Source organism: Sphingobium sp. SA916 (genome assembly GCF_002894065.1).
Lineage (GTDB): Bacteria > Pseudomonadota > Alphaproteobacteria > Sphingomonadales > Sphingomonadaceae > Sphingobium > Sphingobium fuliginis.
In genome coordinates this window covers 57672-115055 of record NZ_LXYF01000022.1, presented here as the reverse complement: position 1 = coordinate 115055, position 57384 = coordinate 57672, and the positions used below count along the sequence as shown (strand labels likewise).

Annotated in this window: 49 protein-coding genes and 3 tRNA genes (1 of these 52 cut by a window edge); 29 read left to right on the top strand and 23 right to left on the bottom strand. The window is 65.4% G+C overall.

Translation table 11 applies throughout. The annotated features are described in order from the left end of the window. The 3 genes from A8G00_RS25445 to A8G00_RS24715 form a co-directional block, all read left to right on the top strand. A partial coding sequence (locus A8G00_RS25445; RefSeq protein WP_216365596.1) for a hypothetical protein occupies positions 1-217 on the top strand: 217 nt, incomplete at its 5' end. Continuing rightward, positions 214-489, top strand: a complete 276-nt coding sequence (locus A8G00_RS24720; protein ID WP_146032560.1) for a hypothetical protein — start codon at positions 214-216, stop codon at positions 487-489. The genes A8G00_RS25445 and A8G00_RS24720, both read left to right, overlap by 4 nt. 94 nt (positions 490-583) lie before the next feature. Continuing rightward, positions 584-1126, top strand: a complete 543-nt coding sequence (locus tag A8G00_RS24715) for a hypothetical protein (RefSeq protein ID WP_146032559.1) — start codon at positions 584-586, stop codon at positions 1124-1126. Positions 1127-1282: 156 nt separating this feature from the next. Here A8G00_RS24715 and A8G00_RS04445 read toward each other — a convergent pair whose 3' ends face one another. Next, entirely contained in the window at positions 1283-3559 is a 2277-nt protein-coding gene (locus A8G00_RS04445; protein ID WP_025550494.1) for an ATP-dependent helicase, read from the bottom strand. A gap of 106 nt (positions 3560-3665) precedes the next feature. Between A8G00_RS04445 and A8G00_RS04440 the strand changes: the two genes are divergently transcribed. Both A8G00_RS04440 and A8G00_RS04435 read left to right on the top strand, forming a co-directional pair. Continuing rightward, on the top strand, positions 3666-4061 hold the full coding sequence (locus tag A8G00_RS04440; RefSeq protein ID WP_103000156.1) for a GFA family protein: 396 nt from the start codon (positions 3666-3668) through the stop codon (positions 4059-4061). A 136-nt stretch (positions 4062-4197) separates the two neighbouring features. Then, a complete protein-coding gene (locus A8G00_RS04435) occupies positions 4198-4671 on the top strand; it encodes a Fe-S oxidoreductase (protein WP_253257919.1) in 474 nt (157 codons plus the stop codon). Positions 4672-4876: 205 nt separating this feature from the next. Here the strand turns inward: A8G00_RS04435 and rsmD are convergent, their stop codons facing one another. Both rsmD and A8G00_RS04425 read right to left on the bottom strand, forming a co-directional pair. After that, positions 4877-5425 (bottom strand): 16S rRNA (guanine(966)-N(2))-methyltransferase RsmD, encoded by a 549-nt coding sequence (gene rsmD / locus A8G00_RS04430; protein WP_103000154.1) that lies wholly within the window; start codon positions 5423-5425, stop codon positions 4877-4879. Between the two features lie 59 nt (positions 5426-5484). Beyond that, a complete protein-coding gene (locus A8G00_RS04425; protein WP_044662098.1) occupies positions 5485-6396 on the bottom strand; it encodes a pseudouridine synthase in 912 nt (303 codons plus the stop codon). A gap of 161 nt (positions 6397-6557) precedes the next feature. On the opposite strand from A8G00_RS04425, the gene A8G00_RS04420 reads away from it, so the two are divergent. Continuing rightward, positions 6558-7016 (top strand): response regulator, encoded by a 459-nt coding sequence (locus A8G00_RS04420; RefSeq protein WP_103000153.1) that lies wholly within the window; start codon positions 6558-6560, stop codon positions 7014-7016. A 94-nt stretch (positions 7017-7110) separates the two neighbouring features. Then, positions 7111-8427 carry an MFS transporter gene (locus tag A8G00_RS04415; RefSeq protein WP_103000152.1) on the top strand — a complete coding sequence of 439 codons (1317 nt, stop codon included), beginning with the start codon at positions 7111-7113 and terminating at the stop codon, positions 8425-8427. Here A8G00_RS04415 and A8G00_RS04410 read toward each other — a convergent pair. The 7 genes from A8G00_RS04410 to A8G00_RS04380 form a co-directional block, all read right to left on the bottom strand. Further along, the gene (locus A8G00_RS04410) at positions 8412-8852 is read right to left on the bottom strand and encodes a DUF6628 family protein (protein WP_103000151.1); all 441 of its coding nucleotides are present in this window, start codon (positions 8850-8852) and stop codon (positions 8412-8414) included. The genes A8G00_RS04415 and A8G00_RS04410 overlap by 16 nt on opposite strands. Before the next feature lie 68 nt (positions 8853-8920). Then, positions 8921-10243: a folylpolyglutamate synthase/dihydrofolate synthase family protein gene (locus A8G00_RS04405; RefSeq protein WP_103000150.1), complete on the bottom strand. Its 1323-nt coding sequence runs from the start codon at positions 10241-10243 to the stop codon at positions 8921-8923. Between the two features lie 23 nt (positions 10244-10266). Beyond that, entirely contained in the window at positions 10267-11118 is an 852-nt protein-coding gene (gene accD, locus A8G00_RS04400) for an acetyl-CoA carboxylase, carboxyltransferase subunit beta (RefSeq protein WP_044662102.1), read from the bottom strand. Further along, positions 11115-11945 carry a tryptophan synthase subunit alpha gene (trpA, locus tag A8G00_RS04395; RefSeq protein ID WP_103000149.1) on the bottom strand — a complete coding sequence of 277 codons (831 nt, stop codon included), beginning with the start codon at positions 11943-11945 and terminating at the stop codon, positions 11115-11117. The genes accD and trpA overlap by 4 nt, the downstream gene beginning before the upstream one ends. 129 nt (positions 11946-12074) lie before the next feature. Beyond that, entirely contained in the window at positions 12075-13316 is a 1242-nt protein-coding gene (gene trpB / locus A8G00_RS04390) for a tryptophan synthase subunit beta (RefSeq protein ID WP_103000148.1), read from the bottom strand. Positions 13317-13406: 90 nt separating this feature from the next. Next, positions 13407-14051 (bottom strand): phosphoribosylanthranilate isomerase, encoded by a 645-nt coding sequence (locus A8G00_RS04385; RefSeq protein WP_103000147.1) that lies wholly within the window; start codon positions 14049-14051, stop codon positions 13407-13409. Positions 14052-14092: 41 nt separating this feature from the next. Next, the gene (locus A8G00_RS04380; protein ID WP_103000159.1) at positions 14093-14986 is read right to left on the bottom strand and encodes a lysophospholipid acyltransferase family protein; all 894 of its coding nucleotides are present in this window, start codon (positions 14984-14986) and stop codon (positions 14093-14095) included. 53 nt (positions 14987-15039) lie between these two features. On the opposite strand from A8G00_RS04380, the gene A8G00_RS04375 reads away from it, so the two are divergent. The 3 genes from A8G00_RS04375 (at position 15040) to A8G00_RS04365 (ending at position 18112) form a co-directional block, all read left to right on the top strand. Next, positions 15040-16158: a glycosyltransferase gene (locus tag A8G00_RS04375; protein WP_103000146.1), complete on the top strand. Its 1119-nt coding sequence runs from the start codon at positions 15040-15042 to the stop codon at positions 16156-16158. Between the two features lie 5 nt (positions 16159-16163). After that, on the top strand, positions 16164-16667 hold the full coding sequence (locus A8G00_RS04370; protein ID WP_172451772.1) for a YgcG family protein: 504 nt from the start codon (positions 16164-16166) through the stop codon (positions 16665-16667). A gap of 302 nt (positions 16668-16969) precedes the next feature. After that, positions 16970-18112, top strand: coding sequence for an acyltransferase family protein (locus tag A8G00_RS04365; RefSeq protein WP_103000144.1), 1143 nt, complete (start codon positions 16970-16972; stop codon positions 18110-18112). Here the strand turns inward: A8G00_RS04365 and A8G00_RS04360 are convergent, their stop codons facing one another. Together A8G00_RS04360 and gyrA are read right to left on the bottom strand one after the other, a co-directional pair. Continuing rightward, positions 18113-18460 carry a DUF952 domain-containing protein gene (locus tag A8G00_RS04360; RefSeq protein ID WP_025552078.1) on the bottom strand — a complete coding sequence of 116 codons (348 nt, stop codon included), beginning with the start codon at positions 18458-18460 and terminating at the stop codon, positions 18113-18115. Beyond that, positions 18457-21192 (bottom strand): DNA gyrase subunit A, encoded by a 2736-nt coding sequence (gene gyrA, locus A8G00_RS04355; RefSeq protein ID WP_025552080.1) that lies wholly within the window; start codon positions 21190-21192, stop codon positions 18457-18459. The genes A8G00_RS04360 and gyrA overlap by 4 nt, the downstream gene beginning before the upstream one ends. A 274-nt stretch (positions 21193-21466) precedes the next feature. On the opposite strand from gyrA, the gene A8G00_RS04350 reads away from it, so the two are divergent. Next, positions 21467-22747 carry a hypothetical protein gene (locus A8G00_RS04350; RefSeq protein ID WP_025552082.1) on the top strand — a complete coding sequence of 427 codons (1281 nt, stop codon included), beginning with the start codon at positions 21467-21469 and terminating at the stop codon, positions 22745-22747. Positions 22748-22853: 106 nt separating this feature from the next. Then, positions 22854-24122 (top strand): hypothetical protein, encoded by a 1269-nt coding sequence (locus A8G00_RS04345; RefSeq protein WP_103000158.1) that lies wholly within the window; start codon positions 22854-22856, stop codon positions 24120-24122. 207 nt (positions 24123-24329) lie between these two features. On the opposite strand, the gene A8G00_RS04340 is transcribed toward A8G00_RS04345, so the two are convergent. Then, a complete protein-coding gene (locus A8G00_RS04340) occupies positions 24330-24803 on the bottom strand; it encodes an Lrp/AsnC family transcriptional regulator (protein ID WP_025551551.1) in 474 nt (157 codons plus the stop codon). Positions 24804-25025: 222 nt separating this feature from the next. Between A8G00_RS04340 and A8G00_RS04335 the strand changes: the two genes are divergently transcribed. The 7 genes from A8G00_RS04335 to A8G00_RS04305 all read left to right on the top strand — a co-directional run bounded on the left by A8G00_RS04335 (position 25026) and on the right by A8G00_RS04305 (position 32767). Beyond that, a complete protein-coding gene (locus A8G00_RS04335) occupies positions 25026-26717 on the top strand; it encodes a HAMP domain-containing sensor histidine kinase (protein ID WP_103000157.1) in 1692 nt (563 codons plus the stop codon). Between the two features lie 50 nt (positions 26718-26767). Continuing rightward, positions 26768-27805: a polysaccharide deacetylase family protein gene (locus tag A8G00_RS04330; RefSeq protein ID WP_103000143.1), complete on the top strand. Its 1038-nt coding sequence runs from the start codon at positions 26768-26770 to the stop codon at positions 27803-27805. A gap of 25 nt (positions 27806-27830) precedes the next feature. Next, a tRNA-Ile gene (locus A8G00_RS04325) sits at positions 27831-27906 on the top strand. Between the two features lie 436 nt (positions 27907-28342). Next, the gene (locus A8G00_RS04320) at positions 28343-29623 is read left to right on the top strand and encodes a CmpA/NrtA family ABC transporter substrate-binding protein (RefSeq protein WP_099185786.1); all 1281 of its coding nucleotides are present in this window, start codon (positions 28343-28345) and stop codon (positions 29621-29623) included. Positions 29624-29637: 14 nt separating this feature from the next. Beyond that, the gene (ntrB, locus tag A8G00_RS04315) at positions 29638-30594 is read left to right on the top strand and encodes a nitrate ABC transporter permease (RefSeq protein ID WP_253257918.1); all 957 of its coding nucleotides are present in this window, start codon (positions 29638-29640) and stop codon (positions 30592-30594) included. Positions 30595-30611: 17 nt separating this feature from the next. Beyond that, complete coding sequence (locus tag A8G00_RS04310) at positions 30612-31415, top strand: ABC transporter ATP-binding protein (protein ID WP_103000141.1); 804 nt, start codon at positions 30612-30614, stop codon at positions 31413-31415. A gap of 68 nt (positions 31416-31483) precedes the next feature. After that, a complete protein-coding gene (locus A8G00_RS04305; RefSeq protein ID WP_103000140.1) occupies positions 31484-32767 on the top strand; it encodes an alginate export family protein in 1284 nt (427 codons plus the stop codon). A 341-nt stretch (positions 32768-33108) separates the two neighbouring features. Here the strand turns inward: A8G00_RS04305 and A8G00_RS04300 are convergent. The 3 genes from A8G00_RS04300 to A8G00_RS04290 all read right to left on the bottom strand — a co-directional run bounded on the left by A8G00_RS04300 (position 33109) and on the right by A8G00_RS04290 (position 35061). Then, positions 33109-33185: transfer RNA gene (locus A8G00_RS04300), tRNA-Pro, on the bottom strand. A gap of 131 nt (positions 33186-33316) precedes the next feature. After that, entirely contained in the window at positions 33317-33529 is a 213-nt protein-coding gene (locus A8G00_RS04295; protein ID WP_007689093.1) for a hypothetical protein, read from the bottom strand. Positions 33530-33684: 155 nt separating this feature from the next. After that, the gene (locus A8G00_RS04290) at positions 33685-35061 is read right to left on the bottom strand and encodes a M28 family peptidase (protein ID WP_103000139.1); all 1377 of its coding nucleotides are present in this window, start codon (positions 35059-35061) and stop codon (positions 33685-33687) included. A 102-nt stretch (positions 35062-35163) separates the two neighbouring features. On the opposite strand from A8G00_RS04290, the gene ettA reads away from it, so the two are divergent. From ettA to trxA, 8 genes are all read left to right on the top strand, one after another. Continuing rightward, positions 35164-36849, top strand: coding sequence for an energy-dependent translational throttle protein EttA (gene ettA, locus A8G00_RS04285; protein ID WP_103000138.1), 1686 nt, complete (start codon positions 35164-35166; stop codon positions 36847-36849). A 374-nt stretch (positions 36850-37223) separates the two neighbouring features. Beyond that, on the top strand, positions 37224-39569 hold the full coding sequence (locus tag A8G00_RS04280; RefSeq protein ID WP_103000137.1) for a PAS domain-containing sensor histidine kinase: 2346 nt from the start codon (positions 37224-37226) through the stop codon (positions 39567-39569). Further along, positions 39562-40020, top strand: a complete 459-nt coding sequence (gene tsaE, locus A8G00_RS04275; RefSeq protein ID WP_044662309.1) for a tRNA (adenosine(37)-N6)-threonylcarbamoyltransferase complex ATPase subunit type 1 TsaE — start codon at positions 39562-39564, stop codon at positions 40018-40020. Before A8G00_RS04280 ends, tsaE begins: the two co-directional genes overlap by 8 nt. Then, a complete protein-coding gene (locus A8G00_RS04270) occupies positions 40017-41003 on the top strand; it encodes an aminoglycoside phosphotransferase family protein (protein WP_103000136.1) in 987 nt (328 codons plus the stop codon). The genes tsaE and A8G00_RS04270 overlap by 4 nt, the downstream gene beginning before the upstream one ends. Beyond that, positions 41000-41710, top strand: coding sequence for a nucleotidyltransferase family protein (locus tag A8G00_RS04265; RefSeq protein ID WP_025548951.1), 711 nt, complete (start codon positions 41000-41002; stop codon positions 41708-41710). Before A8G00_RS04270 ends, A8G00_RS04265 begins: the two co-directional genes overlap by 4 nt. Then, positions 41703-44678, top strand: coding sequence for a double-strand break repair protein AddB (addB, locus tag A8G00_RS04260; RefSeq protein ID WP_103000135.1), 2976 nt, complete (start codon positions 41703-41705; stop codon positions 44676-44678). The genes A8G00_RS04265 and addB overlap by 8 nt, the downstream gene beginning before the upstream one ends. Next, positions 44659-48102 carry a double-strand break repair helicase AddA gene (addA, locus tag A8G00_RS04255; protein WP_103000134.1) on the top strand — a complete coding sequence of 1148 codons (3444 nt, stop codon included), beginning with the start codon at positions 44659-44661 and terminating at the stop codon, positions 48100-48102. Before addB ends, addA begins: the two co-directional genes overlap by 20 nt. A 29-nt stretch (positions 48103-48131) precedes the next feature. Then, a complete protein-coding gene (gene trxA, locus A8G00_RS04250; RefSeq protein ID WP_044662313.1) occupies positions 48132-48452 on the top strand; it encodes a thioredoxin TrxA in 321 nt (106 codons plus the stop codon). Positions 48453-48497: 45 nt separating this feature from the next. On the opposite strand, the gene A8G00_RS04245 is transcribed toward trxA, so the two are convergent. Genes A8G00_RS04245 through A8G00_RS04230 form a run of 4 tightly spaced genes read right to left on the bottom strand, consistent with a single transcriptional unit; the run spans position 48498 to position 52709 of the window. Next, positions 48498-49109, bottom strand: a complete 612-nt coding sequence (locus A8G00_RS04245; protein ID WP_103000133.1) for a glutathione S-transferase family protein — start codon at positions 49107-49109, stop codon at positions 48498-48500. Positions 49110-49126: 17 nt separating this feature from the next. Beyond that, complete coding sequence (locus tag A8G00_RS04240) at positions 49127-49924, bottom strand: inositol monophosphatase family protein (protein WP_025548947.1); 798 nt, start codon at positions 49922-49924, stop codon at positions 49127-49129. Between the two features lie 16 nt (positions 49925-49940). Further along, positions 49941-51167 (bottom strand): bifunctional glutamate N-acetyltransferase/amino-acid acetyltransferase ArgJ, encoded by a 1227-nt coding sequence (gene argJ / locus A8G00_RS04235; protein WP_103000132.1) that lies wholly within the window; start codon positions 51165-51167, stop codon positions 49941-49943. Between the two features lie 30 nt (positions 51168-51197). After that, on the bottom strand, positions 51198-52709 hold the full coding sequence (locus tag A8G00_RS04230; protein ID WP_103000131.1) for a glycosyltransferase family 39 protein: 1512 nt from the start codon (positions 52707-52709) through the stop codon (positions 51198-51200). 238 nt (positions 52710-52947) lie between these two features. On the opposite strand from A8G00_RS04230, the gene secA reads away from it, so the two are divergent. Next, positions 52948-55677, top strand: coding sequence for a preprotein translocase subunit SecA (secA, locus tag A8G00_RS04225; protein WP_103000130.1), 2730 nt, complete (start codon positions 52948-52950; stop codon positions 55675-55677). A gap of 219 nt (positions 55678-55896) precedes the next feature. Here secA and A8G00_RS04220 read toward each other — a convergent pair whose 3' ends face one another. The 3 genes from A8G00_RS04220 to A8G00_RS04210 all read right to left on the bottom strand — a co-directional run bounded on the left by A8G00_RS04220 (position 55897) and on the right by A8G00_RS04210 (position 57025). Next, positions 55897-56355 carry a DUF983 domain-containing protein gene (locus A8G00_RS04220; RefSeq protein ID WP_103000129.1) on the bottom strand — a complete coding sequence of 153 codons (459 nt, stop codon included), beginning with the start codon at positions 56353-56355 and terminating at the stop codon, positions 55897-55899. Between the two features lie 306 nt (positions 56356-56661). Then, positions 56662-56862, bottom strand: coding sequence for a hypothetical protein (locus tag A8G00_RS04215; RefSeq protein WP_048577854.1), 201 nt, complete (start codon positions 56860-56862; stop codon positions 56662-56664). Between the two features lie 73 nt (positions 56863-56935). Then, positions 56936-57025, bottom strand: a tRNA-Ser gene (locus tag A8G00_RS04210). Positions 57026-57266: 241 nt separating this feature from the next. Here A8G00_RS04210 and A8G00_RS04205 point away from each other — a divergent pair. Next, on the top strand, positions 57267-57384 hold the start of the coding sequence (locus A8G00_RS04205; RefSeq protein WP_103000128.1) for a lytic transglycosylase domain-containing protein. Its footprint extends 920 nt past the window's final position; only the first 118 of its 1038 coding nucleotides appear in the window; the start codon lies at positions 57267-57269; the stop codon falls past the right edge of the window.

The following is a 57384-nucleotide window of genomic DNA, read 5'->3' as shown; positions in this document are numbered from 1 at the left end:
ATCATGGGGACACGGAAAATGCTGGCCGCCATTGCAACATAAGGGGAGAGCCTCGCTCAACGCACTCGCATATCTTCGCCCACATGCCTTCAAGCGCCGTACGCCGTTTTTACACAGTCTGGACCAGAAATTGCCGTTTAGCAATCCACAGGCGAAACCCGATAGCCGACATTTCGATGCCTGTTATAATCGTCAGATACTTGGAGAATGTGCGTGAGCGGCGATCAGGAAATTGTTTTTGGAACGGGTGATCGAGCTATCATCGAACCTTGGGACGAAAAGTCTGCGTACCGCTTGGAAAATCTGATTTGCGTAGATGAAACCGGAGTAGAGCGCTGGCGTGCCTCATTGCCGGAAAACAGCGGGCCGGACTGTTTCGTCGCAATCTCAGTGGAAGAAGGCCAGCTAGTCGCAACTACATGGAGCGGTCAACGGATCGAGATTGACAGCATCAGCGGAAAGCATCGGCGAACCGTATTTGTGAAATGATTGTATAGGTCGCCAACCGACCACTTTTGGACACTCAACCGCCCTTTGGAAAAGTCCATTTGCGGACGTTGGGCAGGCAGCTATATCCGACTAAATGGCAAGACCTGAACGCGAAATCGGATGGGATGATGCGCTGATCGATCGCGCTCGCAGCCTATTCCTCGACACGGCTAGACGTTTCAACCTCCAATACGATTGGGATGAGACATCGCCGGTGGGAGCGGCCTGCATTTATCCTGTTCAGAGCGGCCTTGATTTTGATCTATGGCTTTCGTTGGACGCCGACGAGTTCGTCTGCTCCGGCGATCAATGGTATGCAAGCCTTTCACCAGCCGACGACGAAAATAGATGGGAATTGATCGTTCAGTTGGTCGAAGGACTGATAACGGGCGATGCGAGGCTGGTTCTTTACAAGGCAATTGGGTGGTCCAAGCCGTATTGGACTGAAGTGCAACTCCAGATTGATGGCCGATGGAAAAGCGTTTCCACTGGCGCAGGGTGCGCAATCCCTCCAGTGGTTCGACCGACCATTATCCGAAATGGACACCAACCTACGGTCGGCATGTTCCGCCCAGCATTAGGATCGTTACTCATGCTGATTGCAATTATCGGAATGGTTTACTGGATTTCGAAATAGCACGGTATTGTCAGCTAATCGAAAACGCTGCCCGATGGCTGACAGTCGGCTATCCACCCATCTTTATCATTCCCATACAAGACGGCACCTGCCAACCCTATTTCATCCGGTATCTACGTATTGGACGGCGGTCTTGAGAAAAGGCTCGATTGACGGCTAGGCAGGCTGGACGAAGCTGTCCATCACCCGCTTCCGACCCGCCGTTTCGAAATCGATCTCCAGCTTGTTGCCTTCGATCTCCGCCACCGTGCCGTAGCCGAATTTCTGGTGGAAGACGCGCAGGCCGACGCTCATGTCATCCCGCCCCTTGTTGCCGAGTGAGACCGCCGATGCGCGCGCCTCCACGATCCTTGCGGGTTCGCGGGTGAACTGTCCGCTCTGTTGGGCGCGCTGCCACCCGGGGCCGCGACCGGTGCCGCGCTGGACATTGGCGAAGGGATCGGCCCGCTCCGACCAGTTGGCGCGCCAGAGCGAGGCGCCGCCGGACATGCTGCTTTCCTCCTCCACATGTTCGGGAGGCAATTCCCCGACGAAGCGCGAAGGGATGGAGCTGGTCCACTGGCCATAGATGCGGCGGTTGGCGGCGTGCAGGATGACGCAGGACTTCCTCGCCCGCGTGATCGCGACATAGGCGAGGCGGCGTTCCTCCTCCAGGCTGTTGAGGCCGCCTTCGTCGAGCGCGCGCTGGGAAGGGAAGATGCCTTCTTCCCACCCCGCGAGGAAGACCGTGTCAAACTCCAGCCCCTTGGCGGCATGGATGGTCATGATCGTGACCTTGCGCTCGTCCTGTTGCGCCTCATTGTCCATGACGAGGCTTACATGCTCCAGGAATGCGCCCAGCGTCTCATATTCCTCCATGGCGCGGGTCAGTTCGTTGAGGTTCTCCAGCCTTCCCGCGCTTTCGGCGGTGCGTTCGGCCTGGAGCATGGCGGTGTAGCCGCTTTCGTCCAATATCTGTCGGGCCAGTTCGGCATGGGGAAGTTGCACCGCGCGGTCCCGCCAGCGGGCGAGATCGCCGATGAAGGCGCCAAGGCTGCGGCGGGCCTGCGGCGTCATCTCGTCCGTGTCGAGGATTCGCGCGGCGGCGAGGGCAAGCGGAACGCCCTCCGCCCGGGCAAGCCGATGCAGCTTTTCCACGGCCTTGTCGCCCAGGCCGCGCTTGGGGACGTTGACGATCCGTTCGAACGCTAGGTCATCGGCCGGCTGATTGACCAGGCGAAGATAGGCGAGCGCGTCCCGGATCTCGGCGCGTTCATAGAAGCGGAAGCCGCCCACGATGCGATAGGGCAGGCCGATCTGGATGAAGCGGTCTTCGAACTCGCGCGTCTGGTGCTGGGCCCGGACGAGGATGGCGACCCCCTCCAGCGATTGGCCGCTGCGTTCGATCGATTCGATCTCGTCGCCCACGCGCCGCGCTTCCTCCGGCCCGTCCCAGACGCCGATGATGCGGACCTTCTCGCCCACGTCGATGTCGGTCCAGAGCGTCTTGCCCAGGCGATTGCCATTTTCCGCGATCACTCCTGACGCAGCGCCCAATATATGGGGGGTCGAGCGATAATTCTGTTCCAGCCGGACGATCTTCGCGCCGGGAAAATCCTTTTCGAACCGCAGGATATTGGCGACTTCCGCCCCCCGCCATGAATAGATCGACTGGTCGTCGTCTCCCACGCAGCAGATGTTCTTGCGCTGCTGGGCGAGCAGGCGCAGCCACAGATACTGGCTGCTGTTGGTGTCCTGATATTCGTCCACCATGATATAGCGGAAGCGCTGCTGATAGCTTTCCAGCACGTCCCGATGGCGTTTCAGGATCGTCAGAACATGCAGCAGCAAGTCCCCGAAATCGCAGGCATTCACGTCCCGAAGACGCGCCTGATAGGCGGCGTAGAGCTTCTGCCCCTTTCCGTTTGCATAGCCCTCGCTCTCGCCGGCGCCGATTTCCTCCGGCGTCAGCCCCTTGTTCTTCCACTGGTCGATGAGGCCGGCGAGCTGGCGTGCGGGCCAGCGCTTCTCGTCGATTCCCTCCGCCTGGATGAGCTGCTTCATCAGGCGAAGCTGATCGTCCGTGTCGAGGATGGTGAAATTGGATTGCAGCCCCACCAGTTCGGCGTGGCGGCGCAGCATCTTCGCGGCGATGGCGTGGAAAGTGCCCAGCCAGGGCATGCCTTCGACGGCGGGGCCGATCATCCGGCCGACGCGCTCCCGCATTTCGCGCGCCGCCTTGTTGGTGAAGGTGACTGCGAGGATTTCCGAAGGATAGGCCCGACGGGTGGCGATCAGATGGGCGAGGCGAGCGGTGAGCGCCGCCGTCTTGCCCGTGCCGGCGCCTGCAAGCACCAGCACCGGCCCCTCGGTCGTGAGCACGGCCTCCCGCTGGGGTTCGTTCAGCCCCTGGAGATAGGCGGGATCGTCGGGGGAGGGAGCGGGCAGAGTCATGCGCTATCAACTAGGATGCCGGGCGGGAAGCGGCAAGGGCGGGCGGCCCTTGCACCGTTGCTCCTTCTATGAGAACAAAAGGCGAATCATGCAAGGAGTAAAGGCCATGTTCTCGGGGCGGTGCCAATGCGGGGCGATCCATTACGAAGCGCAGGGCGAGCCGGCCTATAGCGCGCTGTGCCATTGTTCGGATTGCCGGAAAAGCGCGGGCGCGCCGATGGTGGGCTGGGCCCTGTTCCCTGAAGAACAGGTGACGGTGACGGGTCGGCCGGCGGCATACCGATCCTCCGACAATGTGACGCGGGAATTTTGCGGAACCTGCGGTACGGGCCTTTTCTACCGCAATGCCGCCGTGTTCCCCGGCATGATCGACATCCAGACCGGAACGCTGGACGACCAGTCGAACCTGCCGCCAGCCATCCACGTCCAATTTGCCGAGGCCGCGCCATGGATGGAGGGCGCGCATCAACTGCCCAAGTTCCAGCGCTACCCCGAGGTCTGAGGCCGACGGGCGGGATCGTCTGGCGGCGCATCCGCAACGGCTCGTCGCCCGGGCCGGAACGCAGGCATCGCGCATCCGGTTCTTTGTTCAGCCCAAACGGCAGAACGGGGCGAGAACAAAGGAAAGGATGATCCCGATGAAATCGATCCTGTTGGCAGGTGCGGCCATATTGGCCTTCGGCACCGGCGTTACCGGCATTGCGATCGCGCAGGACATGCCGGCTTCGGCGCAGCCGCCCGTCGCCGATACGCCGCCTCCGCCCGAGCAGGGCGCGACGCCTGCGACGCCGGCGACCCCCGCCGAGCCGGGAGCAACGCCAGCCAGCCCGGCCATTCCGGCGACGCCCGCGACACGGCCCCCAGCCGCCGATCCCAATGCTGGGCAGCCGACCGGAGCCGTGCCGCCGGACACGGGCATGCAACCGGCTCCTGCCGGCGTTCCGCGTGATCCGTCCGCTCCCGTCGGAACCTCAGCCAATCCTGCGACCGTGGGTGGCAATATGACGCCGCCTCCGACCGAGCAGAAGGATTATCCGCTGTGCAGCAGGACCGTGCAGGATAGCTGCATCAACCGGAGCGAGGCGCCCAAATCCATGCGCAAGCGGCGTTGATGCTTGCAAGACCGGGCATGGCGGCGATCATGGCCGCCAGCCCGGTCCAGCTACGCCGCCGGTCAGGCTGTGCCGGTCGAGCACCGTCGGGAAGATAGCCGTGCTGCTCCCGATATGCCGGGTCGCAGGCTGGGTGCAATGCGCAGCCGCGACGATGGCCCATGGTCATGTCCGTCGCGCCATCACTTCACCCAATCCGCCTGGACTATTCGGCGCGCTCCGTTGCGCGCAGCAGCGTCAGTCGGGCCTTGCCCACGTCACGGGTCGTCTCCACGGTAAAGCCCTTTACCGCCACATCCTCGCGCCGGTCGGTTTCGATGCTGATCCAGCTTGCGGGCCCGGTCCAGCCCAGGCGGCTCAGCTTGTCCAGCGCCACCATGCCAGCGCCGCTCTGATAAGGCGGATCCATGAAGATGAGGTCGAGCGGCTCGCTTGCCGGGCCCAGCGACAGGACGCTGCTCTGGCGGATGTCGGGGCGGATGCCCAGCTTATCGCCATTGGCCCGGATCGCGTCCAGCGCCGCGCGGTCCTGTTCCACGAAGATGCAGCTTGCTGCGCCGCGCGAGAGCGCTTCGAACCCCAGAGCCCCCGAGCCCGCGAAGAAATCGCCAACGCTCAGCCCCTCGAAGGAGCCGATCCGGCTCAGCAGCATGGAAAACAGGGTTTCCCGGGTGCGGTCCGCCGTAGGGCGTGTTGCGTCGCCCTTGGGGGCGGTAAGGGGGCGACCCCGCCATTGGCCTGAAATTATTCTCATGGGCTGGCTCGTTCCAGAAAAGAAGGGCCCCTCGACAGGCTCAGGGCGAACGGAGGGGGTCAGGGTTTCCCAAGGCTCTTGCGGAAGACGACCAGATCGTGCTGCCGCACTTCCTCGACCGCGCCGGATGCCAGCTCGCCCAGATGGAAGGGGCCGTAGCTGGTGCGGATCAACCGGTTCACCTGAAGCCCCAGATGTTCGAGCACGCGGCGGACTTCGCGGTTCTTGCCTTCGGTCAGCGTCATTTCGATCCACTGGTTGCGGCCGGTGCGGCGTTCCAGATTGGCCTCGATCCGGCCATAGCGTATGCCGTCTATCTCCAGCCCGTCGAACAGGTCCTCCAGCTGGTTCTGACTGACTTCACCGAAGGCGCGGGCGCGGTAGGTGCGCGGGACGCCGGTGGAGGGCAGCTCCATCTGCCGCTTGAACTCCCCATCGGTGGTGAGCAGCAGCAGGCCTTCGGTCGTCATGTCGAGCCGTCCGATCGGCATGACGCGCGGCAGGTCGGCGGGCAGCTTGTCATAAATGGTCGGACGGCCGCGGGGGTCGCGTTCGGTCGTCAGGAAACCCGCCGGTTTGTGGAAGAGGAACAGGCGCGCAGGTGCCGGTGCGGCGACCGGATTCCCGTCGACCGCGACGCCGTGCAGCGAAGTGAGGAGGGTGGCGGGGGTCGAAACCGCTTCGCCGTCGAGCGTGATCCGCCCCTCCTCGATCATCCGCTCGATCTCCCGCCGGGAGGCGACGCCTGCGCGGGCGAGCAATTTGGCGATGCGCTGCGGTTCGTTCTTGCCGCTGGCGGCGGCGGCAGCGCGGGCAGGATGGGGATTGGCGGGCTTTGCGGGCGCCGTCCTGGCCTTCTTGACGGGCGGGCGGGCCGGGCGTGATGCCGGCGCCGGTTTGGCGCCCGTCGGACGCCTGGGACCACCGGAGCCCGGCCGACGGGGCGGCCCAGATTTTTTCGGCGGTTCCACGGAAGAGTTCCTTTTCAAAACAGGGTGGCCTTCCCATATCCGGAAGGCCGGGAAATTGACGAATGGTGCTGTCCTTGCGCCCATGCGCCGGGACGACGGGAAACCCCTTCGGGGCCTTACACGTTGGTCGGGTGAATGGCGCAAATGGGGCGGATCGGCAAATGTTTTTCGGGCTGGTAAAAGGGGAAGCCGAAGCGCGGGGGCGGCGCAAGGCCATACGCAGCGTGCTGGTGGTCGAGGACGAACCGCTGGTCGCCTTCGACAATGAGCATGTGCTGGAAATGGCCGGCTATCGCGTGGCCGCGACCGTCGACGAATATGCCCATGCAGTCACCATCATGCAGGAGGAAAGCGTCGATCTGGTGATCGCGGATGTGACCCTGCATGGGGAGAAGACCGGCATCGATCTTGCGCGCTTTGCGGCGGGCAAGGGCGTGGCGGTGTTGTTCGTGACGGGGGCCTGCCCTGTCGACGCGCGGGAAATGGCCCTGGGATGCCTGGCCAAGCCCTATGCGCCGCGCGATCTGCTGGCGGCGGTCGATGTCGTGGATGCCCTGCTTCGGGGAAAGGCATTGCCCCGTTTTCCCGTCGGTCTTCACCTGTTCGAGGATGCCGCCTGATCCGGGCCCGGTTATAAGATTGCCGGACGGCTTGCCTCCACCGCATTTGCCCATATGGTGGCCCGGATAATCATTCCCGGGGGCGCACCAATTTATGACCGACATCGCGAAGGGCTCGGCCAACTGGCTGGATGCGGTGAAGCCCTATGTGCAGAAGGCGCCTTTGGGGGCATTTTTTCTCGGCATATCGTCGGGCTTTCCCTATGCGATGATCGGTGCGACGCTGACCACCCGGCTGGCGCAGGACGGCATCGACAAGAAGGCCGTGACGGCCTTCACCCTTGCCTTCCTGGTCTATAATCTCAAATGGCTGTGGGCCTGGGTCGTCGACGGCGTTCGGTTGCCGGTCATCGGCCGGTTGGGGCAGCGGGTGAGCTGGCTGCTGGTCGCGGGGGTGTTCGTGATGGCGGCGGTCGCCAATCTGGCGCTGGTCGATCCCACCACCGGCCTTTTGCAGACGGCCTATGCGGCGATCCTGGTCGGCGTCGCGGGCGCCACTTTCGACATCGTGATCGACGCCTACCGGATCGAGACATTGCGGCCGGAGCAATTGGGCGTCGGGTCGGGCATGTCGCAATATGGCTGGCGCATCGGATCGGTCGCGGCCGGTGCGCTGGCGCTGGTGCTGGCGGCCCGGATCGGCTGGCATGGCGCCTATCTGGCCTGCGCCATATTCGCGCTTCCCGCGATGCTGACCGGGCTGGTGCTGGGCGAGCCGGAGCGGCACCGCGAACCCACCGCGCGGCGGGGTCTGGGCGAAGTCTGGGAGTCGATCGCGGGGCCGCTGGTGGAATTCTTCCGCCGGCGCGGCGCCTGGCTGGTGCTGCTGTTCATCCTGCTGCACAAGATCGGGGATACGCTGGCCAACCTCACCTTCCGCCTGCTGTTCGACGACATGGGTTACACCAATGACGAAATCGCCATCTACGACGTCGGGATCGGCTTCTGGGCCTATCTGATCGGAATTTTCGTCGGCGGCGTGCTGTATGCGCGCATGGGAATGAAGCGGTCGGTGCTGGTCAGCCTCTTGCTGATGGGCGTCTCCAACTTCAGCTTCGCGCTGCTGGCGGCGCTGGGCAAGAGCAACTGGGGCATGGCCGGCGCGATCGGCTTCGAAAATTTCGCGAGCGGCATCGGCGGGGTGACGGTGGTCGCCTATTTCTCCGCGCTCTGCGACCTGCGCTTCACCGCCGCGCAATATGCGCTGATTTCTGCGGCGGCGAGCATCGTCGGACGGTTCCTGACGGGGACGACGGCGGGCGCGATGATCGAACGGTTCGGCTATGTCGATTTCTACCTGCTGACCACGGCGCTGGCGGTGCCGGGCATCGTCCTGTTCTGGCTGATGATGCGCGCAGGATTGATCGACGCCAGTGTCGGGAGCGCGGCAGCGCCTCAGCCCGCGGCGTAAAGGTCAAGCGGCCGACCGAGGTCGCGATGCGCCTGGGCGACCGCTTGCAGGCAGGTGAGCGCGCCCAAGGCATGGTCATTGCCCAGCAGCGCGGCGACATCGTCATAAGCCGAGCGGGGGCTGCGCAGCGCACTGCCGATCGCCTGAATCATCAGCGCCTCGTCGCTCGTCATGCGCGAACAACAGCAGGGTGCGATCAATATCCTGCGGCTGGATGTCCGCGCCAGTTCCAGCATCATCGCCCGCATCAGCACGAGCGGGCGGCGATAGCTGCGGCCGAAGGCGCCCAGCATCGCATTGGCGGCATGGGCATCGTTGACCCCCGCCATCGCCATGCGGCGCATCACATAGAGGAACAGCCGGTTGCCGTAGCCGCCGGGAAGCGGACGGGGCTGATCGAGGGAGGGGGACTCTCCATGGGCCATGCGTTCGTACCTTCTGCCTTGTCGTCGGAAGGCAAGAGTACGCTATTGCGAGTCAATCGCAAGTAAATTCAGTCGGGATATTGACCGTTCAGTCGCAAAATTTCTCCGGCCAAATAGAGCGAGCCGGAAATCAGCAGCTTGGGTTCACGGCCCGGCTGAGCGGCGACGGCGGCAATGGCGTCTTCGGGGCCCGCATGCGCGGTGCAGGCAATGCCCCACCGATCGGCAACGGCGGCGAAGCGTTCCGGCGGATGATGATCGTGACCTGGCACCGGCAGGGCGTGGATATGCGCGATCCGGCCGGCAAAGGGATGGAGATAGGCGTCCAGTTCCTTGTTCGACAGCATGCCGATCATCAGTTCGAGCTTATGCCCCTCAAGCCGCTCGCTGCTGAAAAAGGCGCTGATCGCCTCGCCCGCGCCGGCATTGTGGCCGCCGTCCAGCCAGGCCTCGGTCCCTTCGGGAAGAGGCGCGAGCAAGGGACCATGGTCCAGCCTTTGCAGGCGGGCCGGCCAATGCGCCCAGAGCGGAGCGGCCTTCAACGCGGCTTCGCTGACGGGCACGACATTCTGGTGTCGCAGCATGGCGAAGGCGAGGGCGGCATTATGGATCTGATGTGCGCCGGGCAGGCGCGGCAAGGGCGTGTCGAGCCGCCCCTGATCGTCGCGATAATGGAGGCGGTCCCGGTAGGCCGCCGCGTCCCAGCTCTCGCCCATGGCGAACCAGTGGGTCCGGTTGCGGGCGGCGGCCTCCAGCATCACGGGGAAAAGCGCGTCGGCATAGCGCTGCGTCACCAGCGGCGCCCCGGGCTTGGCGATGCCGGCCTTTTCGGCGGCGATTTCCCTGATCGTGGTGCCGAGGAAGCTTTGATGGTCGAGGCCAAGCTGCGCGATACCGCAGATCGCGGGTTTTTCGATGATGTTGGTGGCGTCAAGGCGGCCGCCAAGGCCCACTTCCACGATGCAGGCGTCGGCTGGATGTTCGGAAAAGGCAAGGAAAGCGGCGGCTGTGGTGACTTCGAAGAAGCTGGCGCCGATTCCTTCCGCAACGTCGAGCACGCGCGAGAGGTAATGAGCCAGCGCCTCGTCGGAGATCAGCTTGCCGCTGATGCGGATGCGCTCGTTGAAGCGGACCAGATGGGGAGAGGTGAAGACATGGACCGTCTTCCCGTCCGCCTCCAGCGCGGCGCGCAGGAAGGCGCAGGTCGAGCCCTTGCCATTGGTGCCCGCAACGTGGAAGACGGGCGGCAGGGCGCGATGGGGGTTGCCGATGCGGTCAAGCAGGCGGGCGATGCGGTCCAAACCCAATATGTCGGCGCCCGGCGACAGCGTTGCGAGGCGGTCGAGCTGGGCCTGGACGGCGGGATCGTCGGAGACGGCGTGGTCGGCCATCGGCGCTGGTCTCCCCGATGACCTCAGGCCGCGGCGCGAGGGGCGAGGTAGCCGATCACCCGGGCCAGCGTGTCGCGCAGTTCGCTGCGATGGACGACCATGTCCAGCATGCCGTGCTCCAGCAGATATTCCGCGCGTTGGAAGCCGTCGGGCAGCTTTTCGCGGATCGTGCTTTCGATGACGCGCTGGCCCGCAAATCCGATGAGCGCATTGGGCTCCGCGATCTGGATGTCGCCCAGCATGGCGTAGCTGGCCGTGACGCCGCCGGTCGTCGGATCGGTCAGCACCACGATATAGGGCAGGCCCGCCGCGTGAAGCTTCTGGATGGCCACGGTGGAGCGCGGCATCTGCATAAGGGAAAGTATGCCCTCCTGCATGCGCGCGCCGCCCGCTGCGGTGAAGATCACATAGGGGCATTTGTGGGCAATGGCTTCGTTGACGCCCTGGATGAAGGCGGCGCCGACGCCCATGCCCATGGAACCGCCCATATAGGCGAAATTCTGCACGCCCATGACAAGCGGCACGTCATCGATGGCGCCCCGCGCGTTGATCAGCGCGTCCTGGTCGCCCGTTGCGGCGCGTGCGGCCCTGATGCGGTCCGGATAGCGCTTGGAATCACGGAACTTGAGCGGGTCTTCCTGCACCTGCGGGGTCGGCAGCAGGATGAAACCGGCATCGAGTATCTGTTCGAACCGCTCCGCAGGTCCGATGCGGCCATGATGGTCGCAGCGCGGGCAGACGGAAAGATTGTCCTCCCACTCCTTGATGAAGATCATCTCGGCGCAGGAGGGGCATTTGTGCCACAGCGTTTCGGCGGTGGTTTCCTTCTTCGCCATGAAGGGCAGGGCGTTGCGGACGCGGTTGATCCAGCTCATGCGGCGGTCTCCCGGAAATGAGGGCTGTTGGCGTTCAGCGCGCCGCGAAGGGCAGCGACGAACTCCTTGACGAAGGGGGCGGCGGCGTCGCCGTGCGAGCCGATGATGTCGACGATGGCGGACCCCACCACCACGCCGTCGGCCACGCGGCCAATGGCGGCAGCCTGTTCGGCGGAACGCACGCCGAATCCCACCGCGATGGGAAGGTCGGTGGCGGTCTTCAGCCGGGCCACCGCCTGTTCGACGGCAGCCTGGGCGGCCTGCTGCTTGCCGGTGATGCCTGCGACGGCGACATGATAGAGGAAGCCGCTGGCGCCGTTCAGCACGGCTGGCAGGCGGGCCGCGTCGGTCGTCGGCGTGGCGAGGCGGATCAGGTGGATGCCGGCCGCGCGCAGGGCGGGACCGATTTCGGCGTCTTCCTCCGGCGGCACGTCGACGCAGACCACGCCGTCGACGCCTGCGGCGCTGCAGTGGTCGGCGAACCATTGGGGGCCGCGCACGAGCATCGGATTGGCATAGCCCATCAGGACCAGCGGGGTTTCAGGGTGCCTGGTGCGGAAGGCGCTGGCGAGGGCGAAAATATCCTTCGTCTTCGTTCCGGAGCCGAGGCTGCGCAGGTTCGCCAGTTCGATGGCGGGGCCGTCGGCCATCGGATCGGTGAAGGGCATGCCGAGTTCGATGATGTCGGCGCCGCCCTCTACCAGTGCATCGAGGATCGCGGGGGTGTCGGCCACGCTGGGGTCGCCCGCCGTCACGAAGGTGACGAGCGCGGCGCGGCCCTGCGATTTGCAGGCGGCAAAGCGGGCGGAGAGGCGGTCAACGGTCATATCGAATTCCCAAACCCGACACGCAACGCGCTCCCGCGAAGGTGGCAGCCCGGTCCACGGGTCGCGTGAACAGGTGACGGTTGAACGGGGTTGCTGCCTTCGCAGGAGCAAGACATATGGCGGGCGAGGTCATATCTCCACCCCCAGGGCGCTCGCCACGGTGAAGATGTCCTTGTCGCCGCGGCCGGACAGGTTGACGACGATGATCCGGTCGGCGTCGAGCGTAGGCGCGACCTTTTCCGCGCTGGCGATCGCATGGGCGGATTCGAGCGCGGGGATGATGCCTTCCAGCGCGGAGAGCTTCTGGAAGCTGGCGAGCGCTTCGTCGTCTGTGATGGGCATATATTCGACACGGCCGATTTCATGCAGCCAGCTATGTTCAGGCCCGATGCCGGGATAGTCGAGACCGGCGGAGATGCTGTGCGCTTCGGTGATCTGCCCGTCTTCGTCCTGGAGCAGATAGGTGCGGTTGCCGTGCAATATGCCCGACTTGCCGCCGGCCAGGCTCGCCGCATGCTTGCCGGCCAGGCCTTCGCCCGCCGCTTCGACGCCGATCATCCTGACCTCCGCATCGTCGAGGAAGGGATGGAACAGGCCGATGGCGTTGGAACCGCCGCCGACCGGCGCGATCAGCATGTCGGGCAGGCGGCCTTCCAGTTCCAGTATCTGTTCGCGCGCTTCCCGGCCTATGACGGACTGGAAGTCGCGCACCAGCTCCGGATAGGGGTGCGGCCCGGCCGCCGTGCCGATGATGTAGAAAGTGTCGTGCACGTTCGACACCCAATGGCGCAGCGCATCGTTCATCGCGTCCTTCAGCGTCTGCGATCCCGAAACCACGGGGATCACCTCCGCGCCCAGCAGCTTCATGCGGAAGACGTTGGGCTTCTGCCGCTCCACATCCTTCGCGCCCATGAAGATCTTGCATTCCATGCCGAACAGGGCGGCGACGGTCGCCGTGGCGACACCGTGCTGGCCCGCGCCGGTTTCGGCAATGACCTTCTTCTTGCCCATGCGCCGGGCGAGCAGCGCCTGGCCGATGCAATTGTTGATCTTGTGCGCGCCGGTGTGGTTCAGTTCCTCGCGCTTCAGATAGATTTTCGCGCCCTTGCCCGGTGCGGCTTCGGCGCGCAGCGCTTCGGTCAGGCGCCCGGCATAGTAAAGCGGGTTCGGGCGGCCGACATAGCTGCGCAGCAATTCGGTGAATTCGGCGTCGAAGGCCGGGTCCTGCCTGGCGTCCCTGTAGACCTTCTCCAGCTCCAGAATGAGCGGCATGAGGGTTTCGGCCACATAACGGCCGCCAAAGGAACCGAAATGGCCGGAGGCGTCGGGCTGTGAACGCAGGCTGTTGGGCAGGGTAATGCTGTCGGTCATCGCTTCTATCTCTTCAGTCATGGGGTTGGATCACCTGGGCAAGTGATCAACGCCATCGAAGGCCGATGCGTTCTAAAAGGATGCTCTGCGTCAACATGCCGACGCCGCATTGCAGAAGGCCATGATCTTGTCCACACTCTTGATGCCGGGCGCGCTTTCGACGCCGGACGAAACATCGACCAGCGGCGCGCCTGTGATGCGGACGGCTTCGGCCACATTGTCGATGCCTAGGCCTCCGGAAAGACCCCAGGGCAACGACAGGGAAGCGCCGCGCAGCAGCGTCCAGTCGAAGCGCAGGCCCATTCCGCCGGGGAGAGCCGCGCCTTCGGGCGTCTTGGCGTCGAACAGGATGAAATCGGCAGCGCCCGCATAGGCGCTCGCGGCGTCGATGTCGGCGCGAGTCTTCACCGGAATGGCTTTCCAGACGGGAATGCCGAAGCGCTGACGAATGGCCGCCACGCGTTCGGGATTTTCCTTCCCATGTAGCTGAAGGGCGGTGAGGGCGCCCGTGGCGCTGAGATCGGCCAGTGTCTCGTCGGTTGGATCGACCAGCACGGCGACGCGCCCGACATGGGATGGGACGGGCGCTGCCAGGGCGCGCAACCGGTCCGCTTCTACATGACGGGGGCTTTTGGGGAAATGGACGAATCCCAGATGCGTGGCGCCCGCGCGCATGGCGGCGCCGACCGTGTCAGGCGTCGAAAGGCCGCAGATCTTGATGGCGAGTCGGGACATGGGGGCGCTTTAGCGGGTGCGGCAGGGCGTGAGAACCGCTTTCATCCCGCCACCTGTTCGCTCCGGGAAGCCACAAGGGCGGGGGAAGCAGCCGTCAGGTCCATATCGTGCAACGCCAGCCATTGGTCCGCATGGTCGATGCATGCCTTGCCCAGATAGGCGTCGATGGCGTCGAGCAGTTCCGCTTCCTCCATGGCCTTGGGGTCGAGCGGCGGGTGCCAGTCGAGATGGAAGTGCGCGCCCTTCGTCCGGGCGAGGGTGAAGGGCAGGAAGCGGGCATTGCTGCGCCGGGCGAGGCGCAGGGCGATGGAAAGATTGCCCGACGGTTCGAGGTCGCGGCCGAAACGGGGAAACCAGACCTGCCGGTCGCGTCGTTCGTCCACGAGGATATAGAGCATCGGGCGCTCCTTTTCCGAAAGGTGCCGCAGGATGGCGCGGGCCGCGCCGCTGCTGCCCGTGATCGCTTCCCCCATATAGCTTTCCCGCGCCCGCTTCAGCATCGCGGCCTGCGCCGCATTGTCCGGCGGATCGTAGACGCCCAGGCCGGGGCGGTCGGTCGACGCCTTCAGATGGGCGGCGAGCAGGTCCCAATTGCCGATATGGGTCGTCAGGAAAATCATCGGCCGTGGCGAAGCCAGCGCTTCCCGATAGGCTGCCTCGTCCGCGATGGTCACGTGCCGGTCGTTCACCAGCCGGTCGACATTGGCGAGTTCGGCCATGGTGCGGCCCAGATTGAACCAGCGGCGGGTGAGCATCCTCTCCTGGGTTGCCTGGTCCAGTTCGGGGCGCAGGACGGCAAGGTTCCTGCGGGCTCGTTCATCCCGCAATTTCATGGACCTGCGCGCGACATTGGCCGACAGCCAGCCTCCCAGCCAGGAGGCGAGGGATGCCGGAAGGATACGGAGGAGGGTGAAGAGAAAGGGGTTGGAGAGCATCGCGCCTGCCGTCATACAGCAGCGGTCGGGGCGGTAAAGGGCTTGGATTTGCGATGAGTTGGGCCTTGGGGCTTTGGGTGATCATGCAGGGGCTGAGCGTGATCGGCGTGCTCAACTATTGGCGGCATCTGCCGACGGACCGGCAGGAGGAGGGGCCGGAGGGCGTCGTCGTGCTGCTGTCGGTGCGGGACGATTGGGATGGGAGCCCCGGTCTCATCGCGCGGCTGAAGGCGCAGACGGCCCGGTTCCGGCTGGTGGTCGCCACCTCCGGCGCATGCGCGGCGGCGGAGGCGATGGCTGTGCGCGAGGGGGATTGGGTGCAGCTCGTTCGTGCCGGCATCGCCGGGGACGAGGGGCAGAAGGTTCACAAGCTGCGCGCGGCCCTGCGCTCCCTGCGGGAGGCCGATCGCTATCTGGTTTTCGTGGATGCGGACATCATGCCGCCGCCGCGGCTGGTGGGCCGGCTGCTCTTTCCCCTGGTGCGGGGAAAGGCCGAAATCGTGACGGGATACCGGCTGTTGTTGCCCGAAGCGGGCGTGGCGGCTGCGCTGGTGGGCGCGGTTGAAATGCAACTGGCGACTCTGCCCAGAGCCGCGAGCGCGACCATGCCCTGGGGCGGGGCCATGGCGCTGACGCGGGAGACGGCGGAGCGGCTGGAACTGGATGCCGCGCTGGCGGGGCGGCTGTCCGACGACATGGCGATCGGGCTGGCCGGATGGCGGGCGAAGCTGCGGTTGCGGCCGGTGCGCGATCTGCTGGTCGCCAGTCCGCTGGCGCGGCAAGGGGCGCTGGCTTTCGCCGTGCGGCAGTATCGCCATGTCCTGACCAACAGTCCGGGCATGTGGGGGATCGCCTGCGCCGTAGCGGGCGTGCAGGCGCTGGGCTGGGTCTGGGCGGTGGGATGGGGCGGCTGGAGCGCCGTGGCGGTGGGTTATGCAGCGGCTCTCGGCCGGGCGCTGGCGCGGCGGCGGATCGTCGCGGGCGTGCTGGAACCCGGCGAGGCGCGGACGGCGCGGCGGTCGCTCCGGTGGGACGTGCTGGCGCCATTTGCCGTGTGCTGGGCGCATTGGGGAATTCAGTTGGCGGCGGCCTGCTCCAACCGGATCAGATGGGGTGGCTATGATTATTGGATGAGGAACGGAAAGGTCGCGCGGATGGAGAAGGTGGGATGAGGAGCATGCCGGTCCGCCTTCTGCTGCTCAGCGCCGCTGCGCTGGCGATCCCCGGCCTGAAAGCGCAAACGGCGCCTCAGGAAATAGCCCGGCCTGTCAAACCGGCCGTGGCGCTGGCCGGGTGGGTGACCGATGCAGCCGGTATTTTCAGTGACGGGCAGAAGGAAGCGCTGTCCCGGAAGCTGGAAAAACTGGAGCGATCGACCAGGCACCAGATGGTTGTCGCCACCGTGGCGTCCCTTGACGGGGCGGAGATCGGATCGTTCACCACCGATCTGGCGAACCAGTGGGGCATCGGGCGCAAGGCCCATGACGATGGCGTGGTCCTGCTGGTCGCCCCGAACGAGCAGTTGGTCCGCATAGCCGTGGGCTTTGGGCTGGAAAGCGTGTTGACGGACGCCTATTGCCAGGGCGTCATCGACAAAAAGATGATCCCCCATTTCCGAAAGGGCGATCTTTACGGCGGCGTGAACGCCGGTGTCGACGCACTGATCAAGCGGCTGGATTGAGCCGTCCATTCATCCAGGGACAGCCGCTCTGTTCCCGTATTTCTCCGCTCTTTCCGGGCCAGTGGCTATTCCGTCGCTTGCGAATTGTCCTAGGCTGTGTGGGGATTCAGCTCATGGCGGGCTGCAAATGGCGGCTTTCTGCGTTTCCAGTGCTCACGTACCTTGAGTACGCTCCGCGCCGGTTCTCGAAATCCACCATTTTCGCTCCACCCTGAACTCAATCCCCACATATCCTAGGCGATCGCCCTTAATGGCTTTCGACGCCGGAAACGCCTATCCAGCAAAGAAAAATCGGGCGCACGATGAGCGAGCGAAAGGCGTCATCGATGCAATGCGCGACACAACGTTGGGAGTGGCTGGACTGTGCCAAGGGAATTGGCATCGTCACTGTCGTGGTGGGCCATGCGGTCACGGGGCGGCTGCATGACTGGATCTACCTGTTCCACATGCCGCTGTTCTTCATCCTGTCGGGCATAGCCTATCATTCCGAACCGTCCGCGCAGTTGATCTACAAGCGCGTCTTTTCCCTGTTGCTGCCTTATGGCTGCTTCCTCACATTGCTGACGGGCATGCAGGACGCCGGCATGATGCTGGATGGAAAAAGCTGGTCCGCGATCTTCCATTCCGACCTGCTGCTGGCCCGGCGCATGCTGTTCGGCGGGCGGCAGCTTACCGGCTGGTTCGGAACGGCCTGGTTCATCACCGTCCTTTTCGGGGCGCAGGTCGCCTTCAACGCCATGGCCCGGCGCATGGGGGAGGGGTGCGGGGTGCGGTTGATCCCGCTGCTCCTGCTGATGCTGGTCATCGCCTATCCGCTGGGCGGCTATTCGCTGGCGTGGAATATGGCGGTGCTGCCCATGGCGATATTCTTCCTCGGCATCGGCAGCCTTTGGGCATCGACCTTCCTGCTGGGAGGCGAGCCGGTGCTCGAAGGCCCGGTGCACCTGCTGATCGCCATCGTGACGCTGTTGCTGACGCCCTTCATCCTGCCGATGGACATGAAGTTCGGCCATTATGGCTCGGCCCTGACCAGCGTCGCAGGGGCGATCGGATGGTCGCACATGATCGTGTGGCTGAGCCGGTGGCTGGCATCGGGGCCGCTGACGCCGCTTGGCATCGGCCGCAAATTCGCCCTGCTGGGACGGGCGTCCCTCGTGATCCTCTTCATGCACAGGATGGTGCTGATCGAGACGCAGCCATGGTGGCCCGCCTCCGTGCGCATCGTGGCGGCGCTGGCGGTCCCGGTCCTGTTCTATCTGCTGATCGAAAGAAGCTCGCCAATCGTTCGGCTGGGCCTGCTGGGACTGCGCCGGCCGGTCCCGCCACCGGCATGGGTGCGCAGGATCGACGGACTATTGCATCATCCCGCCATGGCTGTCAGGGCGCAGGGGGTCATGACGGCGCCGCCGCCTGCCGCGCGGGCGCGCCGCGCCAGAGGCCGGTGATCAGAAACCCGCCGGAAAGAGATGCCTGCCCTGCTCGTCCAGGCGCAGGACCACCTTGCCTGCAACGGCGCTGAGCGGCAGGTCGCCATAGAGGTGCGGGAAGAGGGCGCCGCCGCGCGACTCTTCCCATTTCAGCGCGTCCCCGAAAGGCGCCAGGTCGACCATCAGCATCACCAGATGGTCCTGCCCCGCAAAATGCCTGGCGGCGGTTTCGGCAGCCTGTTCGCGGGTCGACATGTGGATATAGCCATCCGCAAGATCGACCGGCGCGCCCTTGAACACGCCGTCCGCCTTCAACTGGTCATACTGATCCCCGGTCAGGATCTTGTAGGCGAAGAGGTCTGTCACTCTTCGGCCAGGTCCGGATCGGCTTCGGGGCTGACGTCCGGGCTGACTTCCAGGCCGGCGGGGGTGCTCACCTCCGTCTCCTCGTCGCTTTCCTCGATCTTCGCCGCGCTGACGACATGCTCGTCGTCGGACACGTTGAAGAGGCGCACGCCCGCCGAGCTGCGGCCGATGACGCGGAGGGATTCAAGGCCCATGCGGATCAGCTTGGCCTGGTCGGTGACGAGCATCAGATGGTCGCCGTGCCGCGCCGGGAAGCTGGCGACAACAGGACCGTTGCGGCCGATATTGTCGATATTGGTGATGCCCTGCCCACCGCGTCCGGTGCGGCGATAGTCATAGGCCGAGGACAGCTTGCCATAGCCGTTCGCGCAGACGGTGAGGATGAACTGTTCCTTGGCCGCCAGTTCGGCAAAGCGTTCCGCGCTCATCTGCGGCGAGCCTTCCTTCTCCGCCTTCCAGGGGGCGAAGCGGAGATAGTCGTCGCGTTCTTCCTGATCCTTGATGCCGGCGCGATGAAGGATGGAGAGCGAGATGACCTCATCGTCCTTCTTCAGCGTCATGCCGCGCACGCCGGTGGAGGTGCGGCTCTGGAATTCGCGCACGTCCGTCGCCTGGAAACGGATCGCCTTGCCCTGGCGAGTGGCGAGCAGCACGTCATCCTCTTCGGTGAGCAGCGCCACGCCGATCAGGCGGTCGCTGCTTTCATCGTCGAAGCGCATCGCGATCTTGCCATTCGACGGGATGTTGGCGAAGGCGTCCATGCTGTTGCGGCGCACCGTACCGTTCGCGGTGGCGAACATGACGTGCAGATCCTTCCAGCTCTCCTCATCCTCGGGCAGCGGCAGCACGGTCTGGATCGTCTCGCCGGGGCCGAGCGGCAGCAGGTTCACCATCGGCCGCCCGCGCGTCGCCGGTCCGCCTTCGGGCAGGCGCCAGACCTTGAGGCGATAGACCTTGCCCGCCGTCGAGAAGAACAGGACCGGCGTATGGGTGGAGGTCACGAACAATTCGGTGATCGCGTCCTCATCCTTCGTCGCCATGCCGGAACGGCCCTTGCCGCCGCGCGCCTGGGCGCGGAAGCTCTCCAGCGGGGTGCGCTTGATATAGCCCTGTACGGTGACGGTGACGACCATCTCCTCCCGCTCGATCAGGTCTTCGTCGTCTATGCCGTCGGCGGCGGCGGTGATCTCCGACAGGCGCGGGGTGGCGAAGTCGCGCTCGATCGCCTCGAACTCCTCGCGCATCACGGCGTAAAGCTTCACGCGGTCGCCGAGGATGGCGAGATATTCGGCAATGGCGGCGGCGAGTTCCGCCAGTTCATTGCCGATCTCATCCCGCCCGAGCGCGGTCAGGCGATGCAGGCGCAGGTCGAGGATCGCGCGGACCTGCGTGTCCGACAGGCGATAGCTGTCGCCGCTGACTTCCGTTTCGATCGCTTCCACCAGACGCAGATAGGGCGCGATCTCCGCCACCGGCCAGTCGCGGGCGAGCAGGGTTTCGCGCGCTTCGGCAGGGCTGGCCGAGCCCCGGATGATGCGGACGACTTCGTCGAGGTTCGTGACCGCGATGACGAGGCCCAGCAAGATATGCGCGCGGTCGCGGGCCTTGTTGAGCTCATATTTGGTGCGGCGGGTGATGACCTCTTCGCGGAAGCGGACGAACGCCTCTATGATGTCGCGGATGTTGAGCAGTTCCGGGCGGCCGCCGCGAATGGCGAGCATGTTGGCCGGGAAGCTCGACTGGGCGGGGGTGTTGCGCCACAGCTGGTTCAGCACGACTTCGGGCGTGGCGTCGCGCTTCAGGTCCATGACGATCCGCACGCCTTCGCGGCTCGATTCGTCGCGAATGTCGCTGATCCCCTCGATCCGCTTGTCCTTGGCCGCTTCGGCGATCTTTTCGACCAGGCCGTTCTTGCCGACCTGATAGGGAATTGCGGTGAGGACGATGGAACGGCGGTCGCCGCGTCCTTCCTCGATTTCGTGCCGGGCGCGCATCATGATCGAGCCGCGGCCCGTATGATAGGCGCTGCGGGCGCCGGATTGGCCGAGGATGAGCGGCGCGGTCGGGAAGTCGGGGCCGGGGACGATCTGGATCAGTTCGTCCACGGTGATGCCGGTGTTGTCGATATAGGCCAGGCAGGCGCGGATCACTTCGCCAAGGTTATGCGGCGGGATGTTGGTCGCCATGCCGACCGCGATGCCGCCCGCGCCGTTGACCAGCAGGTTGGGGAAGCGCGCGGGCAGGACCTGCGGCTCGCTTTCCGAAGCGTCGTAGTTCGGCTGGAAATCGACGGTGTCCTTGTCGAGATCGTCCAGCAGGGCGTTCGTCACCTTGGCGAGCCGCGCTTCGGTGTAGCGCATGGCCGCCGGCGGGTCGGGGTCCATGGAGCCGAAATTGCCCTGCCCGTCGATCAGCGGCACGCGCATCGACCAGTCCTGGGTCATGCGCGCCAACGCGTCGTAGATCGCCGTGTCGCCATGGGGGTGATATTTACCGATCACGTCGCCGACGATGCGGGCCGACTTGCGATAGGGCTTGTTGTAGGTGAAGCCCGATTCATGGGCGGAAAAGAGAATGCGGCGATGCACCGGCTTCAGGCCGTCGCGCACGTCCGGCAGGGCGCGGGCGACGATCACCGACATGGCATAGTCGAGATAGCTCGCCTTCATCTCCTCCACGATGGAGATGGGGCTGATGTCCGAAGGGTCGGCGAGGGCAGTCTCGTCGGTCAATGCGATTCTCTTTTTGGATGGATATGGTTCGTTGCTGCTGCACTAGCGGAGCGAAACAATATTGTCACCCCTCGCGCCCACGCGCGCACGCGACGGGAATGAGCGGTATGGACCATGAGCCGCGCGATCGGCGCGCCAGATTGTTTCGCGCGATCCGTTCCTTGGGGCTGACAGGCGGTTAACTGGTGCATATAGGTCGTTCAAACGTTATTCACGCGCCGACCCCTAATCGGCGTAAACAAAGGCCGCCTGTCCCCCGGGCGCAGAGGAGAAGATGAACATGCGTTTTGTTACCCCCGTGGCGCTCGCGCTGACTCTCGCGCTGGCTGGCGGCGCCGTTTCGGTTCCGGCATTCGCGGCCAAGAAGGAAGAGAAGAAGGGCGGCGCGCCCAAGCTGAACGTCTCGCCCGACGTGGTCAAGGCGCTGCAGACCGCGCAGCAAGCCGCCGAGAAGCAGGATTTCGCAGCGGCAAAGGCCGCGCTGGCCGACGCCGACAGCAAGGCCAAGTCGAACGACGACAAATATCAGATCGGCGCCATCAAGCTGAACACCTCCATCGCCGGCAAGGATGCGGCGATGCAGAGCGAAGCGCTGACCCAGATGCTGGACAGCGGCCTCACCCCGCCGGAACAGGCCGGCCAGTTCAACGCCGTCGCCGCCGACCAGGCGCTGCAGGCGAAGAATTACGATCTTGCCATCACCCGCGCCCAGGCCGCGGCGCAGGCCGGTTACAAGCCCGAAGCGGTGAACGTGACGCTGGCGCAGGCCTATTTCGGCAAGGCCGGCACCGCCAACGCTTCGGTCGAGCCGCAGCGTGGCCTGAACCAGCAGGGTCTGGCCGCGCTCAAGGCCGCGGCGGACGCCACCAGGGCCTCGGGCGGCCAGGTGCCGGCGCAATGGTACCAGATCGGCGTCAGCCGCGCGGCGACGGCGAAGCTGCCTGAAGTCACCGAATGGGCCAAGATGGCCTATCAGGCTGCGCCCAGCGGCGAAAATCTGCGCACGCTGATCCGACTGTTCCAGCAGGCCAATCCCAATATCTCAAACCGCGAGAATCTGGACGTGCTGCGCCTGATGGCGACCTCCGGCGGCCTGGTCGTGGCGCAGGATTATCTGGAATATGCCGAAATGGCGTCGAAGACCGGCATCTATGGCGAAGTGAAGTCCGCGATCGACGCGGGCCGCGGCAAGGGCGTGCTGAACGCCAGCCAGGGCGGTGACCTGTACCAGCCTGCCGTGTCGAAGATCGCGGGCGACAAGGGCTCGCTGGGCACGGCAGAGGCCGATGCGCGCAAGGCGGCCAATGGCAAGATCGCGGCGGCCACGGCCGACGCCTATCTGGGCTATGGCGACTATGCCAAGGCGGCGGCGATGTTCGAACTCGCCAAGCAGAAGGGCGGCGTCGACGCGGACGAGATCAACACCCGCATGGGCATCGCCAAGGCGCTGGGCGGCGACAATGCTTCGGCCAAGGCGGCTTTCCAGTCGGTGCAGGCCGGTTCGCGCAAGCAGATCGCCGATCTGTGGCTGGCCTATCTGGCCACCAAGGCCTGATCTTTGCCTGATGGAGGCGCGCTGCCCGGTCCGGGCGGTGCGCCTTTTCCATCTTCGAACATGATGACGGTCTGGCCGGAGCCAGGCGACAAGGGGGATGGCTGACATGGCCATGATGAGACATTCGAATCTGACCTGCGGGCTGCTGGCCGGCGCCGCCCTGATGGCGGCCGCGCCCGCCGTTGCGAAGAAGCCGGCCGTCGGCCCCGCGATCCAGATGTCGGACAGTTTCCGCGCCGCGACGCAGGCGGCGGACAGCGCGATCAAGGTCGGGGATGTCTCGACCGCGCAGGCCCAGATTTCGGGCCTGATGCCGGTCAGCGATTTCGAGGCCTATGTGGCGGCTGGCCTGCGGTTCCAGCTGGCGGTGCTGAAGGTCGACCGGCAGGCGCAGCGGGTGGCATTGAACGACATGTTCAAGACCTCCTCGGTGCCCAAGGGCGATATGCCGCGCCTGCGCTATATTGCGGGCTATCTGTCCTACATCGTCGGCAATTACGACGATGCGACGGCGCAGCTCGATTACGCCCGGACGCTCGGTTACGATCCGATCGACGCCACCATGCTGCGCGCGGACATCGCCATCCGGCGCAACAAGCCCAAGGATGCGCGAGGCTTCGTGCAGGAGGCGCTGGCGCGGCAGCGGACGGCCGGGCAGCCGATACCGGCCGCCTGGTACGACCGGGCGATCTCCATGGCCTATCAGGCAGGGGACTGGGCGGAGTTGGGGGCGTTGTATCGGGAGCGCCTTGCCCATTATGATTCGGCAGGGGAATGGCGGTCGGCTCTCGCCAATTACCTGGCGGCGCCCGGCATGGATGCGCAGGTGCAGCTCGACCTCTATCGCCTGCAGGCGGCCAATGGCGCCATGGCGAGCGAGCGCGACTACCAAGCCTATGCGCAACTGGCCGACAAGACGGGCTATAGCGCGGAGACCAAGGCGATCATCGAGGCCGGTCGCTCGGCCGGCAAGCTGACGCCGACACAGGCGGCGACGGCGCAATTGCTGAAGAGCGCCACGCCCAAGGCTGCGAAGGAAATCGCGGGCCTGCCCGCTGCGGCGAAGAAGGCGTCGGCGGCAAAGGACGGGTCGGCAGCCATGGCCGTGGGCGACACCTATTTCTCGCTCGGCCAGTTCCCGCAGGCGGTCGAGCAATATCGCCTTGCCCTGAGCAAGGGAGGCGTTGATGCAGGCAAGGCCAATGCACGGCTTGGCGTGGCGCTGGCGCGGTCGGGCGATCTGGCCGGGGCAAAGGCCGCACTGGGACAGGTGACGACGGGCAACTGGGCGAATGTCGCTGGCTTCTGGTCCGTCTGGGTGGATCAGCAGAGCAGGAAGACGGCCTCCATGCCGACGGTGACGCCTGCGAGCTGAGGGAGAAGCCGGGCTGCTTGTGGCCGGAATTGGCCAATCCAAGACATTCCCCTCCCGTAAACGGGAGGGGTTAGGGGTGGGCGCGAGCGGAGCGAGCTTCTGACTTAGCCGTTGCAAATTCCCGCTGATGTCGCGCTAGCCCACCCCCTAACCCCCTCCCGCCTGCGGGAGGGGGAATGGCAGGAAACCAACCCTGACCGTCACCCTTCAAACGGGAAGCGGCACGCCCGGCAGGTTCTTGGATGTCCTTATGGTGAGCGAGGTCTTCACGCTGACCACATTGGGGGCGGGCGTCAGTTTCGACGTCAGGAATTGCTGGAAGCTTTGCAGGTCCTTCGCCACCACCTTCAGGATGAAGTCGATTTCGCCGTTCAGCATATAGCATTCGCGCACCTCAGGCAGGGTGGCGATGTGGTCCTCAAATGCCTTCAGGTCGGCTTCGGCCTGACTCTTCAGGCTGACCATCGCGAAGACCGTGATGGTGTAGCCCAGCATCGATGGGTTGACCACGGCATGGTAGGAACTAATGGCCCCGCTTTCCTCCAGCGCGCGGACGCGGCGCAGGCACGGGGGAGCCGTCAGGCCCACCTTGCGGGCCAGCTCCACATTGGTCATCCTGCCGTCGCCCTGCAATTCGCCAAGGATCTGGAGGTCGATGTCGTCAATATTGGGGCCGGCCATTATTCCGCTTATTTCCTTGCCAGTTAATAAGGCGTTACCATAATAATATTTCAGGACAATGCAATTGTCCCACTATGCGACGTTCGCATAAGAACCCGTCCGCGGCCCTTCCCCTTTGCGGCGCGAAGCATTATTCCTGTGTAACGATCTCTCCGGCGGAAGGTTTTTCAGCGCTGCGCCGGGGCTGGAATTTGGGGAATTCGGGTGCGCTTCAACGATCTCATGCAGACGGTTCTCGCCGCGGAAGGACGCAGCGGCATCGGGGCCGTCACGCTTTGGCGGCAATGCGTGGATCTGCTGGCGCAAAACGACCGGCACGACCGATCGATCATGTCCGATGCGGAGCGGGCGGCGCTGCTGGAACGGTTGACCGGACTGCTGCCGAAACTGTCGGAAACGCAGCGGATCGCGACGGTCGTGGAATTGGGCGGTCGGTTGCGGTCGCCCACGCTGGTCGAATTCTTCGCCAATGACCGCCCGGCGATTGTCGCCGCCGCCATGTCCCGTGCGCGCCTTTCCGACGCGGCCTGGGTCGAGATGTTGCCGCGCCTGACGCCGACGGCGCGTGGCGTGCTGCGGTCGCGGCGCGACCTTGGCCCGGCGACGCTGCAGGGGCTGGAGGCGTTCGGTGCGACCGACCTGGTGCTGACCAGCGATGTCGCGGTCGAGCAGGAAGACATGCTGCTGACCGAGGCGATGATCGTTCCTGCCGATCCGAAAACCGACCAGCCGCAGGCCGGGCCGGTCGAGGAGGCGGAGGAGGATCGCAGCCAGATCCGCAATCTGGTTGACCGGATCGCACGCTTCACCAGCGCCCGGCGCGCAGGCGACGCGGACGAAGCGCCGCAGCGCCCCGCCATCACCGGGCCCCGCGCCTTCGCCTTCGAAACGGATGCGTCCGGAACGATCGTCTGGATCGACCAGGGACCGCGGGCGGCGCTGATCGGTCTCGCGCTCAACGAGACGGCGCTGGAAGGCGGCAGCGGCCCGGATGGCCATGTCGCGGGCGCCTTCATGCGGCGCAGCGGTTTTCAGAACGGCCGCTATACGATCGTCGGCGGCACGATGGCGGGCGAGTGGCGGCTGTCGGCCACACCCTTTTTCGATCCGCGCTCCGGCCGCTTCCAGGGCTATCGCGGGCAGGCCCGGCGGCCTTATCTCCACGAAGTCGCCGCCGAACCCCGCGTCGAGCCCGTGTCCATCGCCGGTCTGTCCGCCGATTCGATCCGGCAACTGGTGCATGAACTCCGCACGCCGCTGAATGCGATATTGGGTTTTGCAGAGATCATCGAACAGGAACTGTTCGGTCCGGCCGGTCCCGAATATCGCGACATGGCGGGCAAGATCGCCGTGGATGCGCGGCATCTGCTGACGGCCTTCGACGATCTGGACCTTGCGGCGCGCGTGTCGCGGGGCGAGGGCGGGAACGAGGCGCCGCGCGCCGTCGACCCCGCGCTGCTGGTGACGCAGGTTTCGGCGCGCTTCCGCGAGCAGGGGGACAGCGCGCAGATCGACATCGCCATGGCGCGCGGCCTGCCGATGGTGCAGATCGATCCGGTGCAGGGCGAGCGCATGATCCAGCATCTGCTGCGTACGCTCATATCCGTTGCACCGGCCGGGGAAGCGCTGACCGGCGCCTGCTGGTATCAGCCGGACGGGGCGGAAGGCCGCGTGGTGTTGGCCATCGATCGGCCGTCGACGCTGGCGGGGATGGAGGAGGACCGGCTGCTCGATCCGGGCTATATGCCGGACGGCAATTGGGCGGACGGCCCGCTGCTGGGCCTTGGATTTTCCCTGCGCCTGATCCGCAGCCTGGCGACGGGGTGCGGCGGGGCGCTGGACGTCGAACCGGGCCGTTTCCTGCTCGCCGTGCCGGCCATGGCGGAGACGGAGGATGCCGTCGGCAGCGCCTGACTTCGCCGAGCGAAACCCTATCGCAACCAAATCCGGGTAGCGGTGGCGGGATGACGACGCTTTTCCATGACGGCAACCTGCTCCGCGCGCCGGCGGCGGAGGACAGGGTCACGCTCGATCCGGACTTCGGCACGCGCTTCATGCTGTTCGTGGATACGGAGGAGGAGTTCGACTGGAACGCCCCCTTCCGCCGGACGGGGCATGGCGTGACGGCGCTCGACGGAATGGCGCGCGGCCAGGCCTATTTCTCGGCCGCCGGGGTGAAACCCGTCTATGTGACCGACTATCCCGTGGTCGACAGCGACGCAGCGGCGGAACTGATGGGACGTTGGCTGGCCGATGGCGCGGCCGACATCGGCGCGCATCTGCATCCCTGGGTCAATCCGCCGCATGTCGAGGAGGTGACGGCCGCCAACAGCTATGTCGGCTTTCTGCCGGAGGCGGTGGAGCGGGCGAAGCTGGAAGCGCTATGCCAGCGGATTGCGGAACGTTTCGGCGCTCGCCCCATCGCTTACCGGGCCGGCCGCTACGGTGTCGGGCCCAATAGCGCCCGCCTGCTGGAGGAGGCGGGCTTCCGGCTGGACAGTTCGGTCCGCAGCCGCTTCGATTATGGCGGGCAACATGGTCCGGACTTCCGGGGCTTGCCGCAATATCCATATTGGGCCGGACCCGGGCGGCGCCTGGTGGAGCTGCCGCTGTCCACGGCCTTTGCCGGTCTGCTGCGCGGGGGTGGCGAGCGTCTGTACCGCGCGGCGCAACTCATGGGACCGATGGCTGGCGCATTGGCGCGTACCGGGATGTTGAGCCGCATACCGCTGACGCCCGAAGGGATCGACGCGCAGGAGGCGATCGCCGCAATCGACGCCCTGTTGGGGGAGGGCGTGCCGGTGCTGAATTTCAGCTTCCACTCCCCGACGCTGGAGCCGGGGCATACGCCCTATGTTCGCGACGAGGCGGACAGGACCGCCTTCTATGGCTGGTGGGACGCAGTGCTTGATCATCTGGACAGGCGAAATGTTCGCCCCGCGACGCTGGATGCGTTCCTTAACGCAGTCCAGCCGCGAGGACAGGCTTGCCAAGCGGCCTGATGCTGCCTATCCGGGCAACAAGGTGGGGCCTGTAGCTCAATGGTTAGAGCTGGCCGCTCATAACGGCTAGGTTGCGGGTTCGAGTCCTGCCGGGCCCACCAATTTCTTCACACCGTCGATCTGCTTGGCCAGACATATCTTGCGCAAGCGTGCAGGGTTCATGACGCCTGCCGCCCGATCTGGAAAAGCGCAGGGCGGTTATAATTTGTGCAACGCAAAAATTTCGCTTGCGACTCGGATGAATCGGTGACAGCTTCCCTCCCGTCGAAGCAGGGGCGCTTCGGCACATAGGTTGAGCCTGCCGATGACGGTCAGGGTTCAGCTTCGGTTGATGAAAAGACCGACATGGCAATGACGCCGCCTGGACAAGGTCCGATGACCTTCGTTCCGGCGGCTTTTTTATTGGGTTTTCGCTGGCGGCATGGATGCTGCCGGGCGGCTTTCGGCATCGATTTTCGTGCGCTGGATCGCTTCCGGCGATGGCTGGTTGCGCGCTGCTTCCGGCGGTCACGGGCAACAAGGAAAGGACATCAGGGAATGGCAGAGGGGGATAATCAGCATGGCGTCAGCCGGCGCGGGCTGCTGAAGAGGAGCGGTACGGCGGCGCTGCTCGCTGCGGTGCAGCAGGCATTTCCATCGGGGGCGTTCGCGGCGGGTGCGGGGCCGGAAGTCACGGGCGCCAAGCTGGGCTTCATCGCGCTGACCGATGCGGCGCCGCTGATCATCGCCAGGGAACTGGGCTTCTTCGCCAAATATGGCATGCCCGACGTGCAGGTGGCGAAGCAGGCGAGCTGGGGCGCGACCCGCGACAATCTGGTGCTGGGAAGCGCGGGCGGCGGCATCGACGGGGCGCATATCCTGACGCCCATGCCCTATCTGCTGACGCTGGGCGCGATCGGCAAGGCGACGCCGATGAGCATCCTCGCCCGCCTTAATGTCAACGGCCAGGCGATCTCCGTATCCAAGGAATATCTGGGGGCCAGGGCGGACCTCAACGCCGGAAAGATGAAAGGCGTGATCGCCCAGCGCAAGGCGGCCGGCAAGAAGATCTCCATGGCGATGACTTTCCCCGGCGGCACGCATGACATGTGGCTGCGCTATTGGCTGGCGGCCGGCGGGATCGATCCGGACAAGGATGTCGAACTGATCACCGTGCCGCCGCCGCAGATGGTGGCGAACATGAAGGCCGACACGATGGACGCCTTCTGCGTGGGCGAGCCATGGAACGACCAGCTCGTCGCGCAGCAACTGGGCTACACCGCCGTTTCGACCGGCCAGATGTGGATGAACCACCCCGAAAAGAGCTTCGCCATGCGGTCGGACTGGGTGGCGAAATATCCCAGGGCGGCGCTGGCGATCACGGCCGCGATCATCGAGGCGCAGCGCTGGGCGGACAATCCCGGCAATATCGCGCGACTGGCCGGGACGATTGCGGGGCGCGATTATCTGAAGTGCCCGATCACCGACATTGCCGACCGCCTGCAGGGCAATTTCACCATGGGCGACGGACGGAAATTCCCGAACGCGGCCTTCAGGATGAAGTTTTTCGCGGGTTACGCCTCCTTCCCCTACAAGAGCCACGATCTCTGGTTCCTCACGGAGAACCAGCGCTGGGGCAAGCTGCCCATGACGTTGGATAGCAAGGGCGTGATCGCGAAGGTCAACCGGTCCGACATCTGGCGCAAGGCCGCCGCGATGCTGGGCGGCAAGGGCCCGGCCAGCGACAGCCGCGGCGTCGAGAAATTCTTCGACGGCAAGACCTTCGATCCCGCCAACCCCAAGGCCTATCTCGCCAGCCTGGCGATCAAGCGCGTCTGATGAAGGAGATCAGCATGGCATCGCCATCGCCCGGCAGGATGAGTGGGCCGTCGGCTTCGACCGGCGGGTCCAGCACCGAATTGGGGGTCATCCTGCCCTATCCCGAGGAAGCCATCGCCCGCCGCAGTTTCGAGCCGGTGGCAGCGCCCGAGCATCCGCTGATCCGCGCAGCGCGATCCGTGGCGGCCAGCATGCTGCCGACCATGGTGATGATCGCGGGGCTGCTGGCCTTCTGGCAGTTGCTCTGCGGATCGCCAAGCGCGACTTTCCCCAGTCCGCTCGCCCTCTGGCAGGAAAGCCATGACGTCATCATGCATCCGTTCAAGGGCGTGGAGATCGGCCTCACCCATTTCAGCATCCAGGACGGCGGCGACGTCGGCATTGCCGGCCATGTGCTGACCAGCCTCAGCCGCGTGCTGATCGGCTACAGCATCGCGGCGGTGATCGGCGTGGCGCTGGGCATCCTGATCGGGCAAAGCGTCTTCGCCTTCCGCGCGCTCGACCCGCTGTTCCAGGTGCTGCGCACCGTGCCGCCGCTGGCATGGCTGCCGATCAGCCTCGCCATCTTCCAGCAGGCGCAGCCCTCCGCCATCTTCCTGATCTTCATCACCGCGATCTGGCCGATCATATTGAACACGGCGGCAGGGGTGCAGACCATTCCGGCCGCCTATCGCAACGTCGCCAAGGTGCTGGCGCTCAATCCGATCGAATATTTCGTGCGCATCATGCTGCCCGCCACCGTGCCGCACATGTTCACCGGTCTTCGCATCGGCGTCGGCATGAGCTGGCTGGCCATCGTCGCGGCCGAGATGGTGCAGGGCGGCACCGGCGTCGGCTTCTTCATCTGGGACAGCTACAACAGTTCGCTGCTGACCGACACCATCGTCGCGCTGATCTGGATCGGCATGGTGGGCTTCGCGCTGGACCGCATCGTCGCCTTTGCGGGCCGCATCATCGGCCGCGCAGGCTGACAGGGGAGGGCATTTTCATGAAACAGCGCAGCTATCTCGCGCTTGAGGGCGTCACCGTCGAATTTCCGACCAGGGCAGGGCGCTTCTGCGCGCTCGACGGGATCGATCTGGAGGTTGAAAAGGGCCAGTTCGTGGCGCTGATCGGCCATTCAGGCTGCGGCAAGTCGACGCTGCTCAATGCGGTCGCCGGGCTGGTCGAGCCGACGCGGGGGGCGATCTTCCTCGACGGCGAACTGGTCGACGCGCCGGGGCCGGACCGGGCGGTCGTCTTTCAGGACCATAGCCTGCTGCCCTGGCTGACGGTCGAGGAGAATGTGCGTCTGGCCGTCGACAAGACGGCGGGCGGCAGGGACAGGGCCGAACGCAGGGACTGGGTCATGCACAATCTGGAACTGGTCCAGATGGCCCTTGCCGCGGGCAAGCGGCCGGGCGAACTGTCTGGCGGCATGAAGCAGCGCGTCGGCATCGCCCGCGCCATCGCCATGAACCCACGCGTCCTGCTGATGGACGAACCATTCGGCGCGCTGGACGCGCTGACACGGGCGGCGCTTCAGGACGTGGTCATGGATTTGCAGGCGCGGCTGAACAACACCGTGCTGATGATCACCCATGATGTCGACGAAGCGGTGCTGCTGGCTGACCGGGTCGTCATGATGACCAACGGTCCGGCGGCGCGGATCGGGGAGGACCTTGCCGTAGCGCTGGCCCGTCCCCGGAACCGGCTGGAGGCTGTCGACACGGCCGAATATGCCGAAGCGCGTTCCGCCGTCATCCACTTCCTGCACGAGCGCTACCGCAATCCGGCGACGCTTGCCGCCTGAAATCCGGTTTGGAGAGGACGCCCTGAACAGGCCCGGAAAGGCCATCGGGAGCAAATGAAGGGGGATTTATGAAGAAGGTTTCTTTCCTGTTTTCGGCGTCGGCCCCAATAATGGGACTGTCCGCGATCGCGGCGCCGGCGCTGGCGCAGGATGTCGTTTTCAAGCCGATCGTGGAGGCCCGCTTGCGGTACGAAACGGTCGATCAGGCGGGCCCGGCGCCGCTCAGCACCAGCCGCGATGCCCATTCCGTGACGATGCGGCTGCGGGCGGGCGGGGAGGTTTCGAAGGGTCCCTGGGCCTTCCTGGCCGAAGCCGAAGGCACGCTGGCGATCGATGAGGACTATAATAGCGGCGTCAACGGAAAGACGCTCTATCCCATCGTGGCCGATCCGGAGACGGTCGAGGCCAACCGGGTGCAGATCCAGTACCGCACAAAGCCGCTGATCGTGACCGTGGGCCGTCAGCGGATCAACCTGGACGACCAGCGTTTCGTCGGCTCCGTCGCCTGGCGGCAGAATGAGCAGACCTTCGATGCCGTGCGCATCGAATATATGGGGATCAAGAACCTGAAGGTCGACCTCAGCTACGCGATAGCGGCGCGGACGATCTGGGGCATGGACGGCGGCAAGTTCGGTTCGGCCAACCGGCCAACGGACATCAAGGGCGACGATGTCTTCGCCAACATCTCCTACAAGACCAAGCTCGGGACTTTGACCGGCTTCGCCTATCTGGTGGACGAGGATGAGGCGGTGGCCGCGCTGAGGCGCAACAGCAGCCAGACCTATGGCGTGCGCTTCACCGGTGCGCAGCCGCTGGCGAAGAAGGTGAAGCTCAGCTACCTCGCCAGCTATGCGCGGCAGAGCGACCATGCGACCAATCCCATCGATTATTCGGCGGATTTCGTCACGGCGGAACTGGGGCTGGACATTGCCGCCTTCAAGCTGACGGCGGGCTATGAATTGCTGGGGTCGGATGCGGGCGCGACCGGCATCGCGGGCGGTTTCGCCTTCCAGACGCCCTTTGCCACGCTGCACAAGTTCAACGGCTGGGCCGACAAGTTCCTGACCACGCCCGGCACCGGCATTCAGGATTATTATGCCGGCGTCGCCTATAGCGTGCCGAATGTAGGCAAGGCCGGACCGCTGGTCGCTTCCTTCATCTACCACCGGTTCAGCAGCGACCGGCTGTCGATCCATTATGGCGACGAATATGATACGCAGGTGATGCTGAAGCTGAACAAGCATCTGAGCGCGCTCGTCAAATATGCGGATTATGATCGCAAGGGGATCGCCAGCTACACCGGCGATGCCGACACCAGGAAGTTCTGGGCGCAGATCGACTACGCGCTCTGACATTTGCCTGCGGCTCCAGGGCCGCCGTGGCGGGCCATCGCTGCCGGATCAAGGGACCGGCGGCGGTGGTCTTCACCTGTTGCCAACGCCTGTTGCCACCGCCCGCTGCCGGGCTGCTCCGGGCCGCTTTGGCAAGGGCGCGGCATCGGCGGAACCTCCTGGCTTCCCTGCTCGTTGAGCCTGCGAAAGCAATAGCAGGCGATGGAGGATCGACAGGATGGGCAAAGGCATTTTGCTGTGGTTGCTGGGCGTGCCCATTCCCATCATCATTATCCTGTGGCTGCTGTTTCGCTGAACAGGCCGTCGCTCGGCCTGCCGGAAGAGCCCGGTATCCAGGGTAATGGTCGGGGAGACAGGATTCGAACCTGCGACATCCTGCTCCCAAAGCAGGCGCGCTACCAGACTGCGCTACTCCCCGGCGCTCGCGGGCCTTAGCGGCGAAGCAGGCCGCACGTCAATCGCGCTTTTGGCCCCAATCCCGCCCGCATAGAAAAAGGGCGGATCGTACCAAGACGATCCGCCCTTTCGAAAATCTCGCTGGAGCGAAGATTATTCGGCGTTCGCGGCGTTGCCGGCGACGTTCGCAGCGTTGGCGGCGTTGTCGGCAGCGTTCGCGGCGTTGTCGGCAGCGTTGGTGGCGTTTTCGACAACGTTCTCAACAACAGCGTTCGAAGCGTTCGCGGTCTCGTTGGCCGGCTTCTCACCGCAAGCGGCGAGGGCCATCAGGCCGGCCGAAGCGAAAACAACAGCGATCTTCTTCATTGTGTACGGCTCCCATAGCATTTTGCCGCGTCGTCACACCAAAATCGTGACTTACGCGAGCGACCCGCATTAACGTGTGCGCTGCACAAATCAATGCTTTTCTGCGTCGGTGAAGCGACAGAATCACGCGACAGGGTGTTGTCTACAATAAAAGTTCAGTTAACGCCTAGCGATTCCGGCGCATTTGCGATTTCGAAAAGTGCAACTGCCCAGGCGGCGACATTCTGGCGAAGCTGCGCGGAATCGATCTTGTCCAGCGTGTCGTCCGGCGTGTGGTGGATGTCGAAATACCGGGTGCCGTCCTGCTGGAGATCGATCACCGGAACGCCGGCCTTCACCAGCGGTTCGATGTCGGAACCTCCGCCCGCGGGCAATCGGCTGGCCCCGATGCCGAGCGGCGCCAGCCCGGCCACGACCCGGCGGGCAAGCGCATCATGGCCCTGCGGCAGCTTGAAATCCACCCGCCAGACGCGATCTGCCCCGAAGTCCGATTCCATCGCCATGGCATGTGCTTCCTTGCCATGGGCGTCGTAATAGGCGCGGCCGCCATTGCCGCCCACTTCCTCCGCACCGGCCATCAGCACGCGGATGGTGCGGCGGAGCGGCCCGGCCTTGGCCGCCTGAAGCGCCGCAGCGGCCACGATGCCGCAGCCTGCGCCATCGTCTATCGCCCCCGTGCCCTGATCCCAGCTATCGAGATGGCATGCGGCGACGACCACGCCCGCCTTGGGATCGCTGCCGGGGATTTCGGCCAGGACATTGCCCGAGGGCTGGTCCTTCAGCATCTTCGAACTGAGCGTGAGGTGAAGCCGCACCGGCTGCCCGCGGGAGACAATCCGGGCAAGCTGTTCGGCATCGGGCACGCTGAGCGCGGCGGCGGGAATGGGTTTCACGCCATCCGCCCACATCTGGACGCCTGTATGGGGCTGGCGATGATTGTCGGTGCCGATCGAGCGGATCAGGATGGCGATGGCGCCCTTTTTAGAGGCGATGCTGGGACCCTGGCGGCGGGTCGCGCCGAAATAGCCATAGGAACTGCCGTCCTGCGTCGCATGCATGGCATGGCTGACAAAGGCGATCCTGCCCTTCAGGCTGCCTTCGGGCGCGGCCTCCAGATCGGCCAGCGTGGGGAAATAGACGACCTCTCCCTCGATCCCTTTGTCCGGGGTGGAGGCGCTGTTGCCGAGGGCGGCGAGAACCAGGGTCTGCGGGAAGGGGGCGATCACGCGGGCCTCGTCATGGCCGCGCAGCCATACGGGCATGGTGTAGGGTTCGGCCCGGACGTTGGAGAAGCCAAGGCCCTTGAGCTTCGCCACGGCCCAATCGCGGGCCCGTGCTTCCTGTGGGGTGCCGGCGGGGCGGGGTCCGACCTCGGTGGTCAGGCCTTCGGTGAAGTCCATCGCGACCTCGTCCGTCAGGGCCGACGCGCGAATCGCCTCCAGCCCGGCCGGCGCCGCGGCAAGAGGAAGGACGGGGGTGGATATGCTGCCGAGGAAAAGGGCGGCAAGCGTGCCCGATCGGATTTTCTGCATGGATCAAGGCTTAGCGGGACATCCCCCATTTGCCAACGCGTTCCGCCTCCGCTAACCCGGCGCCAATTTCCAACGATTGTCCTTTCGGAGCTGCTTCAAGCCATGTCCGCCTCCTCCCAATACGCCTTCGTCATGAAGAGCATGACCAAGAGCTTTCCCGGCGCCGCCAAGCCGGTGCTCAACCAGATCAACCTGCAATTCTATCGCGGCGCGAAGATCGGCATCGTCGGCCCCAACGGCGCGGGCAAGTCGACCCTGATGAAGATCATGGCCGGCATCGACACGGATTTCAGCGGCGAGGCATGGCCGGGCGAGAATATCTCGGTCGGCTACCTGCCGCAGGAGCCTCAACTCGACCCGAACAAGACGGTATTGGAAAACGTCAAGGACGGCGCGCGGGAGATCGCGGACAAGCTGGACCGCTTCAACGAGATCAGCATGATCATGGCCGATCCGCCGGAGGACGTCCATTTCGACGCGCTGATGGAGGAAATGGGCACGTTGCAGGAGCAGATCGACGCCGTGGACGGCTGGACGCTCGACAACCAGCTTGAGATCGCGATGGAAGCGCTGCGCTGCCCGCCTTCGGACTGGCCGGTCGACAGCCTGTCGGGCGGTGAGAAGCGCCGCATCGCGCTCACCCGCCTGCTGATCCAGAAGCCGGACATCCTGCTGCTCGACGAACCGACCAACCATCTGGATGCCGAGAGCGTCGAATGGCTGGAAAACCACCTGAAGGAATATGCGGGCGCGGTGCTGATGATCACTCACGACCGCTACTTCCTCGACAATGTGGTCGGTTGGATTCTCGAACTCGATCGCGGCAAATATTTCCCTTATGAGGGCAACTACTCCACCTATCTGGAGAAGAAGTCCAAGCGTCTGGAGCAGGAAGACCGGGAGGCGACCGGCCGGCAAAAGGCGATCAACGACGAGCTGGAATGGATCAGGGCTGGCACGAAGGGCCGCCAGACCAAGTCCAAGGCGCGCATCAAGAAGTTCGAGGAACTGGTCGCCAGCCAGGAGAACCGTACCCCCGGCAAGGCGCAGATCGTCATCCAGGTGCCCGAGCGTCTGGGCGGCAAGGTGATCGAGGCGAAGAATATCTCGAAGGCCTATGGCGACAAGCTGCTGTTCGAGAACCTCTCCTTCATGCTGCCGCCGGGCGGCATCGTCGGCGTGATCGGGCCGAACGGCGCGGGCAAGTCCACCCTTTTCAAGATCATCACCGGGCAGGAGCAGCCTGATTCGGGTGAGATCGACATCGGTTCGACGGTCCGCCTCGGCTATGTCGACCAGAGCCGTGACCATCTCGACCCGTCGAAGAATGTGTGGGAAGAGGTTTCCGACGGCCTCGATTATGTGAAGGTCAACGGCCACGACATGTCGACGCGCGCCTATGTGGGCGCCTTCAACTTCAAGGGGCAGGACCAGCAGAAGAATGTCGGCAAGCTGTCCGGCGGTGAGCGCAACCGCGTGCACATCGCCAAGATGCTGAAGAAGGGTGGCAACGTGCTGCTGCTCGACGAACCGACCAACGACCTCGACGTCGAAACGCTGGCGGCGCTGGAAGAGGCGATCGAGAATTTCGCGGGCTGCGCCGTGGTCATCAGCCACGACCGCTTCTTCCTCGACCGTCTGGCGACTCATATCCTGGCGTTCGAAGGCGACAGCCATGTCGAATGGTTCGAGGGCAATTTCGAAATGTATGAGGAGGACAAGCGGCGCCGTCTGGGCGATGCGGCGGATCGTCCGACGCGGCTTGCCTACAAGAAGCTGACGCGCTGAGTCCGGCGATGCAGCGCGAATATGGCCAAGGGATTGCAATCATTGCAACGATGGGCATGTTTTTCGCACTTGCAAAATGACGTGCTGCACTGCACATAGGAGGGGCCTTTCAGGCATCCTCTCCTAAAACTTTCAGGCCGGTCCTTCGGGATCGGCCTTTTTTTTGGTGTAAAGCGCCTCGATAGAGGCTGCTCGCCCATGTGGGCGATCTTCAGGCACCGCCGCGATCCCTTCCGCGATGTTCCCCGACAATGATTTCACCGCAAAGCATGATTCTTTCCATCTCGGTGCTTCACCCTGCATCTGACTTGGGTTAGTCCCCTCAGAACCAAGGACGGGGGCAGACATTCGGCGATGAGGGCGAAGCAGGTTTAATGGCGTTGACCCCTCTTGCTGCCGTGATTCTGGACGTCGTCCTTGCCCTCTGGCTCGGTGCGGCGGTCTGGGCGCTGTCGAGCGGCCAGCGCCGGCGCCGCGAAGGCATGCAGGCGCAGGGAAAGCTCGACCGGCTGTCGGTCCTGCTCGCCTCCGCGCCGGCCGCGCCCATCGTCATTCATCCCGACGGGCGGCTGGAGGCGGCAGACCGCCTCGCCAAATGGCTGGGCAAGGATCGGGTGCCGACTTTCGTGTCCGAACTGACCGCGCCCGACGGCGGCCTGGAACCCGATGATGCCGCCGCACTGGCTCGGGAGATCGAGGCGGCCCAGCGCGCGGGGCGCAGCTTCGCGCTGCCGGTGCGGGGCGTCGATTCGTCTCGCCTGCTGCTGGTTCGCGGCGCGCCCGCAGGGCCGGTGCTGGCCGAAAGCGGCGGCGTTGTCCTCTGGATATTCGATGCGACCGACAGCCAGTCGGAAATCCAGACCCTGAAGGGCAGGGTGGAACAGCTTCGGGAAGCGCTGGAAGCGCTGGCAGGCCTGGTGGAAGCGGCGCCCTTTCCCATGTGGCACCGCACGGCGGACATGCGGCTCAGCCTGGTCAACACGGCCTATGTCCGTGCAGTGGACGGGGAGAACGCCCGCGAAGTCATCGCCAACGGCACCGAACTGGTCGAGACGGTCGGCGGATTGACGCCGCAGGCGGCTGCCGCGCAGACCCTTGCCGACGGCGCGCCGGTGGAGCGCATGGTTCCCGCGACCATCGACGGCGAGAGGCGGACCATGCGCGTGGTCGATGTTCCCCTCGGCGGGGCAGGTGTCGCCGGTTTCGCCATGGACCAGAATGAGCTGGAACAGGCGCGCGTCGAACATCGGCGGCTGGAGGCGGCGCAGCGCGACCTGCTGGATCGCCTGTCCGCGGGCGTGGCGCGTTTCGGGTCGGACCGGGCGCTGCGCTTCTGGAACCAGCCCTTCATGAGCCTGTTCGGGCTGGATCAGGAACGGCTGGCCGACAATCCGCCGTTCGAGCGGGTTCTGGACCAGATGCGTGAAGCACGAAGATTGCCCGAGAACAGGGATTTTCCGGCGTGGCGCGCGGAACGGCGCGACTGGTTCCTCTCGCCCGACCCGCGGGAGGAAAATTGGCTGCTGGCCGACGGCACCCATTTGCGCGTCTATGCGCAGCCGCTGCCCGATGGCGGGCTGCTGCTGATCTTCGAGGACCGGACGGAGCAGGTCCAGTTGTCCAGCGCCCGCGACACCCTGCTCCGCGTCCGTACCGCGACCTTCGACAATCTGTTCGAATCGATCGGCGTCTTTTCCTCGGACGGACGCCTGCACCTTTGGAACAGCCGTTTCCGGTCGATCTGGGACGTGCCGGAGGATTTGCTGGCCAGGCATCCCCGGATCGACGAACTGATGCGCGCCGTCCAGTCGCGCCTCGCCAAGCCGCAGCAGGCGAACCTCGTCCGCGAACTGGTGCGCGCCGCCACGGTGGAGCGCAAGCAGCGCGTCGGCCATGTCGGCTTTGCGGACGGACGCATCTTCGAATTCGCGGCGATCCCGCTGCCCGACGGCAATGCGCTGTTCACCATGCTCGACGTCACGGACAGCCGCCGCGTGGAACAGGTGCTGCGCGACCGCAACGACGCGCTGGAGCAGGCCGACAAGGTGAAGACCGCCTTCGTCACCAATATGAGCTACGAACTGCGCACGCCGCTCACCACCATCGCCGGTTTCGCGGAGATGATGAGCGCGGGCTATGCGGGCGAACTGAGCACTTCCGCCCGGGAATATGTCGACGGCATCCTGCAAAGCACCAACCGCCTTTCCATGCTGATCGACAATGTGCTGGACCTGACGCAGGGCGAGGCCGGGATGCTGCCCATCGAAAAGGCAGATGTCGATCTGGCGGCGGAAGCGCGGGACGCCGTGGCGCGGATCAAGGCGGACGCGACGGGCAAGGGGATCGACCTTGCCATGTCGCTCCAATCGAGCCTTGGCACGGTGCAGGGCGACAAGCGGCGGATCGGTCAGGCGCTGGATCATCTGCTGGAAAATGCCGTGCGCTATTGCAACCGGGGCGGCCGGGTGCTGCTGCACGGCGATGGGACGAGCGACTCCGCCCGCCTCGTCGTATCGGACAATGGCCCGGGCATCAGCGCCAGGCGACAGGCGACGATCTTCGACGCGTCTTCCCGGACCGAGCAGGCGCGCAACGGCAGCAAGGCAGGCATCGGCCTGCCACTCGCCAGACAATTGGCGCAGGCGCATGGCGGGACGCTGGAACTGGTGTCGGAGCCGGGGCAGGGGACCATGGTCGTGATCGAGCTGCCCCGTGGCTGAGGATGAGATCGTGCTGGCCGGGGAGGCCGACATGCTGGCATTCGGGCATCGGCTGGCCGCGCTGGCCCGCATCGGCGACGTCATTGCGCTGGAAGGCGGGCTGGGCGCGGGCAAGACGACGCTTGCCCGTGGGATATTGGAAGGACTGGGGCTTGAGGAGGAAGCGCCAAGCCCCAGCTTCGCCATCGTCCAGCCCTATGACATTCCCGATGTGAAGCTGCCCGTCGCCCATGTCGATCTCTACCGGCTCGACGGGCCTGAAGAGGCTGGGGAACTGGCGCTCGACGACTATCTGACGGACAGTCTGCTGATCGTCGAATGGCCCGACCGGATGGGCGAGGGCGCATGGCCGGATGCCCTGCGCTTCCACATCGCGATGGAACCCGACGGCGCTCGGCGCTTGACAGCGGACGTGCCGGACGCTTGGACGGAGCGATGGTCACAGATATGATCCCGCCCGCCGCCGCACCCGCCTTTCTCGCGCAGGCGGGATGGGGGCAGGCCGCCATCGTGCCGCTCGCCGGCGATGCATCCTTCCGGCGTTATTTCCGGGTGATCGACGGGCCCCGCCGCGCCGTGCTGATGGACGCGCCCCCGCCGCATGAGGACCCGAGGCCCTTTATCGCCATTGCCGAGCATCTGACGGAGAATGGCTTTGCCGCGCCCCGGATATTGGCGCGCGATCTGGAGGAAGGGCTGGTCCTGATCGAGGATTTCGGCGATCTGCGCGTCAAGGAGCATGTCGACGACGTGCCGGACTCCGAAGGGGATGTGTATCGCCGCGCCGTGGACCTGCTGGCGGCGCTGCATCGCCTGCCGGCGGCCGACGTGCCGCCCTATGACCGCGCCGTCTATCAGCGGGAAGCGGGATTGCTGACCGAATGCTATTGTCCCGCCATTGGCCTGCCGGTGGATGAGGCGGGCTATGTCGCGGCATGGGACGCCGTGCTGCCGATGGTCGAGCGGTCGTCCAGCCCGGTCGTCACGGTGCTGCGCGATTATCATGCGGAAAATATCATGCTGATCGACCGGGCGGCGTCGCATGGCCTGGGCCTGCTCGACTTCCAGGATGCGCTGGCGGGGCATCCGGCCTATGACCTCGTCTCGCTGCTGCAGGATGCGCGCCGGGACGTGCCGCCCGCGCTGGAGGCGGCGATGCTCGACCATTATCGCGCCATCGCCCATCCCCCGGCTGACTTCGACGCCGCCTATGCCGTGCTGGGCGCGCAGCGCAACGCGAAGATCATCGGCATCTTCACCCGTCTGTGGAAGCGCGACGGAAAGCCGCGTTACCTCTCCTATCTGCCCCGCATGTGGGACTTGCTGGAACGCGACCTCGCCCACCCGGCGCTGGCGCCCGTGGCGGCATGGTTCGCGGCCAATATCCCTTCCGGGAAGCGGCACCACGCGCTAGAGGATTACGCCCCGGCATGATCGACACCGCGATGCTGATGGCGGCTGGACTGGGCAAGCGCATGCGGCCGTTGACGGCCACCCGCCCCAAGCCGCTGGTCAAGGTGGCCGGCAAGCCGCTGATGGACCATGCGCTGGACCGGCTGGCGGCGGGCGGCATCCGGAAGGTGGTCGTCAATGTCCACTATCTGGCGGATACGGTCGAGGCGCATCTGGCCGCGCATAATGAAGGCATGCAGATCGCGATTTCGGACGAACGCAGGAAGCTGCTGGAAACGGGCGGCGGGCTGATCCACGCCAGGGAGCAGTTGGGCGACGCGCCCTTCTTCTGCGCCAATAGCGACAATCTGTGGATCGATGGCCCGCAGGAAACGCTGGGGATGATGCGCAGGATCTGGAACCCGGACCGGATGGACGCGCTGCTGCTGCTGGTGCCGCTCGCACGCGCCCATTGCCACCGGGGGCCGGGCGATTTTCACATGGACGCGAACGGACGGCTGACACGGCGCAAGACCGCCCATGTCGCGCCGTTCGTCTTCACCGGCGTCCAGATCATGTCGCCCGCGCTGCTGGTCGATCCGCCGTCGGATGTCTTTTCCACCAATGTCTTCTGGAACCGGGCGATAGAAACGGGCCGTCTCTACGGCGTCTCGCATCAGGGGCTTTGGTTCGATGTCGGCACGCCGCAGGCCATTCCGGTCGTGGAGTCGATGTTGGCCCATGGGTGAACGCACCCGCCCGGCGCTGTTCAACATACCCGCGCACCGCGCCTTTTCCGACGCGCTGGTGACGGGCATCCTCGCTCGGCATGGCGATGATCCGATGCGGCTGGCGCAGGGCATGATCCTGCTGCCCAACAACCGCGCCATCCGGTCGGTCAGCGATGCCTTCGTCCGAAAATCGGGCGGTGGCCTGCTGTTGCCGCGCCTCGTCGCGCTGGGCGATCCCGATCTGGGCGAGCAGGTGGGCGGCGCGCTCGATCCGTTGGGGGAGGATGACCCCATGGCGCCCGCCATCGCGCCGATGCGCCGCCAGATGATCCTGGCGCGCATGGTGCAACAGGCATCGGCGCACCCCGTCGATGCGGGCCAGGCGTTGAAGCTGGCCCAGGCGCTGGGCGCGGTCCTCGATCAGATGCAGGTGGAGCGCGTTCCCATGCGCGCGCTGGCGGAACTCAGCCTGTCGGACGATCTGTCGCAGCATTGGCAGACCTCGCTAAGGCTGTTCGGCCTGTTGCTGGCGCAATGGCCGCAGGAGCTGGCGCGGCTGGGGTGCATCGACCTCGCGGACCGCCGCAATCGCCTGCTGGACCGCATGACGGCGCGCTGGACCAAGGCGCCGCCGGAGGGCTTCGTCATCGCGGCGGGCATGTCCACCACGGCGCCGGCAGTGGCCATGCTGCTCCGGCGGATCGCGATGCTGCCGCAGGGAGCGGTGGTCTTTGCCGGCCTGGATCAGGAGATGGACGGCGATGCCTGGGACGCCATCGGCCCCTTCGATGCCGACCCTCTGACCGGCCGCGCGCCTGCGGGGCATGAGACCCATCCCCAATATGCCCTGAAACGCCTGCTCGACCGGATGAGCGTCACGCGCGACGATGTGGCGCTCTGGCGCTGGGGCAGCGAGCATGACGCCCGCGCCGTCCGGGGGCGCAACATCTCCAACGCCATGCTGCCGCCGCGCCTGACGAGCCGCTGGCGCGACCTCAGGACCGCAGACCGTTCGCTCGCCGGGGTGGAGGCGCTGGAAGTCGCGACGCCGGGCGAAGAGGCGCAGGCGATCGCCATCGCCCTGCGCGAAGCGGTCGAGACGCCGGGCCGCACCGCCGCGCTGGTGACGCCTGACCGGCAATTGGCGACCCGCGTGTCCGCGCATCTGCGCCGCTGGGGCATGGAGGCGGACGATTCGGCGGGTCAGCCGCTGTCGCGCCTGCCGCCCGGAACGCTGCTGATCGCCATGGCCGAGGCGCTGGCGGAGCGCTTTGCCCCCGTCGCGCTGCTGACCCTGCTCAAGCATCCGCTCGTCATGCGGGGGGAAGGGCGGCTTGCCTGGCTGGAGGGCGTGCGCGGGCTCGACCTGTTGCTGCGCGGACCAAGGCCGCGGGCGGGCATCCATGGGATCGACCTGTTGCTGGCCGAACGGGATGGCGAAGACCGGCAAAGCGCCTTGCGCGCCCGCACGCGGCAGTGGTGGGGCGAAGCCCGCGCGCTGCTGGAACCGCTGGAGCAGGCCTTCATGGCCGCGCCGGACCTTGCCGGGCAGTTGGCGGCCATCCGGGAACATGCCGGCCGTCTCTCCCATGATGCGGTGTGGGCCGGGCATCAGGGTCATGCCGCCGCCGACCTTTTCGCGGAGATGGAGGAGGCGGCGAGCGAAGGGCCGCGTCAGGCCGACATACGCGCGCTGCCTGCCCTGTTCGACCATCTTCTGGGCGGCCTTTCGGTTCGCCCGCCGCAGGGCGGCCACCCCCGGATCAGCATCCTCGGCCTGATCGAAGCGCGGCTGGTGCAGACCGACCTCATGATATTGGGCGGCCTCAACGAGGGCACATGGCCGGGGCTGCCCGCGCCCGATCCATGGCTCGCCCCGCGCATCCGCCGGGAAATCGGGCTGCCCGGGCTGGAAAGCCGCATCGGCCTTGCCGCCCATGATTTCGCCAGCGCCCTTGGCGCGCCGCAGGTGCTGATCACGCGCGCCCGGCGCGGCGCGGGCGGTCCGGCGGTCGCCTCCCGCTTCTGGCTGCGGCTGAAGGCCATGGCGGGGCCGCAATGGAAGAGCGCCGACCGCTATGCCGCTCTGACGCAGGCGATCGACCATGCGGAGGAGCACAGGCCCGCCCGACGTCCCGCGCCGGCGCCGCCTTCGTCGGTGCGTCCGAAGGTCATTCCGGTCACCGATGTCGACCGGCTGAAGGCCGATCCCTACGCCTTCTATGCCAAGCGCATCCTGCGACTGGCGCGGCTCGACCCGGTGGACGCCGATGCCGGACCCGCCTGGCGCGGCACGGCCGTGCATGAGATCCTCCAGCGATGGGCGGAGGAGGGCGACGGCGATCTGGCCGATCTGGAAGCGCGTGCGCGGGCGATGTTCGACCGGCCGGACGTCCACCCCTTGCTCAAGGCGCTCTGGCAACCGCGCCTTATCGAAGCGATACGATGGATCGCGGCGGAGGTGGCGAGCGATCTTGCCGCCGGGCGGAAGATCCTTTCGGTGGAAACGGAGGGCCGGGCGGAGATTGCCGGGGTGACGCTGACCGGAAAGGCCGACCGCATCGACCTGCTGCCGGACGGGAGGCTGGGCATAGTCGACTACAAGACCGGCAAGCCGCCCAGCGCGCGGCAGGTGAAGGCGGGCTATGCGCTGCAACTCGGCCTGCTGGGCCTGATCGCGGAGCACGGCGGCTTCCCCGGCACCGATGCCGCACCCGTGGCGGGCAGTTTCGAATATTGGTCGCTCGCGAAGAAGGGCGACGCATTCGGCTATCGCGAAAGCCCGGTCGACCCGCTGGGCAAGCGGGACAAGATCGTCACCGCCGACTTCACCTCCCAGGTTCATGCGCAGTTCGAGGAAATCGCCGCCGCCTGGCTCAACGGATCGGCGCCCTTCGATGCGCAGGTGAACCCGGAAGTCGCCAATTATGGCGATTATGACCAGCTCATGCGGCTGGAGGAATGGTATGGCCGGGACGATGGCTAGGAAGCACAACGCCCTGCAACCGCTGGCGGGTGCGCAGGCGCAGGCCGCCGCGCCCGATGCGCATGTGTGGCTGTCCGCATCGGCGGGCACGGGCAAGACCCATGTGCTGACCGCCCGCGTCTTCCGCCTGCTGCTTCAGGGGGTGCGGCCGGAAAATATCCTCTGCCTCACCTTCACCAAGGCGGGCGCGGCGGAAATGGCGGATCGCGTGCACGATCGACTCGCCGCCTGGGTGCTGATGGACGAGGCCGACCTTTTCCACGATCTGGATGCGCTGGGCGAGGAGTCCGGACCGGAAGCCCGCGACCGCGCCCGCCGCCTTTTCGCCGAGGTGCTGGAATCAACCGGCGGCGGGCTGCGCATCCAGACGATCCACGGCTTCTGCCAGCAGTTGCTGACGGCCTTTCCTTTGGAGGCCGGCCTGCCCCCCGGTTTCCGTCCGCTCGACCAGCGCGAGCAGGCGACGCTGGCGCGGCAGACGCTGGCCGACATGGTGGTGGTCGCGCAGGAGCAGGGGGACGAGGCCCTGATGGAGGCGTTGCAGGCGCTGAGCCTGCGCCTGGGGGAGGGCGGGGCCGAGAATTTCCTGCTGCGCTGCGCGGCCCGGCTGGACGCGCTGGACGCCTTGCCGGAGGACATCGCGCCCTGGCTGCTGCGGGAACTGGACCTGCCAGAAGGCGACATCGACGCGCATATTGCCGAACGATGCGCGGACGAGCTGTTCGATATGCGCACGCTCATCTGGATCGCGCAGGCCAATGCGGACTGGGGCACTGGACGGGCGCTGGAACGCTGCGACAGGATCGCGCGCTGGCGGGCTCTCGATCCAGCGGGACGAGCCGCTGCGCTGGCCGATCTCCACGCGGTCTGGGCAAAGGCGGACGGCGAGCCGATCTCGACCGCCAGGGGCTGGGCGCCTTCGGTGGACGGCTATGGCGATGCGATTGCGCGGATGCACGAATGCTGTTCCGGGCTGCTGGTCCTTCGGACTCGCGCAGCCTATGCCGCACTGCTCGCCAGGGCTTTGCATGCCGGCCGCGTCTATGCGCGGGCCTATGCGGAAGCCAAGCGCCTTGCAGGAGCCGTGGATTTCGACGACCTGATCGCCGATACGGCGCAACTTCTGTCCCAGCCGGGCATTGCCGACTGGATTCGCTACAAGCTCGACCAGCAAATCGACCATATATTGGTGGACGAGGCGCAGGATACCAATGTCAGCCAATGGCAGATCGTCGGCGCGCTGGCGGCGGAGTTCTTCGCGGGCGAGGGCGCCAAGGGCGACAGGGTGCGCACCATCTTCACGGTGGGCGACTTCAAGCAGGCGATCTTCGGATTTCAGGGGACGAGCCCCGAAGCCTTCCGCGCCGCGCAGATCGTCTTCCAACGCCATGCGGAGGACGCAAGCCATATATTCCACGACCTGTCGCTTCAGCACAGCTTCCGCTCGACGCCGGCCGTGCTGGATGTGGTCGACCGCACCATAGCGACCCTGCGCGCCGAACGCTTCGGCCTGGAGCCGGGCGAAGTCCGGCACATCAGCGCCAACCGCTTTCCGGGAGAAGTGCTGCTCTGGAAACCCGTCATCGCCGGCCTGTCCGACGATGCGGAGGGGGAGGAGGATTGGGCCGCCGATCAGGAGCGGGTGCTGGCCCAGACCATCGCGCGCCAGATCAGGCAGTGGATCGATGACGGGCTGATGCTGGAGAGCCGGGGCCGCCCCGTGACCGCGGGCGACATCATGATCCTGGTCCGCCGCCGTTCCGAACTGGCGCGCCTGATCGTCGCGCGCCTCTATGAGGAGAAGGTGGCGGTGGCGGGCATCGACCGCCTGCGCCTGAACGCGCCGCTCGCCGTGCGCGACCTGCTGGCGGCACTGCGTTTCGCCGTGCAGCCGGAGGATGACCTGAACCTGGCCGCGCTGCTGGTGTCGCCGCTGATCGGCTGGACGCAGGATGAACTGATGACCCGCCTCATCGGCCGCCGCGTCGGACTGTGGCAGCATCTGACAGCGACGTTGGACGATGCACTGCTGCACCCCTTGCGGCAGTTGCTGGCGCAGGCGGACTTCACCACCCCCTATCGCTATCTGGAGGCGATATTGTCCGGCCCGGTGGATGGCCGCCGCCGCCTGATCGAGCGTCTGGGGTCGGAAGCGGCCGATCCGATAGAGGAATTGCTGAACGCCGCGCTCGCCTTCGAGAATGACGATCATCCCTCGCTCCAGCGCTTCATCGACTGGTTCGACAGGGGCGAGGTGGAGATCGTGCGCGATGCCGCCGCGCAGGGCGACTCGCTCCGCCTGTTGACGGTGCACGGGGCGAAGGGACTGCAGGCGCCCATCGTCATCCTGGCCGACGCATGCCTCGATCCGGACGCAGGCAATCGCGCCGATTCGCTGGAGTGGAACGGCTTGCCGATCATCGCGCCGCGCAAGGGGGAGAGGCAAGGGGCGATCGGCCAAGTGGCCGAGGAGGCCAGCGCCGTTGAGCGCGCCGAACATTGGCGCCTGCTCTATGTCGCCCTGACCCGGGCGGAGGAAAGGCTGGTCGTCGCCGGCTCGCTCGGTCCCCGCGCCAGGGGCGAGGTCAAGCCCGAAAGCTGGTATGCCGCCGTTGAAGCGGCGCTCATTTCGCTGGACGCGGAATGGGAGGCCGATCCGCTCTGGGGCGCGCGGCGGAGCTGGCGCGGAAGCGAAATCCTGCCCGCCAGACCCCTGGAGACGGCTGTTGCGGAAAACCGGACGGCGCATGACGAACCGGATTGGCTCCGCCGCCGCGCCCCTGCCGAGGCGCGCCCTCCGCGTCCTCTGGCGCCCTCCGCTGCGGTGGAGGACGATGTGCCCTATCCGCCGCCGACCCCCGCGATGCGGGACGCGGCCGAACGCGGCCGCTGGCTGCACCGGCTGTTCGAAAGGCTGGCCGATGTGCCGCCGGATGCCCGCCGCTCCCGCGCCGACAACTGGCTGGCGCAACAGGGCCTTGGCGATCCGGCGCGGCGGCATGACGTCATGGAACAGGCATTGCGGGTGATCGAAGACCCGCGATTTGCCCCGCTGTTCGGCCCCGATGCGCTGGCGGAAGCGCCCATCGCCGCCGTGGTGGGCGAGGCGGTGATCGCCGGCACGGTCGACCGGCTGCGCATCGGTGACGATGCGGTGCAACTGGTCGATTTCAAGACCGGCCGCATATCGCCGCTGGTGGTGGAGGAGGTGCCATTGGCCCATGTGCGGCAGATGGCCGCCTATGCCGCCGCGCTCCAGGTGATCTTTCCGGGCCGCAGGATAGAGGCCGGCCTGCTCTACACATCCGCGCCGAGGCTGATTACCCTGCCGTCGGAACTGCTGGAGCGGCACAAGCCCGGCTTTCCGCCCGCGCAGGAGAATTTGCCGCTTCCGACCGTTGAGGCGGATGCGTCGCCATCCTAAATATCCGGCAACCGAAGGAGATACCCAAAATGGCTACCAAGGCAGTCACCGACCTCAGCTTCCAGCAGGACGTCATCAACGCGGACAAGCCCGTGCTCGTCGATTTCTGGGCGGAATGGTGCGGTCCGTGCAAGATGATCGGCCCCGCGCTGGAAGAGATTTCGGACGAGCTGGCTGACAAGGTCACCATCGCGAAGATCAATATCGATGAGAATCCCGATGCGCCCGGCCGCTATGGCGTGCGCGGCATTCCGACGATGATCCTCTTCAAAAATGGTGAAGCCGCCGCCACCAAGGTCGGCGCCGCGCCCAAGAGCGCGCTCAAGGGCTGGATCGAAAGCGTTCTTTGATAGCCTTCCCGCAAGGTGCCCCTGCAAAGGCAGGGGCATTTTGCCTCAAGTCAGCGGGATCATGACCGTCCCGGCATAGGCGGGTCTTTCGCGCAGCCTGTCATACCAGTCCCGCACATGGGGCACGTCCGGCCGTTCCATGTCCAGCGTGAAGAAGCTGTGCGCATAGACGCCCATCGGCACGTCCGCGACGCCGAAGCTTTCGCCCGACAGCCAGCGCTGCCCAGCCAGGGCGCGGTCGAGGATCAGCATCGCCTCTCCCGATTGCCGCGCCGACTCAGCCACCGCCTCCATGTCGCGATCTTCCACTTTCCTGCGGACGAGGTTCAGAAAGGCGCCCCGCTGCGCATCGGCAAAGCTGAACTGCCAGTCCATCCATTTGTCGCCCTGGGCCCGTATCGCCGGATCGGTGGGCCACATGCCTTCCGGGGCATGGCGTGCCGCCAGATAGCGCAGGATCGCATTGGATTCCCACAGCACCATGTCGCCGTCCTGGATCGTCGGGACCAGCCGGTTGGGGTTCATCGCGACATAGGCGTCGCTCATCCCGAACTGACCGCCGACGTCGTGCCGGACATAGGGCAGGCCGATTTCACTGGCGAACCAGGCGACCTTCTTCACATTATGCGAGTTCAGGCGTCCCCAGATCGTCAGCATGCCCATCCTTCCCTTCTTCAGCGGAACAACCGGTCCGCCGCCAGATCCCAGAGGCGCGGGGATGAAGCCCCCAGCAGCCCGCGCCGCAAATCGCCCACGACATAAGGCGATCCGTCCAGCCGCTGGCACAGGCCGCCCGCTTCGTTCACGAACAGCGTTCCCGCCGCATGATCCCAGGGCAGGGTGCGGGCAAAGACCGACAGGTCATTCTGTCCCAGCACCAGGCGCGGATATTGCTCGGCGGCGCAGCGGGGAATATCCACCAGCCGGAAAATGGCCTCCGACCGGCGTCTGACGTCGGCGCGCTCCTCCTCCGTCATGAAATAGACGGCAAGCGCCGCGATCGGCAGCGGTTCGCCGCTCTCCCGCGCATAGACCTGCTCCCCGTCGATATGGCTGCCGGCGCCCAATATGGCGTGGCACAGGCGTCCGGTCAGTGGGTCCAATATCCACCCGGCCAGGATCGTTCCTGCGTCCGCCAGCGCGACCATGATGCCGAAGGGCGGCCTTCCGGCGGCGAAATTCCCGGTCCCGTCGATCGGGTCGATGATCCAGTTCAGCCCTTCGCCGGCACGGTCCAATATGGCGGGGTCGGCGGCGCAGGCTTCCTCCCCGATGATGCCGGCTTCCGGCAGGATCGCCGCCAATCCTTCCGCCAGCCGGATTTCGCTTTCCCTGTCCGCGATGGTGACGAAATCGTCGGCCGCCTTCTCGCTGATCTCATGGCTGGCGAGGTTGCGGTAGCGCGGCATGACAACGTCCCGCCCCACCTCGCGCATCAGCGCCACGACCGGTTCATGCAATTCCGTCGGCATCAGGGCCGTCCTTTTCTCAACTGCGATAATCCGCGTTGATCGAAATATAGCCATGGGTCAGGTCGCAGGTCCAAACCGTCGCCCGGCCGTCGCCCAGCCCCAGATCGACGCCGATCGCTATGTCCTGCCCCTTGAGATGCGCGGCCACCGGCGCCTCGTCATAGCCCTCGACCGCCAGACCGCCCGACGCCACCTGGGTTGCGCCGAAACGGATGGAAAGCCTGTCGCGATCCGCAGGCTCTCCAGCCTTGCCGATCGCCATGACCACGCGGCCCCAATTGGCGTCCTCGCCCGCAATGGCGGTCTTCACCAGCGGCGAGTTGGCGATGGAAAGGGCGATGCGATGCGCGCTGGCGTCGCTTTCCGCGCCCTCGACGGCGATCTCGACGAATTTCGTCGCGCCTTCGCCGTCGCGCACCACCAGATGCGCAAGCTGGCGGCAGAGATCGTCCAAGGCGGCCGCGAAGGCGTCCGCCCCGGCATCCTCCATGGAGGCGAGCGGCGCATTGCCCGCCTTGCCGGTGGCGAAGGCCAGCACCGTATCGCTGGTGGAGGTGTCGCTGTCGACGGTGATGCAGGAAAAGCTCGTCCGGTTGGCGGCGGACAGCATCTGCTGCAACAGCTTGGGATCGATGGCCGCGTCGGTGAAGATATAGCCCAGCATCGTCGCCATGTCCGGCGCGATCATGCCGGACCCCTTGATGATCCCGACAAGCTCGACCCGCGTGCCGCCGATCATGGCGGAGGCGCGGGCGCCCTTGGCATAGGTGTCGGTCGTGCCGATGGTGGTCGCCGCATCCTCCCAGCCGCAGGGCGCGGCGGCAAAGGCGGCTTCCAGCCCCGCCTCTGCCTTGTCCACCGGCAGCGGAACGCCGATCACCCCGGTGGAGGAGATGAAGACGTCCGACGGCTGGCAGTCCAGATGGTTCGCGACCTTGGCGGCAATGGCCTCCACCGCCGCGCGGCCCCGGTGCCCGGTGAAGGCATTGGCATTGCCCGCATTCACCACCAGAGCCCGTGCGGAACCGAGCGGAATGGCGTCCCGGCACCATTCGACTTCCGGGGAAGGGCATTTGCTCTGCGTCGTGACTCCCGCGACCGCCGTGCCTTCGCTCAGCTCGACATAGGTGAGGTCGCAGCGATCCCAATTCTTGTATCGCGCCCGCGCTACGCGAGCCGTGACGCCTGCAACGGGCGGAAGGTCGGGGAAAGCGGCGGGGGCGAGGGGGGAGCGTTCAGTCATGCCCGTCGCTTAGCGCAATATGCCCGCCCGTCAACGGCGAGATGGGCGGATATAGAGCTTTCCGACGCCGTCCGGCATGGCCAGCATCCGGTAGGCGCGCCGCTTCGCATAGGCGATCAGGCTGTCGTCGGGCCGCAGCGGCAGTTTGCGAGTCCCCATTTCATATCCGACCAGGATCGCCTCGGGCGGATCGCGGTCCAGATCGGCCAGGGTCGCCGGTATCATGGCATGGATGCGCCGGGCTTCCGCGCCCTCCATCGTCCATCCCGTCCGGTACACGAAGGGGCCCGGCGCGAACCGCCGGTCGATGTTGAGCCCGCTGTCGACCAGTTGCTGGGGCGAAAGGGTGACGATCTCGTCGTCGCCGGTCAGCCTGCGCACCTGCGCGCCGGCCCAGCGCGCATGGTCGCTCGCCGCCAATATCGGCGATCCATGACCCGCCATGGCGATGACATGGCGGGTCGCCGGCAGCAGCCCCGGCACGGCGGACAGGCAGAGCGATGCGATCAGGACCGGACGGGCGCGACGGGGCCAGGCCCGTGCGTCGTCCAGCATGAAGCCGAGCGCCAGGCCCAGCGGCGGCAGCAACGGCATCACATATTGAAGCTGGGACGGCGTCGGCAGCGCGGCCCCGATCAGTCCGCCGCCGATCATCCAACAGGCAAGGCGCCTTTCGGGCGGACCGGCCCGGCCGCGACTTGCCCATCCATGGGCGATGATGGCTGCCAGGCTGAGCAGCGCCGGCCCCCGCCAAAGATATTTGGCGAGATCCCCGAACTTCTCGCCCCATGACAGTTCGTCGCCCGCGCCATTGGCTGCATACCAGGCAAAGGGGCCGCTCGCCGCAAAGGTGACGACTCCATAGAAAAAGGCGGCCGGCGCAAGGGCGCAGGCGACGAGCATGGGCGCAAGCCCCGCCAGCGCGCCAAGGGCCAGCCAGGCGGCATGGCGCGGGCGGGCCAGCAATGCAAAGCCGCCGACCGCCGCCCCCAACGGGATGAAATTGAGCTTGGCGGCGACGGCAAGCCCGAAGAACAGCCCCGCTCCGAACCAATGGCGTCGCCCACCGGCCTGCAGCGCAATCACCGAAAGAAGCATCGCCAATGTGGCCAGCATGGTGGGCAGCATGTCGTTGCGGGTCACGCTCGCGGTGAATTGAAAGGCGGCGGTCGCGGCGATGAAGGCAGTCGCAAGGGCCGCGCTGGCGCGCGATATGCCCGCGCGCCGTTGCGCGAAATGGAGCAGCAGCAGCGTGATCAGGGCGCAGGCCGCCGTGGCGAGCCGCATGGCGACCAGCATCCTGCCCGGGAAACCGACGGCCAGGGGCGCGAACAGCCAGGCATGAAGCGGCGGTTGCAGGTACAGGAAGTCGCGATAGATCAGCAGGTGCGAGCTGAACCATGCGCCTGCTATATATTGGCTCTCGTCATGATCGAACGGCGTCGCAAGCGCCGCGATCCCGAACCACAGCAAAGCCGCGGCCGTCGCCGCCACAGGCAAGGTCGCGCCGCGCGGTTCCATGCGGGCAGGGCTGGAGATCATCGTCAAATCGCTCTCATTCCTCAGGCTTCGGCACCGGCGCCGTCACTGGACGCCGCGATCCGCCCATATCCTGCTTCCGCCCATGTCCGGCACGGAAAAATCCGCTTGATCGCTCATTATTACGCCCTCGCGACATACCCGCTCTGATTGACTAACGCCCGTGCGCGCCCTAAATCGCCGCGCATGTCCGCGTGCATCGCCCCAAAGGCGTGCGCGTCCCCTTTTGTCAGGAACTTGCATGTTCGGCGCACTCGCCAAGTCTATTTTCGGCTCCTCCAACGACCGCTACGTGAAGTCGCTGGGCAAGACCGTCGAACAGATCGCCTCTTTCGAACCCACCATCTCGGCCATGACGGACGAGGAACTGACGGCGCAGACCCTGCGGTTCCGGGAACGGCTGGCGCAGGGCGAGACGCTGGACGACCTGCTGCCCGAAGCTTTCGCCACGGTGCGCGAGGCCGCCAGGCGGACGCTGGGCCAGCGCCATTATGACGTGCAGATGGTGGGCGGCATCGTGCTTCATCGCGGCGAGATCGCGGAAATGCGCACCGGCGAGGGCAAGACGCTGGTCGCGACGCTCGCCACCTATCTGAACGCGCTGGAGGGGAAGGGCGTCCACGTCGTCACGGTGAACGACTATCTGGCCAGCCGCGACTGCGAATGGATGGGGCAGGTCTATCGCTTCCTGGGCCTCACCACGGGCGTCATCGTGCCGAACCTGTCGGAAGACCAGCGGCGCGAGGCCTATAACGCCGACATCACCTATGCGACGAACAACGAACTCGGCTTCGACTATCTGCGCGACAATATGAAATATGACCGCGCATCGATGGTGCAGCGGCCGTTCAACTTCGCCATCGTCGACGAGGTGGACTCGATCCTGATCGACGAAGCGCGCACGCCGCTGATCATCTCCGGCCCCACCGACGACAAGTCGGAACTCTATGTCGCCGTCGACGCGATCGTGAAGCGGCTGGACGACAGCGACTATGAGAAGGACGAGAAGCAGCGCACCGTCACCCTGACGGAGGACGGCACCGAGAAGATCGAGCGCATGCTGGAGGAGGCCGGGCTGCTGCAAGGCGCCAACCTCTATGATTTCGAGAACACCGCCGTCGTCCATCACGTCAACCAGGCGCTGCGCGCGAACGTCATGTTCCGCCGCGACATCGATTACATCGTCAAGGACGGCAAGGTCATCATCATCGATGAATTCACCGGCCGCATGATGGACGGCCGCCGCTGGTCGGACGGCCTGCACCAGGCGGTGGAAGCCAAGGAAGGCGTGAATATCGAGCCGGAGAACCAGACGCTCGCCTCCATCACCTTCCAGAATTATTTCCGCATGTACCCCAAGCTTGGCGGCATGACGGGCACGGCCGCGACCGAAGCGACCGAATTCTACGAAATCTACAAGATGAACGTCGTCACCATCCCGACCAACCGGCCGGTGCAGCGTGTCGATGAGGAAGACAGCTTCTACAAGAATCTGGAGGACAAGTTCCGCGGCATCGCCAAGACCATCAAGGTCCATGCGGAGCAGGGCCAGCCGGTCCTCGTCGGCACCGTGTCGATCGAAAAGTCGGAAATGCTGTCCGAATTCCTGACGCAGGAAGGGGTGAAGCACGCCGTCCTCAATGCCCGCTTCCATGAGAGCGAAGCGCATATCGTGGCGCAGGCGGGCCGCAAGGGCGCCGTCACCATCGCCACCAACATGGCCGGGCGCGGCACCGACATCAAGCTGGGCGGCAATCTGGAATTCCGCGTCGAGGACGAGCTGCGGGACATGCCGGAAGGCCCGGAGCGCGAAGCCGCCATCGCCCGCATCGATGCCGAGATCGAGGCGGAGAAGCAGGAAGTGCTCGCCGCCGGTGGCCTCTTCGTGCTGGGCACGGAACGCCATGAAAGCCGCCGCATCGACAATCAGCTTCGCGGCCGCTCGGGCCGTCAGGGCGACCCCGGCCTGTCGCGCTTTTATCTCAGCCTCGACGACGACCTGATGCGCATCTTCGGCCCGGACACGATGTTCGCGAAGATGATCCGCTCCAATCTGGAAGATGGCGAGGCGCTGCCGCCCTCGAAATGGCTCAGCAAGGCGATCGAGACTGCGCAGAAGAAGGTCGAGGCGCGCAACTACGACATCCGCAAGCAGGTCGTCGAATATGACGACGTCATGAACGACCAGCGCAAGGTCATTTACGAACAGCGCAGCGACATCATGGATGCGGAGACGGTGGACGATGTCGTCACCGACATGCGGCATGAGACGGTCAATGATCTGGTCGGCGCGTCCTGCCCGCCGGGCACCTACCCCGAACAGTGGGACATGGAGCGGCTGAAGGCCCGCACGGCCGAAGTGCTGAACCTGGAACCCGATTTCGACGGCTGGCTGGCTGAGGACCATGTCGATCCGGAAATGATCGAGGAACGGCTGAGGGCCCTGGCCGACGAGGCCGTGGCCGACAAGGTCAAGGAACTCGATCCAGAAAACTGGCACATGATCGAGAAGTCGATCCTGCTCCAGAGCCTGGACCATCACTGGAAGGAGCATCTGTCGACTCTCGACGCGCTCCGCCAGGTCGTCCATCTGCGCGCCTATGCGCAAAAGACGCCGATCAACGAATATAAGCAGGAAGCTTTCGCCCTGTTCGAACGCATGCTGGGCAATATCCGCGAGGATGTGACCGGCTCCATCGCCCGCGTCCAGTTCCGCATGGAAGAGCCGCTGCCGGAATTCGACCTGCCGGTCCTGCCCGACTTCATCACCACCCATATCGACCCCTTTTCGGGCGAGGATAATAGCGGCGACATCGAAGGCGGGCAGATCAGCGGGATCACGACCACCCTGCCGCGTCCGCCGGCGGGCGGACAGGGCGGGGAGTTTGCCAATCTGGACATCAGCCGCAATGCGCCATGCCCCTGCGGCTCGGGCCAGAAATACAAGCATTGCCACGGCGCACTCAGCTAGGCTGTGTGGGGATTCAGCCCATGGCGGGCTGCAATTGGCGACTTTCTGCTTGGAAGAATGCGACAGCAGGAAACCGGAGCGTGCGACCTGCGCCCGATTTGACGCAGCGCGCTCCGGAATAAGCCCGTCGTTTCAACAATGGGCATGCTGAACCGGCTTCAGCAGGACGAAGGGAATAATCCGGGGCAATCGCGCGATATGGCTGAATGCCGATACAGCCTAATCGCCGGCCCCGTCCCCATGCAGTTTCGCCCATAATTGGGCTGTACCCGCTTCCTGCGCCTTGTTCACATATTGGGCGGCGATCAGCCAACCCTTGATCGGTCGCAACGGAAGCACTGTCGTCAGGATCAGCACCGGGACACCGACGGCCAGATGCACCCAAAGGCCCGGCCGCGCCAAAATCTCCAGCATGATGATGAAGACCACGCCCGGAACGCAGGCGAATAGCTGCACGAATACGGCCGGCCCGTCCGCCGGATCGGCAAAATCATAATTCAGCCCGCAAATCTCGCAATGATCGCGCACCGTAAGGAAGCCGCGGAAGATATGTCCCTCGCCGCATCGGGGACAACGGCCGAAGGGGCCGGTCTCCATTGGAGAAAGCCGCTTCCAGCGACCTTCCATTTCCGCCGCCGGTTGCATCGTTGTTATCCTGTCCGTGTCGCTCATCGTCATGCCATTCTGCCTGTCGCAGAAATGTCGTCATATCCTGCGGATTTTCAATTGGGCTTTTTGCCCCAGGGCAGTCTGCCCCCGCTCATGGAATTGACGTTACGGAAAGCAGCGTTCTACCTTTGGGTAGATTGCCAAGAACATCTGCACCTGCTAATCCGGGGAGGATTTGGATGCCCGACAGCAAACAAATCGCGCTCCCGGCTTTCCCTTGCCCGGGAGCGCTTTTTTATTTGCAATGCATTGCGACGACAAAAGTTCCCGCCAGCCTGATGGCCGATAGACCATGGATAATGGGCATGAAGCCGATCAGGGCTCCCGCTCCATCGCATCATGAAGGACCTGATCGGGACAGGACATGGCAAGGGCCCTGACCTTGTAGCGCAGCGCAAGTTCGCGATGGACCGCAACCTCCTGCGACGAAGCGCTGCGCCTTTCGGCAGCATCGGCTTTCGCGGCTTCTTCTCTTGCGCGCCGGAACATGTAGCGCGCATCGCTATCGGCAGACATCGTCACCTCCGATGATTGTCGACCGCTTCTAGCATGAAGAAAACCGCCGTGCTTTAACGGGGATCAAATTGGATGGCGGACAGGGTGGGATTCGAACCCACGGTGAGCGTGAACCCACGGCGGTTTTCAAGACCGCTGCCTTAAACCACTCGGCCACCTGTCCGTCGCCACGCTTCCGGGAGCGATTTCCAGCCGATCGAACCGATCGCTGGTCGGGAAATCGCGGAAAACAGCGCAACGATCCGATTCAGTCAGATCGAAACCCGCTCTAGCGAACCCGGCGGCCTTGCCAAGCGTAAAAATGGCGGGAAGGCGGTTTCATCGCCCGAATGGCGCCGTGCGCCATTAAGGGGATTCACGCCACGCCATCCCTGTGCAACAAAAGGGCTTAAGGAGATTCTTCAATGCGTTCGTCGATCATGTCGCTGTTGCTGGGGCTCGCCGCCGTCATGGTGGGCGGTCTGACGGCGGACAGCGTCAGCGCGCAGGAGGATGTCGCCTTTCGCGCCTATCTGGAATCTC

Excerpts from the sequence above, each read along its gene's own strand:
- A8G00_RS24715 (WP_146032559.1), top strand. The coding sequence starts at position 584 with ATGGCAAGACCTGAACGCGAAATCGGATGGGATGATGCGCTGATCGAT.
- A8G00_RS04445 (WP_025550494.1), bottom strand. The coding sequence starts at position 3,559 with ATGACTCTGCCCGCTCCCTCCCCCGACGATCCCGCCTATCTCCAGGGG.
- A8G00_RS04440 (WP_103000156.1), top strand. The coding sequence starts at position 3,666 with ATGTTCTCGGGGCGGTGCCAATGCGGGGCGATCCATTACGAAGCGCAG.
- A8G00_RS04435 (WP_253257919.1), top strand. The coding sequence starts at position 4,198 with ATGAAATCGATCCTGTTGGCAGGTGCGGCCATATTGGCCTTCGGCACC.
- rsmD (WP_103000154.1), bottom strand. The coding sequence starts at position 5,425 with ATGAGAATAATTTCAGGCCAATGGCGGGGTCGCCCCCTTACCGCCCCC.
- A8G00_RS04420 (WP_103000153.1), top strand. The coding sequence starts at position 6,558 with ATGTTTTTCGGGCTGGTAAAAGGGGAAGCCGAAGCGCGGGGGCGGCGC.
- A8G00_RS04415 (WP_103000152.1), top strand. The coding sequence starts at position 7,111 with ATGACCGACATCGCGAAGGGCTCGGCCAACTGGCTGGATGCGGTGAAG.
- A8G00_RS04410 (WP_103000151.1), bottom strand. The coding sequence starts at position 8,852 with ATGGCCCATGGAGAGTCCCCCTCCCTCGATCAGCCCCGTCCGCTTCCC.
- A8G00_RS04405 (WP_103000150.1), bottom strand. The coding sequence starts at position 10,243 with ATGGCCGACCACGCCGTCTCCGACGATCCCGCCGTCCAGGCCCAGCTC.
- accD (WP_044662102.1), bottom strand. The coding sequence starts at position 11,118 with ATGAGCTGGATCAACCGCGTCCGCAACGCCCTGCCCTTCATGGCGAAG.
- trpA (WP_103000149.1), bottom strand. The coding sequence starts at position 11,945 with ATGACCGTTGACCGCCTCTCCGCCCGCTTTGCCGCCTGCAAATCGCAG.
- trpB (WP_103000148.1), bottom strand. The coding sequence starts at position 13,316 with ATGACCGACAGCATTACCCTGCCCAACAGCCTGCGTTCACAGCCCGAC.
- A8G00_RS04385 (WP_103000147.1), bottom strand. The coding sequence starts at position 14,051 with ATGTCCCGACTCGCCATCAAGATCTGCGGCCTTTCGACGCCTGACACG.
- A8G00_RS04380 (WP_103000159.1), bottom strand. The coding sequence starts at position 14,986 with ATGCTCTCCAACCCCTTTCTCTTCACCCTCCTCCGTATCCTTCCGGCA.
- A8G00_RS04375 (WP_103000146.1), top strand. The coding sequence starts at position 15,040 with ATGAGTTGGGCCTTGGGGCTTTGGGTGATCATGCAGGGGCTGAGCGTG.
- A8G00_RS04370 (WP_172451772.1), top strand. The coding sequence starts at position 16,164 with ATGCCGGTCCGCCTTCTGCTGCTCAGCGCCGCTGCGCTGGCGATCCCC.
- A8G00_RS04365 (WP_103000144.1), top strand. The coding sequence starts at position 16,970 with ATGAGCGAGCGAAAGGCGTCATCGATGCAATGCGCGACACAACGTTGG.
- A8G00_RS04350 (WP_025552082.1), top strand. The coding sequence starts at position 21,467 with ATGAACATGCGTTTTGTTACCCCCGTGGCGCTCGCGCTGACTCTCGCG.
- A8G00_RS04345 (WP_103000158.1), top strand. The coding sequence starts at position 22,854 with ATGGCCATGATGAGACATTCGAATCTGACCTGCGGGCTGCTGGCCGGC.
- A8G00_RS04340 (WP_025551551.1), bottom strand. The coding sequence starts at position 24,803 with ATGGCCGGCCCCAATATTGACGACATCGACCTCCAGATCCTTGGCGAA.
- A8G00_RS04335 (WP_103000157.1), top strand. The coding sequence starts at position 25,026 with ATGCAGACGGTTCTCGCCGCGGAAGGACGCAGCGGCATCGGGGCCGTC.
- A8G00_RS04330 (WP_103000143.1), top strand. The coding sequence starts at position 26,768 with ATGACGACGCTTTTCCATGACGGCAACCTGCTCCGCGCGCCGGCGGCG.
- A8G00_RS04320 (WP_099185786.1), top strand. The coding sequence starts at position 28,343 with ATGGCAGAGGGGGATAATCAGCATGGCGTCAGCCGGCGCGGGCTGCTG.
- ntrB (WP_253257918.1), top strand. The coding sequence starts at position 29,638 with ATGGCATCGCCATCGCCCGGCAGGATGAGTGGGCCGTCGGCTTCGACC.
- A8G00_RS04310 (WP_103000141.1), top strand. The coding sequence starts at position 30,612 with ATGAAACAGCGCAGCTATCTCGCGCTTGAGGGCGTCACCGTCGAATTT.
- A8G00_RS04305 (WP_103000140.1), top strand. The coding sequence starts at position 31,484 with ATGAAGAAGGTTTCTTTCCTGTTTTCGGCGTCGGCCCCAATAATGGGA.
- A8G00_RS04295 (WP_007689093.1), bottom strand. The coding sequence starts at position 33,529 with ATGAAGAAGATCGCTGTTGTTTTCGCTTCGGCCGGCCTGATGGCCCTC.
- A8G00_RS04290 (WP_103000139.1), bottom strand. The coding sequence starts at position 35,061 with ATGCAGAAAATCCGATCGGGCACGCTTGCCGCCCTTTTCCTCGGCAGC.
- ettA (WP_103000138.1), top strand. The coding sequence starts at position 35,164 with ATGTCCGCCTCCTCCCAATACGCCTTCGTCATGAAGAGCATGACCAAG.
- A8G00_RS04280 (WP_103000137.1), top strand. The coding sequence starts at position 37,224 with ATGGCGTTGACCCCTCTTGCTGCCGTGATTCTGGACGTCGTCCTTGCC.
- A8G00_RS04270 (WP_103000136.1), top strand. The coding sequence starts at position 40,017 with ATGATCCCGCCCGCCGCCGCACCCGCCTTTCTCGCGCAGGCGGGATGG.
- A8G00_RS04265 (WP_025548951.1), top strand. The coding sequence starts at position 41,000 with ATGATCGACACCGCGATGCTGATGGCGGCTGGACTGGGCAAGCGCATG.
- addB (WP_103000135.1), top strand. The coding sequence starts at position 41,703 with ATGGGTGAACGCACCCGCCCGGCGCTGTTCAACATACCCGCGCACCGC.
- addA (WP_103000134.1), top strand. The coding sequence starts at position 44,659 with ATGGCCGGGACGATGGCTAGGAAGCACAACGCCCTGCAACCGCTGGCG.
- trxA (WP_044662313.1), top strand. The coding sequence starts at position 48,132 with ATGGCTACCAAGGCAGTCACCGACCTCAGCTTCCAGCAGGACGTCATC.
- A8G00_RS04245 (WP_103000133.1), bottom strand. The coding sequence starts at position 49,109 with ATGCTGACGATCTGGGGACGCCTGAACTCGCATAATGTGAAGAAGGTC.
- A8G00_RS04240 (WP_025548947.1), bottom strand. The coding sequence starts at position 49,924 with ATGCCGACGGAATTGCATGAACCGGTCGTGGCGCTGATGCGCGAGGTG.
- argJ (WP_103000132.1), bottom strand. The coding sequence starts at position 51,167 with ATGACTGAACGCTCCCCCCTCGCCCCCGCCGCTTTCCCCGACCTTCCG.
- A8G00_RS04230 (WP_103000131.1), bottom strand. The coding sequence starts at position 52,709 with ATGATCTCCAGCCCTGCCCGCATGGAACCGCGCGGCGCGACCTTGCCT.
- secA (WP_103000130.1), top strand. The coding sequence starts at position 52,948 with ATGTTCGGCGCACTCGCCAAGTCTATTTTCGGCTCCTCCAACGACCGC.
- A8G00_RS04220 (WP_103000129.1), bottom strand. The coding sequence starts at position 56,355 with ATGACGATGAGCGACACGGACAGGATAACAACGATGCAACCGGCGGCG.
- A8G00_RS04215 (WP_048577854.1), bottom strand. The coding sequence starts at position 56,862 with ATGTCTGCCGATAGCGATGCGCGCTACATGTTCCGGCGCGCAAGAGAA.